The following is a 56,817-nucleotide window of genomic DNA, read 5'->3' on the forward strand; positions in this document are numbered from 1 at the left end:
AGGAACTCGTTGAAGATGTTGTAGAGCATCAAAAAGTAAATGCTCTCGGGCGAGTTTTCCTGGTACACCGACGCAATGTGATCGCAGATCTGCGCGGTCACATCTTCCAGCTTTTCGGGGTCGTGCCAGATCTGATCGAACAGACTGAGGTAGGTCGCCGTGAAGGTCGACTCGTCCATCTTGTTGACAAGATTGGAGACAGCGTTGCCTTGCTGGTAGCCGAGGTCGACGGCGGTAAAGCCGTGCAATGGCATATAGGCGGTGTCCGTGGCCGCAGCCTGCACACAAGCGAACTGCTGCATAGGAGCCTTGCTGCGATTGGACTTGAAGGTCGCCTTGCGTCGCATCCAGTCGGCGCATTCTTTTGCAATCGCGCGTTGGGTCAGCTTGTTGCGGAGCTGAATCTCGAACTCACTCCCATACAGGCTCCGTTCCCGGTCAGCCTTGGGAATGTGGAACTCCTTGCGCTCCTTGCGAATCTTGTCGGTGACCTCGTTGGCGACGAAGGTTGGCGAGGTGAAGATGAAGTTCAGTTCGTCAATCTTTTCCAGCTCTGCCTTCAGCGCTTCGAACGCGTACATCGAAAAGCAGGAGGCCGCGATCTTCAGGCGGGCACCGGGCTTGATCGTCTGTTTGAGGTCGTCGCCGAGCAGGCGGTTGATGTTGTCGATGAGTTCCATCAAGAATCCGCCTTTGGGGACACGGTGTAGCCAGGAGCAAGCAGCGCGTTCTTCACGCCGTAAAGCGCCAGATGGTCTTTGAGCCACAGGCGGTATTCGGGGCCACGCAGATGGTGATCGGGTGAGCAGTCGACGCTCCAGCGCCTAAGCATGTATCCCGCCGTAGCAGCCCGAAGCTTCAGTGCCAGCACACCGCCCGTGAAGCTGTAGTCGCGCACAGTGATTTCAGGCCTAGGCTGGTCTGGGTGGGGAACCAGCTCGATCTCGACAATCCGTGTCCACTGGATGTCGTCGTCGGGACGTTCGCCAACCTTGGCGTCTTCGTCGAGTGTCCTGGGCGCTTCGATCCGGGTGATGACAAAGTCGCGGAACTCTCCGGTCTTGCGGTCGAACGCTCGGACGTGCCAACGCAGGCCGCTGTCCACGAGAGCGAAGGGAACGATCACCCTTTCGGACTCCCCGCTGCTCACCGACTGGTAGTGGATCGCTACCGGACGTTTGGCGTGGATGGCTCGGCAGATTGGTGCCAGCACGTCCATGCAGGGGCGGCTCAGGACCGCAGGGAACTCGCAAGGCAAGAGCGGCTGCGAATCACCGTTCACGCCATCGCCAAATCCCAATGAGAGTGCCGACAGGACACGCTGGGGTGCGTGCTCGAAGACCGGCGCGAAACTCTTGCCTATTCGATAGATCTTGTTGCTACTGTCGAACTCGATGTTTTGGGGGGCGACCTCACGGTACAGGGCTAGGTCTCGTGTTGCACCCGCCGGTGCCACTCCGAAACGGCTGCTCAGATCAGGTCGTCCGATCTCCCCGATGAAGTACAGACGGAAGTCGATGTAGGCGAGCCGTTCTCGTTGTGCGTGGCTCAGGTTCTCGACGCGTTGGGGGTGCATGGTCGGGCGCTCCTCCACCGAGCAAAGGACGGATGGACCGAAACCAACTTCACGTTTGCTCATTAGGAGTCGCATCATGTAATCAAAATGAGGACATTATGCGTCTAGGCTCAGATTTGGGCAAGCGGCCAAATCGTCGAATCTACGGACGCAGGACCAAGGCGTGAGGTCACGCGAGCGTCCTTGAGGCCACTTCGTTTGCTGGCGCGGGCTTGGAGGCAGCTTGGAGGCAATCGGTTGTGGTTGGAGACCCGTATAGATGCGATGCGGCTACTGAAGGCATGAAGTTGCTGCACTTAAAAAATGAAAAATTCCTTCGGAACCGTGTCGTGCAGCCATAAGACCACCTCTTCAAGATGACGTCGTGCCGCCTTTGGCACTACGCTACGAAAGGAAGAAACATGACTACGAAGACATCGACTCCTTCTGTACCCACCACTCCGATGGCCGGAACTGCTGCTGCCCGTATCGAGAGTGCTACGGCCAAGGCCAATGGTGGCGCAGTATCCAAGGGAAGCCGGTGGGATATTCGACGAATGCTGAAGCAGCAATCTGCCTTCTGTTGATTCAAAGAATTTTTAACCATATATCACGCCATGGAGAGGGTGGAATGCCACCACTCCGGTCCGCTATTTGCCCTATCTATGGAGCCATCGTGATATCCAACAATTCCCCCTTTGAATACTTGCTTGCATTCACCCTGATCTTCTTGGTCGGCGCGCTCTGGGGCCGCCTGCGCTGCAGCAACCGTGACGCAGACCGCAAGGGGCAATCGGCATGATGACAACCTGTCCGCATTGCCAGTCGTCGCAAGTAGTGACCCGTAACCACGCACGCAAAGTTGGCGGCACCCTTGGCGCCATCGCGGGCGCCGCCAGCGGTTTTGCCGCTGCCATGAACGGCGCACGCATTGGCGGCACGCTCGGTGGCCGGATCGGCCTCATCGCCGGCCCTCCCGGCGCAGTCATGGGCACAGTCGCCGGGGCCATCCTCGGTGGCGTCCTGGGTGGAACGGCCGGCTGCTCGGCCGGTGCTACCTTGGGCGAGTTGATCGACGACAAGGTCCTGCACAACTACCGCTGCCTGGACTGCGGACACACGTTCGGGCAATCGTCGGTCGAGTCTCATGTCCGCCGGCGACCGTCCTTCGACGAATCCGATTCTGGTGGGTACACAGCCCATCCATTCGGTCTGAGCGAGGACGACGAGCCGTTTTCGCTGTCTCCCCGCTGATGCCGGCTGCGGGTTCATCCCTCGGCACCACCCTCCATACCTCCCCTTCACTTTACCCTCAGCCCGGCCCTTGCCGGGCTTTATGCACTCGTCTTTCCAAAGGAGCAAATCATGCACCTCGTTCAATCGATGGCCTATGTCGGCCAGCAACCGTGGCACGGCCTGGGTAACCGGCTTGGACCCAACCAGTCGGTCGATGTGTGGGCCGAGCGCGCCGGCATGAACTGGCGTATCGAGTCATCCGAAGTCCGATTCGTCACCGGCACGGCCGGCATCGGCGCCATTCACGCCTTCCCCGACCAGAAGGTGCTGTACCGGTCCGACACCAAGGCCCCGCTTTCGGTCGTTTCCAGCCGATTCCAGGTTGTCCAGCCATCGGAAATCCTGGAGTTCTATCGAGATCTGACTGAGGTAGGCGGATACGAGCTGGAAACTGCAGGCGTACTCAAATTCGGCAAGAAGCTGTGGGCGCTCGCCAAGACCGGCCAGACCGGCTCACTCAAGGGCAAGGACGCTGTGAACGGCTATCTGCTGCTCGCCACCGCCTGCGACGGCACGCTGGCGACGACGGCGCAGTTCACGTCGGTGCGCGTCGTCTGCAACAACACGCTCGCCATTGCGCTCGGCAACAGTACGGGGGCCGTCAAAGTACCGCACCGCAGCCAGTTCGACGGCCAGGCGGTCAAGCGACAGCTTGGCATCGCGGTCTCGTCATGGGATGCCTTCATGGTCCGCACCAAGGCTCTGGCGGAGCGCAAGGTTACCGAGTCGGCCGCCGAAGCGTTCTTCCGGCGCGTGCTGACCTATCCGGTCACTGCTTCCAGTGATCGCGACACCGTCGCCGTCAACGAGCGCGCCATCAAGACGGTCGGCCAGCTCTATGCCGGGCGCGGCAAGGGCGCGCAGTTGCCCTCCGCGTCGGGAACAGCCTGGGGCTTGCTCAACGCGGTGACCGAGTTCACCGATCACCACCGTCGCGCGCGCAGCGACGACCACCGGCGCGATGCCGCTTGGTTTGGCGCTGGCGCGTCGCTTAAGCAGAAAGCGTGGGATGAAGCTCTCAAGCTCGTGGTGTAGCCGCCCCTCCCTTCTTCCCTTACCTGTCGACCCGGTCGAGTTCGCTCATCGGGCCGCATCATTTTCTGGAGGCTGCATGAGTGCCCTCGAACCCGCGCAGGCCAGATCCTCCCGCCCTGCGCTCAAGCTGGTCAAGACAACGGATCTATCCCGCACCGACTGGCTGGCGGTACGCAGAACCGGCATTGGTGGATCGGATGCCGCCGCCGCGGTCGGCCTCAATCCCTACAAGAGCCAGCTCGAACTGTGGCTAGAGAAGACCGGCCGGGATGCCGATTTGCCGAAACCCGATCCGAACGATACGGCTGAACCGATCTACTGGGGCACCTTGCTGGAGCCCATCGTGGCAGCGGCGTATACCCAGCAGACAGGCCACCGCGTACGCAAGGTCAATGCCGTCCTGCAACACCCCACGATCCCCTTCATGCTCGCCAATCTGGATCGCGAAGTGGTCGGCGTGCCCGATGTGCAGATCCTGGAGTGCAAGACCGCGGGCGAGTTCGGCGCCCGGCACTGGCAGGACGGCGTGCCCGAGTACGTCCAGTTGCAGGTCCAACACCAGTTGACGGTCACCGGCAAGCGTGCCGCCGACGTGGCCGTGCTGCTGTGTGGCCAGAAGCTGGAAGTCCATCGGATCGAGCGGGACGATGACCTGATCGCCCGGCTGATCGCGCTGGAAGCCCAGTTCTGGCGCTACGTCGAGACCGACACCCCACCACCCGGAGACGGATCGGAGTCAGCCGACCGCGCGCTGCGATGCCTATACCCGAAGGATAGTGGCGGGACGGTGGATTTCTCGGAGCACCGCCAGATGTCAGCGGCGTTCGCCGATCTGGTTACCGTGCGCGCCGAGATCGACGCACGGGAACAGGTAGCAGCCAAGCTCAAGCAGACCCTCCAGCAAGCGATAGGCGACGCCTCGAGGGCGCTGTTCGAGACAGGCGAAGTCAGCTTCAGGCGCAGCAAGGACAGCGCCTCGACTGACCTGAAACGCCTGCAAGCCGAGCATCCGGATCTCGCCCAGCAGTACGCCATCCCTAAAGCCGGTGCCCGCCGTTTCCTCATTTATCCCTGATCACTGGAGTAACGATGCTCAAAGGACTCGCCATTACCCCGCCCGTCATCGGGCGCATTTCCATTGGCCGCGTGGTCGAGAAGAACGGCAAGCGCCTGCCGGAGAAGGACGACCAGTTCACGCTGACGACGCAGGTACAAAACCGCGACGGCTGGATGCTGCACCCGCTCAACGAATCGTTGCGCAAGGCCACGCCGGGCAAGCTGCGTTCGATCCCCGTACGGATGCTGTTCAATGACCCGAATCTGAATCTGCGCGCCGAATACTGCCTGTTCGACCGCGATACCGGGCGTCCCGTCTGCGTCGGCAACGGCGAGCGGTGCAAGCGAGTGGAGCAGGACGGCATTGCGATCCTGCCCTGCCCGTCGCCGGACGGCTGCCAGTTCGGTGGCCCCGGCGGCTGCAAGCCGTATGGGCGGCTCAACGTCATTGTGGGCAACGAAGACGAGCTAGGCTCCTTCGTGTTCCGCACGACGAGCTTCAACAGCATCAGAACACTCGCGGCGCGGCTGCTTTACTTCAGTGCGGTATCGGGCAACCGGCTGGCCTGCCTGGCGCTGGAGCTGAAGCTGCGCGGCAAGTCCACCACGCAGAGCTACCGGTCAGCGATTTACTACGTGGACCTGGGGATTCGGGCGGGCAGTTCGCTGGAAGCTACCCTCACCGAAGCGCGCGAGCTGGATGCACGGCGCAAGTCTGCCGGGTTCGACCAGGTGGGGCTGGACGCGGCAGCCAAGCAGGGTTTCAGCAACGGCACGTTCGAGGACAGTCCCGAGGAAGCTGCAGCGGTGGTTGAGGAATTCTTTCCCGAGGCCACGCACGATCGTTCGGCGTCAGGTGACGCCGGGAAGCCTGACGAGGCTAGACCGCCCGGCTTACGGGAAAAGCTGCAGCGCAAGGCCGCCCTGCTGGGCGGGACGGCGGCATGACGAGCATGAATCGCTGGACGTCCATGCTGGCGGCCGGTGCGACCGGCACCGCGCTCTGCCTGTCGGTGCTGGCCGGCTGGCAGCGCGGCGGTACGGTGGCGGAACGGCTGGTGTGGGTTGCGCTTGGCATCGTGTTAGTCGCCACTGCGCACCTGCTGCCCGCAGTGATCCGAGAATCCCCCACTGTCGTGCGCGTCGTGGGCGGTGTGCTGTGGCTCGCCTGCATCACAACCGCCTGCTAYGGGCATGCGACGTTCTTCCTGCTAGCCCAGCGGCATGCCGGGGAACTGCGGTCGGCTGCCGTGTCTGTGAGTTCCCTCGCGCCAGCCGGCCGCAGCCTCACAGCAGTCATGGGGGAACGGGCCGAGGTCACGGCGCGACTGGCGACGGCCAATGCGCAGTACTGCACGGGCACCTGCACAACGCTGGGAGCCCGTCGGATCACGCTTGCCGCCAAGCTGGATGCGCTGGACGCCGAAGTCGACGACATTCGGCGCGGGCAAGCAGCGGAGGACAGGACTGTGAACCGACACGACGCCATGGCGACCGATCCGGTCACGGGGCGACTCGCGGCGCTACTCGGCACGACCGTCGCGCGCGTCGATCTGCTGTCGGGTCTCATCTTCGCGGCGGTACTGGAAGGGGTCGCTTGCCTGCTGTGGGCGATCGCGCTGCAACCCTGGCCGGCGCTGGGGGCTGCCGCAGCCGTCCCCCCAGTCACGGCGAGTCACGAGGCGGACGGCAGTCATCCACCGGATAACGATCCCGTCATCCCATTACCGGTTCGGAAATCAGCCAATCCCGACGTGACTCGGCTCGTGCAGGAAGTCGCGGCCGGACGACTCCGTCCAACCGTTGCCGACATCCGCCGTCACCTTGGCTGCTCGCAAGCCCGCGCCACTGCCCTGCGCCGTCAACTCGCCTCGCTCACCCCGACGGCATAAGCCGGGCATTCGCCCAGCACAGTCCTTTCCTTCTTCTTTCCCAATTGACGTGCCCATCCGGCCCCGCCGGAGGCCGATGCTCGTCCCTATTCAGGAGAACCATATGACGGATCACGCCATACCCGCCTTACCCGCATTCTGCCGACCGCGCCTGCCCCTCGGCCGTCTGCTTGCCACACCCGCTGCGTTCAATGCCCTGCAGACAGCAGGCGTCTCGATCTTCGCGCTGGTGAACCGCCACGCCCGTGGCGACTGGGGCGATGTGTCCGACGAAGACCGCCAGCACAACGACCTGGCAGCCATCGCCGGTCAGCGCGTGCTGTCCAGCTACCCCCTGCCGGACGGACAGAAGGTCTGGATCATCACCGAATGGGACCGGTCGGCCACGACAGTCCTGCTGCCTGAGGACTATTGATCAGCGACGACGGACATGACGAATCCATTTCTTCCCTCCAAACTCCGCGCACCCACACGCGTCACACCGGGCTGTGTCTTCGTCTCATTGGAAGCGCTCAAAGCACTTAATGCCGTTCAAGTACCACTCACGCACCTTCTCATGCGCCACATGAAAGGCGACTGGGGCCAGGTCTCGGACGAGGACTGGCAACGCAACGAACGCGCACTCGATACCGGGCATTTCCTGCTCTCCAGCTACGTTCTGTCCAGCGGGCAGAAGGTGTGGCTGCACACCACCGGCGCGCGCTCGGCAACCTTCGCCCTTCTTCCAGCCGAGTCGTGGCTGCTGAAGTCATGCCCCGGAGACACACTACGCGCGCCTCAGTGACGGTCGGCGTCCGCCCTACGGCTGCCAAGCCGGAGCGCCAGCCTCTCAACCATCTCCACCAGCATGGCACGGTCGCTGGTGCTGACCCTCGATAGTAAGCGGGCGAGGTGGTGGGCCTGGTCGCTGGCGCGATTGCTGGCTTCCGTCAGCAAATCCGCCGTTTCGCACTGAAAGATGTCGGCCAGCTCGGCCAGGCGTCCGATCGTGGGCATGACGACGCCACGCTCCATGCGCGATACCGCCTCATTGCCAATCCCCAGCCGTTCCGCGACCTGCTCCTGCGTGAGCTCGGCGGCGGTGCGATGCCTGGCAATCGCCCGTCCCACCACGCCGGCAAGCTGGTCCATGTCTGTCTTGCGCATGCCCTCTCCCAATCCACCCAGATGGTTGGGCATCGCCTTTCTGATATGAAGTGCTTTTTAGGTTGAGTTTCAACCCATTAAGTCGTTAACATCATCAGTGGCTTGCAGGTGGAGAACCATCGGCTTCCTTGTCAACTTCGAAGAACAAAGAAAAACATAATGCATTCAAACACTTACACGGAAATTGAGCATCGCCGTCACGCGAGCTGCGTTGAGCGAAACCCGAAGGCGAAGAGTCTCGCGCTGAAGGCAGGCATCTTCAGTGCCGCACTACTCGTGTTGGGCGGCTGCGGCGGAGGTGGGGATGGCGGCAGCGCTGCTGCGGGTGGTGGYACTGCGCCCCAACCTACGCAAACCGCGAACCTGACCGGCAAGGCCATCGACGGCTACCTGGCCAATGCCAAGGTCTGCTTCGATGACGGTAAAGGTGGTTGTGATGCCTCTCTGCCCTCGACCACGACCGACGCGACTGGTGCATACACCCTGAATGCGCCGGCGGACGCCACTGGCCGTCAGATCAACGTCATCGTGACGCCAAATACCCGGGATCTTTCGAACCCCGACGTCCCATTCACCTCGACCTTCACGCTGTCAGCCATCGTGTCGKGCACCACCCAAAACGTCACGCCACTCACGACGATGGTTGTCACGCACGTGAAGGCCGGCCTCTCGCAAGACCAAGCGCTGCAAATCACCCAGAACTTCGTGGGCGCGGCAGTCGATCCGGCTGCCGACTACATTTCTGGCGGCGACACTGGCACGGCAGCAATTGCTGCCAGCATGGTCAGCCACCTGACGACGCTGGGTGGTCAAGGCCCGATCTCGTGGACGCAAGTCCAGGCCACGATGAAGGCCTACGCTGCCAAGGGTACGGTGACTGGGGTCCAACAGGCCGACGTCAGCGCACAACTCAACAACCCGGCTTACAGCGCTGAAGCTGACGCCACCGCCGTACTGAGCAGCCCCCTCTTCACCGTGAACGGCAACCTCATGCAGCAAATCCTCGAGTCCGGCGTCGTCACGCCGGCTCTGACTCCAGTGCGTGAGAACTTCACGCTGTCCGGTTCTACGCTCTCCATCACGCAGGAGGCACAAAGGAACGGCAGCTGGCTGCCGGCCACGCCGCTTGGCAGCTACGACGGCTGGTTCAGCGGTTCGTGGATTTCTCTCAACGGAGGTGCGGGAGCCTGTGAACTGAAGGCCGACGGTTCCTGGACCGGCTGGCTGACTGCTGGCCAAATGCATCCGTCCTATGCACTGTCGTCGATAGGTGCGACCCTGGTCGGCACTGACCCCATCACCAACGACGGCGTTCGTGTTTCGTATCGGACGATGGACGTCAGCGGTCAGCCGCTCTCGACTGGCCTGCAGATTGACTATCGTAATCCGGTTCGCCAGGCCATGACGGGTACGTTCGCACCGGGCACTACTGCCTACCTTGCCACGATCACGTACAACAACGATCGCGTGATGTTGATCAATCCGGGCTTCGGTCTGCCGTGGATCAACGGCCAAACGGTTGCTGTCTCCAACACCGTCAATGGTTCGCCGCAATACACCATGGGCGACCCTGCCCAGGCGTATTCGTCGATTCAACAGGTGGTGGGTACGCAAACCGACATCGGCGGCGGTTGCGTGTTGCTGAACATCAAGGCCGGTGGTGTGGCTGAAATCGACAAGAGCAACAAGGTGGGCTGCAACTACGCCAGCAATCCGCTCAACTTCCCGGTCGCGGGTAGCTGGTCGGTGCATCCTCGCAATCCGAATACGGTCACGATCACCTTCCCGAAGACGATCGGTGCGCCGATGGTTCCCATCAATGACCGAATCAAAAACATCATCAACGCCGACGGTTCGCTCGTGGTTGGGCTGATGGACAGCAAGCTGCTCATGGGTTATGCGCTGCCTGCTGGTTCGCGTGCGACGGTGGCGCAATTCCGTGCGGACGTGGTTGACGCCATGGCCGCATCGATGCGTGAAGCCGCAATTCGGATTGGCCAAAAGCAGAATCCGTAACTGAAGACGGCTTCTCCAGCGTGTTCCGGCTTCACGCTGGGGAGGACCTTCGGGTCCTCTTATCTTTCGGAATTACCCCTTTATTTGCCAAGGCACGCAGATTCCAACGTAGGCTGCATTCTTGCCGTTGTGTCCTGGCAGCTTCCCAACTGTACGAGCAGGATGCCAAAAGATTGAACGTCCATACCGGCGGACGGAACGCCTTGATATTGCCTTTTATGGTTCATGCTTCAACTACGACGTATTGAGCCGATATAGCAGTTCCGTGTGCGTGCAGCTTAGACCAGCTCATGTCCAGCCTTGAAGAGTGAACACAACAACAATCCTTTTTTGAAAGGGACCAAGAAGAATAAAGGCCACCACATCCTGCTCATGCCGCCGCACGTGGATCTTCAGATAGCCATCAGGCACCGGCAATCTGAAGACCCACTAATTTCCACAACCCACACTACCTGTTTCACAACCCTGTAGAGAGCGGTTCAAACCGCTCCCACGATGCTTTCTCAAGGAGCATTCTCATGCGCAAAACCATCATCGCCATCGCTCTCGCCCTGTCGTCCACCGCAGCATTCGCAGTCAACACCTGTGACACCATGCCGACCAAAAACCAGCGGGAGAACTGCTGGTCGAATTTGATCAGCAATTATCAAACCGAAGCCGACGAGTACACCTTCACTGTGCAGGAATCGAAAAAGGTTCCTGCCACCGTGAAACGAAACGTGGAAAAGAAACGTCAGGCCATCTCGAAGGAAGCCGAAGCTCAGTGCCGGAAGGACAGCCTAGGCTATCCGGAGAATGCGTGTTACATCGAGCAAATCCAGAAGTTCAAGGAATTCACTTACAAGGAGACTTCGAAGTATGGTGTCCAAGACATGCGACTGAACTGAAGCGGCAAGCTAGCTGTTTTCACTTTTTAAGGAAGAAATATCATGCGAAAGTTCCTTGCCACTATCGCCATCCTCTCACTTTCGACGCTCGCCTTTCAAGCGCAAGCCCAGTTCCGCGCCAGCGAGATCTGCAAAATGAAACGCAGCCAGTATGAGAGAGATCAGTGTCTTGAATACGGCCTCAGAGGCGGTATGCTGCGCGTGAAAGGCAACACCCAGCGACTCCTGGACTCCAGCCGCGTTCCTGAGTCGGAAAAGGAGAATATCTTGAAGTCCCACAAAAAGTGGACCAGCAAGTTCGACAGCAAGTGCTCGGATAACGAGTGCTACTACGACATGGCTAGCAATCGTAACAACGAGATCGAGAAAATTATGGCTAAGTACAACATCGCGCCGATGTAAGTCCGTGCGGCATAAACGAGGAGAGTGGGCGTAACGCCCACTCTCTTCTACGTCGCTCATTTTTTTGGTTCATCGCCGATTTCGGGGGAAGCCTTGGCCGTCCCAGAACAACCCAACTCGGCCAGCCATGGTCCTGTGGTCGAATGTCCGCACCTCCTTGCGGTCGTCCGCAGTACCAACAGACGGCAAATGGCATCGCGGCGACAATCTATCCGTGACGTGGGGTGAGGATGTCAATGCGACCCTTCTTTGTGCTGATAGGTTAGTTCCTCTCACTCGGTGCCTTCCACTGAAGCAAGATATCCAAGGGTTCTCTCTCGCCCACCAGCTCTTTTGCGAGCGAAATGCGACCCAGCAGTCTATGCCGCTCATCGACGTCAAGGCGCTCAGCCGCTCGCGCCGCCTCGGTGAAATAAGCGTCAATCCGACGTGCTTCGTCCCAGCCTGCAATTGCTGCAAGTAGATCCTTTCGCGCATCCTGGCGACATTTCTCTTGCCGCGCGCGTTCCTCCGCTTCTCGCCGGCGTTGCTGCTCATCCTCCCACCGTCTGTGCTCTTCCTCGGCCCGAATTCTCGCCGCCTCCAGTTGTGCATTCAATTCGGGGCCCACTGTTTCAAGCTCTTGCACAATGCCCAGCACCAATGAAGAGAAATGCCCTGGCTTCTCCTCGGACCATCGCTTGACYCAACTGACCCGCCACGATGGGCAGTACGCCTGTAAGCAAAGGCGACCGGAAGCCAGGTCCTTTGTCGTCGTCCAATACCTAGGCTCTGGATACCTGCGGCGTTGCTCAGGAGTCAGGCTTCGAACCGGGACGTACTGGCTATTGCCGACGTAGAGCATTTCGACGACTTCGGTCATCTCGAAGAGCGTCAGACCGATGGGCACGTCACCGATATACACTACCGTTGGTCGCTCAGGCGCCCAGGCACTGTGCTGGTAGTGGTTCTTCCTGGGAGTCTCGCGCAGGTCAACCTCGGCTCGTCGCATCTGCCCGCCTGCCGGTGCAATCGTCACTCGRTGCCCACGCGAAGTCAGCGTTCGGAACAGCTTATCGGCCGCACCGATGGCAGCGTCCAGCCGTTCCTTCGACGATAGAACGTCGACCAATAATCGCTTGAACGGACGCAGGATGCCGGTTTCGCTATCACGAGTCTTCTCGAAGAACGGCTTGATGCCTACCAGTAGCGGGTGCGAGGGCTTCTCTGCCGTCGGCTGGTGAGACCGTCGCTRTATGCTCGGCGCCACCACCGGCACGCCATCGACGGTGGGGGAGGGACCCTTTGCTATCCTTTTAGACGCCCGCTCGTTGGTGCCGATGAAGTTCCCTGGGCTCCATTCAGTAATATCACCTGCTCTAACATCCGGCAATGCGGGGCGTGCAGGCGCCTTTCCGAACTCAAGTTGCGCCCAGTACCCCCGAGGTGGTCGAGGCACACGCAGTTCAGTACACACCCGGGCCATGTAACTCGACGACACCCCCAGCCGCTCGGCAACCCGAAGCATGGGCTCCTGCCAGACGAGCTCGTATAGCTGCTCACGGGACAGTGGAGCCACCTGCGCACTGGCCACCTCTCCGCCCATCGTCTCACGCGCCTCCTCTGTCACAACAGTCCTCCTTGGTAGGTTTGCGCATCCCAGTGCAAGACGGTCACAATCTTGGAAACATGCTCTGAGTCCGGCGGGCGATCACCGGCGCGCGACAGTCTCTGTCGTTCGCATCCTACTGGTAGATATTGACGACAAACTGGAAGGTGACGTCGCCCGCTTCCATTAGTTGGCGGGCCTCTCGACTGCGCTCGGCTCCTCGGGGACGAGGGTGCCAGAAGGCGAGACAGCCTTGGCCAAGTAGACCGAGGCGTGCTCCAGCTACGTCAGGCGGAATTCGACCCTGAGCTGTCATTCGAAGGCCACAAGCAGGCTGACTGAAAGCTGTCCTTGGCTATCGTGCAAAGTCCGCGTGAGTACCACAAGCAAGGGAAGCGCATTGAACTCGTATCACTGGCAACGAAACCGTATTTCAGATGGCCGTTTCTAGCGAGCTACAGAAGCACCACCAAGCGCGTCCTACAGTTCGCGAGCCCTCCCTCCAGAAGTTCCGCTCGGCATGTCAAATATGAGTCGCGAGCGTAGCACCGCGTCGGAGCCGGTGACAGGAACGCTCGTACCGGGTGAACTGCGTCAGGCAGGAATCTCATTCACCATCGGCCCTTCGGCCCCGATGGCCGAGAACCTATAGAACTTCGCTGCGGCGCCCATGTGCCTGAACTTCTGGCGCGCCAACTGCAGCAGCTTCGCGTCGCATGTGGAGATAACGAACTGTCGCTCACCTTCCGACGAGCCCTGAAGCCCCGATATCAGGTCCAGCAGCGCGTACGTGTTCAGGTCATCGAAGTGTGTCACAGGGTCGTCCATCATGATGGACGAGAACCCAGACCAGGTCTGAGAACTGCAGGCGGTCAAGAACAGTCCAAGGACGAGCGTCTGCACCTGCGATTGACTGAAGTAGTCGGTAGGCCGCAACTCCTGGCCCTTTCGGTGAACTCGGATGCCGATGGCTGAGTCCTTGCTCGACACTTCAATTTCGCCGAACCCGTAGACGGGTCGCAGCCGCTGCTGAATCACCGCAGTCCTAGGTCCGTACTCGGTGATGAAGTGCTCGGTCGCGACCGCCTGCTGGCGGTCTAGTAGCTTCGTGACGTCCTCGAAGTACGCCACCCAAGGCTCGACCTTCTGAGCGAGCTCGTCAGCCTGCTCCACCAGCTTTTCACTGGCCAGAATTCGGTCGCGCATGTTTTGGAAGGCGGCGGAGGTCGCTGCCGTATCCACGGCCACTTCGAGTTCGGCGACGCGGTCACGCAAGCCGAGCGCTGTCACTTCGCGTGCGGTCGCCGCCTGAATTCTCTGATGCAATTCTTCATCAGGAACATCGCTGTCAAGCCCCGCGGCTGTTAGCGCGGCAACCACGGACTGCACGTTGGTCTGGTGGGTGTTCCATATCTGACCTGCCTGCTGGTGGCTGCTTCGCGCCGCAGTAAGGTTTGCCTTCGCCCCTGCGTTAACTGCCTTCTGGGTGTCCAGCGCGGTGCTTGCAGTTTGAACGGATAAACTTGCCTGGACTAGCCGCGCCTCCGCGTCTCGCAGCGCCTCGGTCAAAGCCTGCAGGCCAGCCGGGAGATTGACCGTCCCACGATTCGCCTCGGCAAGAAGCTCGTCCAGCCGGCGCTTCGCCGCTTCTAGCGCGGTCGTCGAGGCCTGGCGTTCGCGCTCCAATGTTTGGTAGCCATCTTGAGCGGAGGCAAGTGCAGCGTCTGCCGCAGCCAGCAGTTGCCGCGCACTGTTGACGGCGCTCACAGCAAGCATCTCCGCCTCACGCACCTGTGTGCTCATCTGCGCAAGCTGTTGAGCCGTATCGTTCGATAGAGACAGTCCAACCGAACTCAGYGCCGTTTCGTAGGTCGTCCGCTGCCGCTCGAGTTGCTCATGCTCGGTTTTGGCTTGCCCCAGCTGTTGGTCTTCCTGGCTTAGATCGTCGGACAGGGCTTGTCGCGCAGCGACCTGTGTCTGCAGCTTTGCCCGCTCAGTAGCCAGCTTCTCACTAAGTCGAACGATGAGGTCACCTTGTTCCATCCGCCGGTCGATTGCAGCCAGTAGCGCGTGTTGGCTCCCATGGTCGTGACCGCATAGCAAGCAAGTCGCGCCATCCACGTGCGTGCGGAGCTCGGCAATCAGCTCTTTCAGAGTGGTGTCGTTGCTCCTGGCTGAATTGAGTTCGCGCTCCACTCGAGCGACAAGAAGTTCCTGCGCCAACACTGCCTGCTGCGCCTCGCCCAGCCGCGCGCGCTTCGTCTCGGATGAGCCCTGCAACTTTGCCTCAAGGGCCTGCGCGGCTATCAATCTGGGCTCTGCCTGAACCCATAGGTCAGCCTGTTTTTCGACCCACTGGACGCGAGACATTGAGTCTCTCGCGGTCTTCGAGGCGGCATCAAGGCGCTGAAGCGTCGCTGCCGTATCCTGCCGGGCACTCAGCGCTTTGGACTGGACGTCCCTCTGCTGGTTGAGGGTCTGCGTGAGCGTAGATAGACCTTCGGTGAGCGCCTGACTCTGTACAGTCAGTTGCGCATATTCCGGCTGAACCGAGGCAGCCCAAACTAGCCAATCCCGTTGGTACCGCGCTACCTGTTCCTGCGTCTTGAACTGAGCAAGTTCGCTCGTAAGCGTACCGAGGCGCTCCGACGCCGTATTGGCACTGACCTCAGCCTGTTCGACCAGGGCCTTACGCTCCTCGACTTGCGTGCGCATTGGTTCGAGCTGCCCACGCAGCATCTTCAAGTTCGCGACGTGCTCAAGGGCCTTGGACACCGTCGCCCGCCAGCTCACCGCTTCAGCCGCAGACGATTCCAGCATCGCACGAAGAGCTCTCGTATCGTGAGGGCTGATGCCTGACATGTTGAACCCTGAGGCCGAGATCGCTTGCTCCAACTCGGTGAACCGAGCATCGAGCGCCTCCGGCGACGTGTCCACGGAGGCAAGGCCTTCAAGCCGCTTCAAGTCCTCCCTTTCGGCGTCGATGGAGCTACGAGCGCCTTGGGCTTGCTTGCGCGCTTCAGCGAGCTTCTGGCGCGCTAGCTTCAGTACCTCCTCGGCCTTCTTCAAGCCGCTTACATAGTCTTCGAATGCGAGCATTCGGGACACGATGTCCGCGGGCAGTTCGCAATTTTCCGCAACGCCTCGGGTGAGCTCTTGGCTGTCCTGGCTGAACAAGTGAGTGGCTCGGAACAGAGCCACCATGTTGTCCACGCGGTCGGCTGCGGCCGAGGCCCCACCAGTCAGAAGGCTCAATACATCCTTCCTCGAGGTGACCTTTCCATCCACCTGCGCGTTGTTGTGTTCCGCCAAGTTGCGGGTGATGACGTGCTGCTTGCCATCACGCTCGAGCGTGAGGGTCACGACGGTCGACTCGCCATCACTGTCCAGATGCTTCGCAGCCCTAGCCAAGCCTCCGCTAGCCTTAGCAAGCCGGCCGACTCCGCCAGTAACGGCAAAGTCAATGGCGTCGAAGAACGATGTCTTGCCAAATCCGTTGGGACCGTAGAGGACGGTGACAGATGAGCCGAGCGCGAACTCCTTCTTCGTTCGATAGGCCCGGAAGTTCTGGATGGAAATTGACTTGAGGGTGGCCTGCACTCGCTCTTCGGCCGTGGGCTCCGAGGATGCCTCTGCGGACACCCCTGCAACCTTGTCAGGCGCGCCGTACGTGCCTTCAAGACAGGCACTAAGAATCACGCTCGCGCTGCTCTTTGCGGGCACGACTAAGGCCTTGGCCAGTTCCGCCTTCATGTTGCGCTGTCGAAGCAACGTCTGGGCAGAAGGAGGTCGCGTTTGTACCCCAGGCGTAATTGGCGCCAGCGGGAGGAAGGGCAACCTCGCTAGGCTGCCGGCCAGGTCGTGGTCAAGCTGAACGACATACTTTCTGCAAAAGTACACATCGACTTCGACGCGCGAGCAGAAGGACTCGTGAACGGTGATTCCCGCCGGAAGGCAGAAGACGAACGACACATCCTTCGTCGACCACTCTGAGGTTCGCTTGAGGTAGTGCTTCTTGAACGCCTCGTACAGCGGCTCGTAGTCGGCCTCATCACCAACCGCAAATGCTGTGACCGCATGGCTGCGTAGCATCAAGAGCAGCGGTAAGCAATCTTCGCGGAGGACTTCCTCTGTGAAGGTCGTTCCGGGCACGAGCTGCGACAGCGTGTCGCGGAGCTCTGAAGGAAGGCCGAGGGCCTCAGGAGATTGCAGCATCGATTGCCTCTCTCAGTGCCTCTTCGTTGACGGCATCTTGGTATGCCTTGAGAAAGTCTTGGTAGCCGATCCGAATGACTGCGCTGGTAGGGTCTGTGAAGTTGAGTTCCTCGGTCGGCTCAGCGGCTTGGTCGAACAGAGTCCGCATCAGCGCCGGCCAGCGGTAAACCGGGGTATTTGGCCTCCAACGACTTTTCGGAGTCGTCGAGTTCGTCGTTAATCCACTTCACGACTGCAGGAACAAGCCCAGCCGGAGTCCGCGGGTCCTTGGTTCCTGGAAATGGGTGCACGGTGGCGTCGGCGAGCGCAAATCGCTTGCCGGCCGCGCCCGGTGGCAGGCCTGAAGGGTTCAGTTGACGGAACGAGTGGATGCAGGCGCCGCGTTCTCGGAACACCGCATCCTTGAAGTTCTCCAGAGGGTTACCAGGTCGCTGGAACTCGCCACCGGCGCAGTACGTGGGCATACTCTCCGGCTTCATGAACCTATCGGTCGCGAAGATGACCGCCGTCTGGCCGTATTGCTTTGCCATCCCCGGAGCCGCATTTCCAGCCACGTTCGCCATGACTAAACAGGTGCCCTCACGAAGGACCCCGGGGAACTGCACCGGATTGAAGAACGGCTGAATCTGACTCATAAAGGACGCATGCGACGGTCCCGGATTGCATTGCGCAACAAACAGCCATGTGAGCGGCAACTGTGCTTCCTTTGCGGCTGCGGTCTGCTCGATGTCCTGCAGAAGCCACTCCCAAACGCGGCGTTGGTCTCGGACTCCAATCCAGTCATAGCAAATGAGGGTCGCAAACTGATATGGCGCGTGGGTGTCAACATACTTACCCTTGAACAAGAAGACGGATTGCCCCTTGAACATGGACTGATGGTTCACCTGAAGCTCGACTCCCGCAGGCTCAATCTTGGTCTGAATCCAGCATCGGACTTCACCAGACYCAAGCTTGGCCCATGTCACGCAGCAGTTGACCCATTGGTCCTCCCGGACGCGGTCCAACGAACTCCCTACTTCGTCGTAGGTCGTGCCCGGCCGCTGAACTAGTTCGCCGAATTGCGTCCTTGTCAGGCCTTCGAGCCCTCCAATGACGACGGTGCCTGTCGGCCAACTGCCATCAGCCATCGCGGCCGTAATGCGGTCGAAGCCGGCCAGGCCAGGCAGCGTGCATTCGGGAAAGATAGTGAAGTGAGTCCTCTCAGCGCCGTGCGCGCATTTGAGGGCCACGGCGAGCGTGGCGTCGATGCCCGCTAGCGCGGCATCCCTCAGTTCGGGCAGGAGCGGGAACGGTTCCAAATGGACGAAGTCCACATATGGCTGCGCAATGACCATTCCGACTTCTCCGCGCGGCAATCGCACGCCAAGTTGACCGATGTCAATCTCAATGACCCGAACCAATCGTCTCTCCTTGCCATCTTTTTCGGCGGATTCCGGCATGTACGGTAGCATATTGCCCAAAGATGGACATCAACGAACTTCCGCTTTTCGCCGCTCTCTGCCCTCCCAGAGGCAGTGGACCGCCCTGGCAAAGCCCGACGTCAATGCCTTTCTGATTCGACACGGACAGTTCTTACCAGCCGGCAGTGATGGCGCAAGTGGGGCGTGGAGTTTTAGCCTTTATGCACCACCAGTTGACGCCCTCCCCACTGCCATCGTCAATGCCCGCGATCTGGCTGTCGGCTTGACATGGAGGGATTGATCCTTCTCGTGAGCAAAGTAACCGACCAGGTAGTCCGTCAATCGTGTCACTTGGCGCTCGTTATGTCCCGCGAGAGGGTCCAACACCCACCGCCCCTGCCGTTTCAATGGCAAACGGTAATCCGGCTTATGGCAATTGAACACAAAGCCCCGTCCGTCGGTGGCCCTTGACCACCGTCGAGTGAGAGCGGCAATCACAGCATCCGTCGTGAAGTTCTTTGGCCGGTTGGCGTCGACGAAGAAGCAGCAGTGGAAGTGATTGGCACCGTTCGTCCCGCGCTCCATCTTGGTGATGTAGCCGCGCATGTATTGCAAGATCTGCCTGTCCGCATCGCGGTAGACATTGGCGAAAAACCGTGCGCGATCCTGCATCGCGACACGGGTATCAATTCGCGCACGTGACTCTGGGTTGTCTGATGGCCAGTCAGCGCGGGCGGGTACATATGCCCACTGACCGGAATCAGCCACGCCCCATTGACCGTATGGCATGGCGTCAGCGAGTGCAAAGACCTTCTCCTGATACTGGAAATCCTGCCGGATCGGCTCCAGTCGATCCCCTCCCCTGAGCAACTTCGGTACGTATTCGCCAATGGATTCAGCCTGGCTGCATTCCGTGTCGCTCTTCCACTTCCGCATTTGCGCCCATGTGTTCTGCTGCCGCGCCTGGGTACGAAGCGCTTGCACGAAGTCGTTGAACACCTCCGCCTCTAGCTTCGATACGGCCGACATATGCGCACTGGGGTTGCGGAATGCGCAATGGCGCAGCCAAGGCTGCTGCTGGAAACATGTACGAAAGAGATCCAAGAGCGGACTGTAGGCATACCCCGGCATCACTACGCCCATCAAATCCCGCATCGCATGGAAATAATAGTCCAGTGAATATGAATCATGAACAATGACCATGTTGGGCGAAGCGTACCTGATCGCACCTGTGTGATGGATTTCAAATGGCAATCGCTCCGTTGCCAGAGCTACCCGCAGAAAAGATAAAAATTCGTTGATAACGAGGCCATATTCACCAACCTCCCAAAATCGTGGATAAATGCTGGCTGCTGTTGCCCTCTGATTATCCTGAATGAAATAGTCTGCTTGCATGTTTCACCTGTGATTGTTTCTCTCAGGTGATTCATCATTGCTGTAAAAAACAGCGCCCCAGCTGAACATTATCTAGCAACGATGAATGATAATTGTCAATGGAAGACACTTTCCCTCAGCGCAGTCCCTAGCCAAGGGATAGGGACGCCTTAGTCAGACACTTCAGGATCACCATTCAATCATCTAGATAATGGTTATCTCATCCCTTCTAAATCATGCATATCTTAAATTAGAAGGGCAGTAAGGCAATACCTGCACAGCAAACTGATTTACGTACTGAAACACCGTGTATACCGAGAGGTTCCCCAAGGATATTCACAATTTTTCGAACTCGCCTGAATACCGAGTTATCCGGATGAATGGGCGGCCGGAAATTCACCTGGCGGCAACCGCAAGCGCGACTCGTCCCCTGGCTCCCCTGAGCTTCGTCTTCCAGTGGTTCCGCCATGGCGACGGTCCCGGGGTATCGATCCCGGATTTCGTCGTCGCCGAATGGCGCGACGGAGAAGGCCCCGGCCGGGGCGGCATTGCCCCGATGATCTGCCGCCTCATATCGGCATCCACAGCCCCGTTACTGAACCTGTAAGCCAGATCACACCTGTGGAATTCAGTACCGTATTTGTTGTCGCTTTCCATAAAGGGCTGTAAAGACATCGTATCCATTCCATTCTGACCGCTTGAAAACATCTAGAGATCATCATGTTTTCGTCTTGATTGACACTTTAATGACTCTTTGATCCTTCTTGAGTTATTCCTGCATAAGTCCGGTATGATCCCTTATCAAGCAAGCCATTTAATAGATTATGACTATCGAAACGCGTGGGGCATTAGGGCTGATTACGGTACACTGGGGARGGGAGCCTTCCCCGCGAGAGAGACGGTGGCTTTGGGYGTGGCTGAAGTATTTTTTCCCTGGCCGTCCTGTCCTGCTGATGAGGCCGGGTGCGTCGCYAGTTGAATCCATCGTCCATGCCAAATCACTGATTTTGGATGGCGATAGCGATATTGAGCTTGAACAATTGCTGAGGCAGCAAGCCGCGGCTATCCAGACGTTGCATGCCGGAAGATTTTTTAATCAAACGGAGGATTTTGATTGGGTAGGCACCGATAATCGGCAACTCTGCTGGCTGATTGACTACATCCACAATTTGTTGAGAATTAGAATCCCAGACGCCGAGGCACGCTTTAGCAAGCGCGATTATTTTATTTGCCTGATTGATCTTGTCCTAGCCTCTTTGCTTGACAAACAAAACTATCTCACCAGACTTCATCAATCGTGGCTTCGGCATTTGCGGGATACGTCTTATCTGAATTGGTTTAGTGACGATGACGAACCCGGGCGATGCGATTTTGCATGGCAAGTTCTTGATGCCCGAATGCAATACACGCTACTGGATTCAATTCAACTGGATCCAGTCATTGGCCAGGAATTCAGAAAATACCCGGGTGGCGTTGGACTGAAATGCTATTTTGATTCGCTTCAGGTTTCTGATTATGAAAAGCAAAATCACGTCGGCCATATCAAAAAGCTCTGGAGCCAGAGAAAATACCGCGAGAAACTGGAAAAAAATAAAATCCGCCAGCGGAATTTTGTTCTGCCTGACGCAACCATCAAAAGTCTGGACAAGCTAGCCAAAGGGCTTGGCGTATCTCGTACCGAGGCGCTGGAGAGGCTAATCGAACTCGCCGCCAGATACGGCATGCCCGGTGCGCCGGCAGAATCTAGGCTCGGCCGGCCAGTGGATTTTTGATCTCACGGCCCTGAACGGCCGGTGCTGGAAATAGCTCCAACTGACCGGCGGCATTGGGATGTCTGGGCATGGCCAGCGGCGCTCGGCACATCGGCTGAACGCCACCTGGACTGCACCCACAGGCGTCCGCAAATTGGCCAGTCAGAACGGGAAACCCCACGCCCCCCTCGCCCTATACGAGCCGAACGGCTATTTGGCGCCTGGCTCGGCAAGGTCGCGGCGGCTGCCGTTCAGCAATTGTTTTACATCCGCGACCGGCCAATACAATCGACGATTGGGAAGCTTCGTCGGCCGGATGCCAAGATAGCTCCCATCCAAGGAGTAGCGCTTGCGAATCGATTGAGGATCGATCGCCAGAATGGCTGCCAACTCTTCCGTGGATACGTGATCCCGGTTTGCCGGAATCGGCATCGGAACGCGCGGCGCGCTCTTTTCCACTGCCTTCGGTGCCGGGACACTCACTGATGAATCGCTTGAAACCTGCCCTGCAAGGGCCTGGATTGCGCTGATCGTCTCAGCTGACTGGGCCGCGTATTCCGCAACAGCAAGCGGAATCAGGTCCGGTTGATCTGATTGCACCTTGCCACGGCCGATGACCTCAAAGATGAGCCGCATCCATTCCGTCTCGATCTCCACGTCCTGACACCACGCGAGAAACTCATGGGGTGCAAGTTGCGTCGGCGCAACGGTGCCGCTTTCCTCATCGTCGCAGGACCAGTCCCATAGCCGCATGATTTCGCGAGCCTTGGTGTGACGGTCGATGACGTCCCCTTTGAAAGGCTTGYCGTCAAGGCCCGTCGCCTCGCGAGGGAGTTCCGAACACCCTGCCGGTGCATGGAGGCCCGACAGGACAAGGGCCCCTTCCGCCGGCGTCCAGGTTGACCGATCGAGATACATTTTCAAGACGGCATAAAGCTGCCTTGCGGCAGCGACGCGTTCTTGTGGCGTACTTGCTTGCGACACGATCTCGTTCCCCTTTGATGCGGTGGTACTAATCTGGGAAGGATTCTATCGTGCGAGACCGATGTGCCACACGGGAAAATGAGGCACTAAGGCGGCGCGCAGGCGGGAGATGGTTCCAGATGGATCGATGGGGATCCAATTGGGTTACATGGCGGTTACATGGGCCGCAGAATGCACAAAGGGTTACAAGCGAATCGCTCGTAACCCTTTGATTTTATTGGTGCCGGCTGCAGGACTCGAACCCGCCACCTGATGATTACAAATCAACTGCTCTACCTGATGAGCTAAGCCGGCATGTTTGGTGCAGACCGCGATTCTACTGCATGCGGCGCAAATTGACGATGGGTTCCTGCGCTTACTTCACCACCTTCAACGAGGGCTTCTTGGCACCGATGCGGGATACGGGCGGCGGCGTGGGTTCGTCGTCACCATCGTGGTCGTCGCCGGCGTCTACTGTGACCGGAGCCTCGCTTTCGACCGACGACAGCTTGGGCGGCGGGTTGTTCTCGCGTTCCGTGCCGGCCTGGGTTTCGGGGACGCTACGTTCCACGGGGAAGGCCATGCCCTGCCCGTTCTCGCGGGCGTAGATGGCGAGGACGTTTTCGACGGGCACGTCGATCTTGCGCGAGATGCCGCCAAAGCGGGCGCTGAAGCCGATCCACTCGTTGCCCATGTCCAGGCCGCTGGTGGCGTCGAAGCTGACGTTGAGCACGATTTCGTTGTTCTTGACGAACTCGCGCGGCACGCTGGTGTTGGCGTCGACGAAGACGGCGATATACGGCGTGAAGCCGTTGTCCGTGCACCACTCGTAAATGGCACGGATCAGGTAGGGCTTGGTGGAGGTTTCAGGCATTGTGCTTCCAGTGGCGCAGTCCGGTGGCCCGAAGCGGTTGGCTTCGGGCCGGGCCGGTTTAGCGGCGCATCACCTTTTCGGACGGGGTGAGCGCTTCGATGTAGGCCGGGCGGCTGAAAATGCGCTCGGCGTACTTGAGCAGCGGTGCGGCGTTCTTCGACAGTTCGATGCCGTAATGGTCCAGGCGCCACAGCAGCGGAGCGATGGCGACGTCGAGCATCGAGAACTCTTCGCCGAGCATGTACTTGTTCTTGACGAAGATCGGCGCGAGCTGGGTCAGGCGGTCGCGGATGGCGGCCCGGGCGCGCTCGTGGTTCTTCTCGGCGGCCTTGCCCTTTTCGTTTTCGAGCGCGTAGACGTGCGTGAACAGTTCCTTTTCGAAGTTGAACAGGAACAGGCGCGCACGGGCACGCTGCACCGGATCAGCCGGCATCAGCTGCGGGTGCGGGAAACGCTCGTCGATGTACTCGTTGATGATGTTCGATTCGTACAGAATCAGGTCGCGCTCGACCAGGATGGGCACCTGGCCGTAGGGGTTCATCACCGAAATGTCTTCCGGCTTGTTGAACAGGTCGACGTCACGGATCTCGAAATCCATGCCCTTTTCGAACAGGACGAGGCGGCAACGCTGGGAGAACGGGCAGGTGGTGCCCGAATACAACACCATCATGGTTGGATTCCTTTGATGCGGGGTCGATTGACTGGATCGGTATTCTGGCAGAACCGATATGTAGAAAGCAAATTAGAGATGCATGGGGCACATATAAACATGAGCCCGACAGGTTTAAGCGCACTTTGAGGCACATTGCGCCCATCAACCCCGTCTCGGCATCCAAAGCAAAAAGGGCCGGGGCGGTGTTGCTCTTGGCGCAACGTCCGCTCCAGCCCCATTCCCATCGAACCGTCAGGCTTTCCGGGCTTTACCGCGAATTACTTGATGTCCTTCCAGTACGAGGCGTTCAGGCGCCAGGCGAAGACGGTGAACACACCCAGGAACATCAGCACCCAGACGCCCAGGCGCTTGCGCTGGTTCTGGGCCGGCTCGGCCATCCAGTCCAGGAACCCGACCAGGTCGGTCACGGCCTGGTCGTACTCGAGCGTGCTCATCTTGCCCGGCGTGACCTGCTCGAAACCGGCGAATTTGTGGACCTTCTCGCCATGCTCTTCGGCTTCGACGAACTTGGCGGTGCGCTGGCCTTGCAGTTCCCACAGCACGTGCGGCATGCCGACGCTCGGGAACACCAGGTTGTTCCAGCCCGTGGCGCGGTTGTCGTCACGGTAGAAGGTACGCAGGTAGGTGTACAGCCAGTCGTCGCCGCGGGCGCGGGCGATCACCGACAGGTCCGGCGGCTGGGCGCCGAAGAAGGCCTTGGCTTCCTTCGGCTGCATGGCGATGGTCATCATGTCGCCGACCTTGTCGCCAGAGAACAGCAGGTTCTGGCGAATCTGGTCGTCGGTCAGGCCGATGTCCTTGAGGCGGTTGTACCGCATCATCGACGCGCCATGACAGTTCAGGCAGTAGTTGACGAACAGCTTGGCGCCGCGCTGCAGCGAGGAGAGATCGCTGGTCTGCACGGGCGCCGGCTCGAGGGGGTAGCCCCCTTCGCTGGCCATGGCGGGCGCGGCGGCAAAGCAGGCGCCGGCCAGCGCGAGAATCGAAAGCAGCTTTTTCATCTTGTGTCCTTGTGCTCTTGTCGGGTTTCGTCCGGGCTCAGTGCGGGTGGAACGTCACGCGTTCCGGCACTTGCTTGAACTGGCCGACACGGCTCCACAGCGGCATGGTCAGGAAGAAGGCGAAGTACAGCAGGGTACCCAGCTGCGACACCTTTTCACCCACCGGCGACGGGGGCTGTACGCCCAGGTAGCCGAGCACGATGAACACCACCACGAAAACGACGAGGATGCTCTTGTGGAAGGACGGGCGATAGCGGATCGACTTCACCGGCGAGTGGTCGAGCCACGGCAGGAAGAACAGGATCACCACCGAGCCGCCCATCACCAGCACGCCCCAGAACTTGGCGTCGATGAAGTAGAAGCCCACAGCCAGGATCACGGCGATGGCGAGCGCGCCAACCTTGATGCGGGCATCCTTGCTGCGCAGGAACACCATGCCGAGCAGCACCGCGAAGAACACCCACAGGATGGGCAGGAAGTTCGAGGTGGTGGCACGCAGCATCGAGTAGAACGGCGTGAAGTACCAGACCGGCGCGATGTGCGGCGGGGTCTTGAGCGGATCGGCCGGGAAGAAGTTGTTCGACTCCAGGAAGTAGCCGCCCACCTCCGGGAAGAAGAAGATCACCGCGGAGAAGATCATCAGGAAGCCGCCCACACCCATCAGGTCATGCACCGAGTAGTACGGGTGGAAGGGGATGCCGTCCAGCGGGATTCCGTTCTCGTCCTTCTTGGCCTTGATCTCGACGCCGTCCGGGTTGTTCGAGCCCACTTCGTGCAGCGCGATGATGTGCGCGACCACCAGGCCCAGCAGCACCAGCGGCACGGCGATGACGTGGAAGGAGAAGAAGCGGTTCAGCGTGGCGTCGCTCACGACGTAGTCGCCGCGGATGAACAGGGACAGGTCCTGGCCGATCACGGGGATGGCGGAGAACAGGTTCACGATCACCTGGGCGCCCCAGTASGACATCTGGCCCCASGGCAGCAGGTAGCCCATGAAGGCCTCTGCCATCAGGCACAGGAAGATCAGGCAGCCGAAGACCCAGACCAGCTCACGCGGCTTGCGGTAGGAACCGTACAGCAGGCCACGGAACATATGCAGGTACACCACCACGAAGAAGGCCGAGGCGCCGGTGGAGTGCATGTAGCGCACCAGCCAGCCCCAGGGCACTTCGCGCATGATGTATTCCACGCTGGCGTAAGCCACGGGAATGCCGGCGGCGTTGAGCRTGCCGTCCGGCTTGTAGTTCATCACCAGGAAGATGCCGGTCACGATCTGGATCACCAGCACCAGCAGGGCCAGCGAGCCGAAGAAGTACCAGAAGTTGAAGTTCTTCGGTGCGTAGTACTTGGAAAGGTGATCTTCCCAGAGTTGGGTTGCGGGGAAGCGCGCGTCGATCCAGCCAAGCAAGCCGGTCGTCTTTACTTGTTTTTCGGCCGCCATGGTCAAGCGTCTCCTTTTTCATCCTTGCCGATCACGATCTTGGTGTCGGACAGGAACTGGTATGGGGGTACGTCGAGGTTTTGCGGGGCCGGCTTGTTCTTGAACACGCGGCCAGCCAGGTCGAAGGTCGAACCGTGGCAGGGGCAGAGGAATCCGGGGTCGGAGCCGAGTTGCGGGTTGGAACCGGCGCCGAAGGGACCTGAGGGGGAGCAACCAAGGTGGGAGCAGATGCCTACCACGACCAGCAGGTCCTTGTGGTCTGCGCGCGAACGGGTTTCGTTCTTGCAGTATTCCGGCGTCGGCATGGTGAAGGGGACATCCGAGTTGGGGTCGGCCACCTCGGAATCTGTCTTCTTCAGCGACGAGAGCATTTCCTCGGTGCGCTTCAGGATCCAGACCGGTTTGCCGCGCCATTCAACGGTCATCATCTCGCCCGGCTTGAGCGCGCTGATGTCGGCTTCTACCGGTGCTCCGGCGGCCTTTGCCTTCTCTGACGGCGCAAACGTACTGACGAACGGAACAGCTACCGCCACGCCTCCGATGCCGCCAGCGACAGACGTCGCAATCAACCAATTGCGGCGACCCTTATCCACGTTCTTCACGTTTTGCTGGTCACTCATTCCAAACCCCAGGGGATGTCAAATTAGATTTTGTGTCAACCGTAAATTGTACCTTAGGCACATGTGGCATTGAAAGGCGGACAGTGGCTCACCCGCGTACGATAATCGGCCAAACATCGGCGATGTGGCTTGTACGCTTGCGTTACGGGCGGTGATACGGCAGGCTTTTATCCTGACGACCGTTCAACGAAAGCAACACTGGGAGAAAAGCATGGGGATGATGTCGGAATTCAAGACCTTCGCAATGCGTGGCAACGTGATCGACCTGGCCGTCGGTGTGATTATCGGCGCGTCTTTCGGCAAAATTGTCGAGTCGGTTGTGAATGACCTGATCATGCCGGTCGTTGGCCGGATTATCGGAAAACTGGATTTCTCCAATCTTTTCGTAGCGCTATCCGAGCCGCCAGCGGGCATCCCGCATACGCTCGACGCGCTGAAAAAAGCGGGCGTGCCGGTTTTTGCCTATGGCAACTTCCTGACCATCCTGGTCAATTTCGTGATTCTGGCCTTTATCATCTTCATGATGGTGCGGGCGATCAATAAGGTGCGTGCTGAAGAGCCCAAGCCCGAAGCGCCCGCCGCCACGCCGGAAGACGTGGTGCTGCTGCGCGAGATCCGCGACAGCCTGAAGGCGCGCCAGACTTAAGCCAACGCGCCGCGGCCCGCCCGGCCCATGGCCGGGGCCGCGTTTCAGACCGGGTTGGGAATATCGATGAAGGTGTGGCGCAGCCCGAATTGCTGCACCAGGTGCTCGCCCAGGGACTGGATACCATAACGCTCCGTAGCGTGGTGCCCGGCCGCCAGATAGGCAACCCCGCTCTCGCGTGCGAGGTGCGTGGTCTGCTCCGAAATCTCGCCGCTCAGGTAAGCGTCCACGCCCGCCGCCACGGCCGCGTCGAAATAGCCCTGCGCACCGCCCGTGCACCATCCCACCGTGCGAATCAGTTGCTCGGGATCGCCAATGGCCAGCGGCTCGCGCGCGAGCACGCCGCCTRCGTGCGCGKCCAGCGCGGCGAGCGGCATGGGTTGTGGCAAGGTCCCGGTCCACCCGAGCTGGTCGTCGCCGAAGCGGCCGGTGGGCGTAAACCCGAGTTGCAGGCCGAGCTGGGCGTTATTGCCGAATTCGGGGTGGTTATCCAGCGGCAGGTGATAGGCGAGCAGGTTCACATCGGCGCCCAGCAGGCGTTTCAGGCGTGCGTGTTTTTGTCCGATGACACGGGCGTCTTCGTTTTTCCAGAAATAACCGTGGTGGACCAGGATGGCATCGGCGCCAGCCTCGATGGCGGCTTCGACCAGGGCCAGGCTTGCGGTCACGCCTGTCACGATATGCTCGATTTCCGCCCGGCCTTGCACTTGCCATCCGTTCGGGCAATAGTCCTTGTATCGGGGGACTTGAAGCAGGTCGTTCAAGTACAATTCAAGATCTTTTATTTTCATTTTCTGCCCAAACTCCAATATGTTGCGCCGCTTTTGGCTGTTCTTTGCCCAGGCTGTCACCGTCGTGCTGGCAGTGTGGTTCGTCGTGGCCACACTCAAACCCGAATGGCTGCAGCGCGGCCGGGTCGCAGTGCAATCCGGTTCGCCCATTGTCGCGCTGAAGGAGGTCGTCCCCAGCGTGGCCGGCTCTTCGGCGCCGGGCTCGTACAGCGAGGCGGCCCAGCAGGCGATGCCGGCAGTGGTGAATATCTTTACCAGCAAGAACGGCAGCAAGCACACGCCTAATCCGCAGGCAGAAGACCCCTGGTTCCGTTTCTTTTTTGGCGACCGCCTGCCGGAACGCCAGGAGCCGGTGTCCAGCCTGGGCTCGGGCGTCATCGTCAGCGCGGAAGGTTATATTCTAACCAACCACCACGTGGTGGACGGCGCCGATGAGATCGAGGTGGCGCTGACCGACGGCCGCAAGGCCAACGCCAAGGTGGTCGGCTCGGACCCGGAAACCGACCTGGCCGTGCTGAAGATCACGCTCAAGGACCTGCCGGCGATCACGCTGGGGCGCATTGAAAACGTCAAGGTAGGCGATGTGGTGCTGGCCATCGGCAATCCCTTTGGCGTCGGCCAGACCGTCACCATGGGCATCGTSTCGGCGCTGGGCCGCAGCCACCTGGGCATCAACACSTTCGAGAACTTCATCCAGACCGACGCGGCGATCAACCCYGGCAAYTCGGGCGGCGCACTGGTCGATGCCCAGGGCAACCTGCTGGGTGTCAACACGGCCATCTATTCCCGCTCGGGCGGCTCGCTGGGCATTGGCTTCGCCATTCCCGTTTCCACCGCCAAGCAGGTGATGGAATCGATCATCTCGACCGGTTCGGTGACGCGCGGCTGGATTGGCGTAGAGCCGCAGGACATGACACCCGAGATCGCCGAGTCGTTCGGCCTCGACGCCAAGGAAGGCGCGCTGATCGCAGCCGTGGTCCAGGGCGGCCCGGCCGACAAGGCGGGCGTGAAGCCGGGCGATGTGCTGGTCTCGGTGGATGGGCAAGGCATTAGCGACACCACCGCCCTGCTCAACGCCATCGCCCAACTCAAACCTGGCGCGGAGGTGAAGATGAGGGTGGTGCGTCGTGGCAAGCCGACCGAACTGACGGTGATGATCGGCAAGCGGCCGCCACCGCCGCGCCGCGCGCTGCCGCTGGACGAGGAAGAGTAAGTCAGCACGGAATCCCCGGACAGCACGCTGCTTCTCCAGACCCCGCCCTTTGTGGCGGGGTTTTTGTTGTCGGGGAAGTACGGGTCGGCTTGGCGCGAGCGTACCCGGCGCTGCGCCAGGCGACCGGATTGATGGCCTGCCGGACCAGGAAGCTTGTCTGACGATCAGCATACCCGGGCCATAGCGGAGACATCTGCCCGCAATCGTGCGATCGGAGTTGCCGTGATTGAGGGATTGGGACGGGACTAGCGGTGGCGGCGCATGCATTGGCAGCGCAAGGACCTGACTACCCATCGCCAGCCGGCGCTCCGCGAGCTGGAGATCAACGAGCGAGACTGATTGCGCCGCCGCGGGACACGGTTAAACGATGCCGCGCCACTACGCGGAAGCACCATGTGGCGAGCACCCCATTGCCATTGCGCACTATCGCCGAGTGCCAGCCGCCAAAAACAAAACGCCGGCATCCTTGCGGATGCCGGCGTTTAGCGTTCAAGCCAATCTAGAGCGAGCTTACGCCCGCACTAAATTAGAACTTGTGACGAACACCAACCACAGCGCCGAACTGGTTCGCACCAGCTTGGACGAACTGGGTCTGGCCCGACAGGTCGTTGAAGCCATTCACGCCCAGACGCGACTTGCTGCCGTTGTTCAGGACATACGAAGCCGTTGCGTACACGTCGGTGCGCTTCGACAGTGCGTAGTCAGCCGTCGTGACGAATTGCCACGGGTTAGCCGACGACTCACGCAGGTTCTGGTAGTAAGCAGCGCCCGACAGCGACAGAGCCGGCGTCAGCTGATAGCCCACGCCAAACCAGCCCAGGTTCGATGCGGTGTTAGCCACGGTCGGCGWACCAACCAGGTTGGCGCCGTTGTAAGCCTTGGCATAACGGTAGCCAGCGTACAGCTTGGCCGGGCCGAAAGCGTAGGTACCAGCAACGGTAGCGCGGCGGGTCAGCTGAGCGCTTGCTGCGCCAGTGCCGTTCGTTTGGTCATAAGCAGCACCAATTGCGAACGGGCCAGCAGCGTAGCTTGCCAGGAAACCGTATTCGCGGCCGTTGGTGAAGTTACCAGCGGTTTCGTTGCCGCTGTTGGTGAAGCTGTACAGGGCGCTAACGGTCAGGCCACCGAACGTGCCGGTGTACTTCGCAGCGTTGTCAGCACGGCTGGCGAATGCGGATTCTTGCGAAGTGCTCGAGTAACGGGTCGAGATCGCCATCGGGTCATAGACCAGCGCGAAATCATACAGGGTGGTCTGTTGACGGCCCAGGGTCAGCGCGCCGTACTGGCTTTGCAGACCAACATAGGCGTTACGACCGAACAGACGGCCACCTTGAGCCGAAGTACCGGTGTCAACGTTGAAGCCGCTTTCCAGGACGAAGATACCCTTCAGACCGCCGCCCAGATCTTCGACGCCACGCAGGCCCCAACGCGAACCGGATTGGTTACCCGACTGCATGGCCCACAGGTTGTTACCGTTGGTGCCGAGTGCGTTCGTCGACGACTTGTTGTTGTATTCAATACCAGCGTCAACCACGCCGTACAGGGTCACGCTCGATTGGGCATACGCACCACCAGCGGCCAGGGCAGCTACAGCGGCTGCAAACAGTTTCATCTTCATATCGACACTTTCCTTGTCAACTGATTGGGAAATCTTGGCTTGCCCAAGTGCTTGGGCGACGCATTTACCTTCACGTCTGTTGCGTATTATGGGTCAGCCCCCCCGGCCGCCAGAAGGCTTTTTCGTCGTAAACCATGGATACGGACGGATTTTGTTGTGATGTCGCAACAGCACGAGGGGCGACTTTCCCCATTTTGGTGCAAAAGTCGCGTCTCCGAGCTTTCCCTTAAGCTAGCGGTCGCTACAGTTAGTCCGGCTGCGCTTCGCTGGCCGGAGCGTCCGCCGCAACCGGCCGCGCGGTGAATCGGGCCATGATCAGCCCTAGTTCATATAGCGCGACCAGGGGTACCGCCAGCAACAGTTGGGACAACACATCCGGCGGCGTCACCACGGCGGCAATCACGAAAGCGCCCACGATCACGTAGGGGCGGATCTGCTTGAGCTTTTCCAGTTCGACCACACCAAAGCGCACCAGCACGATCACCACCACCGGCACCTCGAAGGTGATGCCGAAGGCCAGGAACATGGTCATGGCGAAGCTGAGGTATTTATCGATGTCGGTCGACATCTCCGCCCCCAGCGGCGCGTTGTAGTGCGCCATGAAATGGAACACCGTGGGGAACACCAGGAAATAGGCAAACGCCACGCCGCAGATAAACAGAATGTAGCTACTGCTCACCAGCGGGACGATCAATCGCTTCTCATGCTGGTACAAGCCGGGCGCAACGAACTGCCAGACCTGGTAGAGCACCCAGGRCAGCGCAATCAGGAAAGCCACCAGCAGCGTGACCTTCATGGGCACGAAGAACGAGCCGGTGACATCGGTGACGATCATCTTGCCGCCCTTGGGCAGCGATTCCATCAAAGGCCGGGCGAACAGGTTGAAGATGTTCGGCGCCCAGTAGATCAGGCCGAGGAACACCAGGATCACGCCTGACGCCGCCTTGACGATACGCGAGCGCAGCTCCACCAGGTGAGAGATGAAGGTTTCCTGCTGCGCTTCGTCTTGCGGGTCTTGGGGATCTTGGGAACGGGAGTCGCTCATGGCGTGGACCGCTCAGCCGGGCTGGCTGGCATCGAGAAATCATTGGCGATACAACGGCACGGCGCGCAAGTCGGAACGCACGACAGCGACGGCCGGCCGGGTAGCGGCGTGTGGACAGGCTCCATCATGCTCACTCGAAGAATGAGCGGGCGGGGCCTGTGGCGGGACGGTGGCGCTTGACACGCGCGGCGCCGGATTGCGCCCACACGCGTACATTGTGCTGGCGCTTGTACCACACGGGCCGCGCACCTTGCTTGACGCGCCAGCTCTTGCGGCCGTTATGGACCTTGTGCGCCGTGTCCCAGGATGGCACGTAGCCGCTGCCCTGGCTGGCCCCGTCGTGCACGCTGGAATCCGTACCGGTCAGCGCATCGTTCAGGGACTGGGTGTGCTCGTGCACTTCCTTGTGGATGGTGCGCTCGACATCGCGCGCGGCGTCCTCGAATTCCGTGCGCATCTTGCGCAATTCGTCGAGTTCGACCTCGCGGCTGACTTCCGCCTTCACATCATTGATATAGCGCTGCGCGCGGCCGACCAGTGCGCCGACCGTGCGCGCCACCTTCGGCAGCCGCTCGGGACCGATCACCACCAGCGCCACCGCGCCGATCAGTGCAAGCTTTGAAATGCCAAGATCGATCATGCGAGGTTCGGAAGGAATAAGCTGCGGCCACGGCGAACGGCCGGGCCGCCGCAACGGCCGCCCGGGCTCGCGCACAAGCCGTCACGCGGACGGGCGCGGCGCGGCGGGCATGGCCGGCTTGGCATTGCTGCCAGGAAGAAAGGCATCAGGCGTGCTGACAAGAGTTGACGCGCGCTCACTGCTGGCGCGACTTTTCCTTGGCTTCGACGTCGATGGTGGTGGCGTCGCGCAGTTCCTTGGAGGGCGCGGCCGGTGCGTCAACCGGATTTCCGTTGGCGTCCTTCATGCCATCCTTGAAGCCTTTCACGGCACCGCCCAGATCCTGGCCGATGTTGCGCAGCTTCTTGGTGCCAAAGACCAGCATGACGATCACCAGCACGATGAGCCAGTGCCAAATGCTAAACGAACCCATTTTCTGCTCCTGATGAAGCCGGGGGCGGCGCCATGCCACCCCGGCTCGTTGTTCCGTCACTGAAGGCCGTGCCGGGCGACGGTTGCCGGCACGGCATCTGACCGGAGGCCGCGCGGCCTTCGGTCCTGCATGGGTTGGCTGCCAGGTCTTTACGGCAGCTGCACCTTCCACTGGTCACGCGGACCGCCAAGCACGTGCAGATGGAGGTGATACACCTCCTGCCCGCCATCCGGACCGGTATTGATAACCGTCCGGAAACCGTTGCCACAGCCYGCCGCGCGCGCCAACTCCGGCACCTTCAACATCATTTTAGCAAGCACCGCGCTTTCACCGGGTCCGCAATCGGCCAGCGAATCGACATGCAACTTGGGAATGAGCAGGAAGTGTACCGGGGCTTTCGGGTGGATATCGTGGAAAGCCAGCATTTCGTCATCTTCGTAAACTTTGCGCGACGGAAGCTGACCGGCCACGATCCGGCAGAAGAGGCAATTTTGCTGTGGATTCATGAAAATTTCATTGCGCGCAGCAAATCAGGTGCACTTTTGCCGCGATGTCAGTGCAGGCGGGCAGCCTTGCCGGCCATCCGCCTGCCTTTCAGGCATGTCCGGACCGCCTTGGCCGGACCGCCACCGGTCCGCTGGCTATCAAAAACGCTGATCCGGGTACATCGGCTTACTGTCGTTCAGGTAGAGCCAGCCCTTGACGATACGATACAACATCCATAAGGACAATACGCCCCACACGGCAAAAGCCAGGGGTATCAGGAACACTGTGACAAACAGCATGCCGCCGAGGATCGCCCACGCCACCGACCACCAGAAGGACCGTATCTGCCAGGCAAAGTGCGAGGCGTAGAGCGTGCCCTGGGTGTCGTCGCGCTTGACGTAGCCAATCACGATGGCAATCAGCGCGGTAATGCCGCCGGTCAGCCAGAAAATGGCGTACAACGCATAAAGAATGTGCGTCAGCTTGCGCAGGCTGGCAAGCCGGTCGTGGTCCGTGGTGATCACCTCTCCCATCTCGTGCTTGCTCCTGGTGGCTGCTGGTGGCTGTCCCATACCCTGCCCGTCCTGTCCAGATGCGCCTCGCCGGCCAGGCCGGCTAGTGCGGGATTCAGCTGCCGTCGGCCTTGYGCCGGGCTTTTTCTTCCAGGCCGGACAGACCTTCGCGGCGGGCCAGTTCGTTGACCACGTCGGCCGGCTGCATGCCGAAGCGGGACAGAAGCACCATGCTATGGAACCAGAGATCGGCCACCTCGTACACCACCTTGGAGACCGACTCCTGGCTCAGCCCCGCCGCGCGGGCATCCTTGGCGGCCATCACGGTTTCGGTGGCTTCCTCGCCGATCTTCTTCAGGATCGCGTCGTCGCCCTTGTGAAACAGGCGCGCCACATAGGACTTATCCGGATCGCCGCCGTTCTCGGGCTTGCGCGATTCCAGCACGCTGGCCAGGCGGGCAAGCATATCGGCGCTGCTCAACTGTTCGTCGCTCATGGCTTGGCTGCGTAAATGGTGGACGGATCCTTGAGCACGGGCTCCACGGTCTGCCAGTCACCGTTGTCGGCGTCGCCATCAAACTTCTGGAAGAAGCAGGAGTGGCGCCCGGTATGGCAGGCGATGCCGTCGTTCTGCGTGACCTTGAGCAAGACCACGTCTTCGTCGCAGTCGAGGCGGATTTCATGCACCTTTTGCACGTGGCCGGATTCCTCGCCCTTGTGCCACAAGCGCTTGCGCGAGCGCGACCAGAACACGGCCTCGCCGATCTCCACGGTGCGCTGCAGCGCCTCGCGGTTCATGAACGCGAACATCAGCACGTCGTTCGAGCCGACTTCCTGGACAATCACCGGCACCAGGCCGTTGTCGTCCCACTTAACCTTGTTGAGCCACTTCTTTGCCATGTCGGTTTGCCGTGTTCAGATCCGCACCGGAATGCCCTCGCGGGCCATGAATGCTTTTGCTTCGCCAACGGTGTGCTGGCCGTAGTGGAAGATGCTGGCGGCCAGCACCGCATCGGCGTGGCCCAGCTTGATGCCGTCGGCCAGGTCCTGCAGTCCGCCCACGCCGCCCGAGGCGATCACCGGGATGGATACCGCATCGCTGACGGCACGGGTGAGTTCGAGATCGAAGCCGCTCTTGGTGCCGTCGCGGTCCATGCTGGTGAGCAGCAGTTCGCCCGCGCCGCGGGCGGCCATCTCGCGCGCCCATGCCACGGCGTCCAGCCCGGTGGCCTTGCGCCCGCCATGGGTGAAGACCTCCCAGCGTGCCGGCTCGCCTGGCGCGGAACTGCGTTTGGCGTCGATCGCGACGACAATGCACTGCGAGCCGTAGCGCGCCGTGGCGTCCGACACCAGTTGCGGGTTGGCGATGGCCGCGGAATTGACGCTGATCTTGTCCGCGCCGGCATTGAGCAGGCGCCGCACGTCTTCCACGGCGCGCACGCCGCCGCCCACCGTCAGCGGGATAAAGACCTGGGAGGCGACCGCCTCGATGATGTGCAGGATCAGGTCGCGCCCGTCGCTGGTCGCGGTGATGTCGAGAAAAGTGATTTCATCGGCGCCCTGCTCGTCATAGCGGCGGGCGATCTCGACCGGATCGCCAGCGTCACGCAATTCGACGAAGTTGACACCCTTGACCACCCGCCCGTTGGTCACGTCGAGGCAGGGGATGATACGTTTGGCTAGCATGAGATTCCTTGCCCGCCACGGCGCCTGCCCTTGCGGGGGCGCCGGTGGCTGCAATTGTCGCGCGCAAGGCGCGTTGTCTTACTGCTCGGCGCCGAGCTTGTCGGCAAGCGCCTGGGCTTCGGCGAAATTGAGATCGCCCGAATAGATTGCGCGGCCGCAGATGACGCCCTCGACGCCGTCCTTTTGCACGCTGCACAGGCGTTCGATATCGGTGAGGTTGTGCAGCCCGCCGCTGGCGATCACCGGGATCGTTGCCGACTGCGCCAGTTTGACGGTGGCATCGATGTTGATGCCCTGCAGCATGCCGTCGCGGCCGATGTCGGTGTAGATGATGGCTTCCACGCCGTAGTCCTCGTACTTGCGCGCGAGGTCGGCAACCTCGTGGCCGGTCAGCTTGCTCCAGCCATCCGTGGCGACCTTGCCTTCACGGGCATCCAGGCCGACGATGATGTGGCCGCCGAACGCCGTGCAGGCGTCCTTGAGGAACCCGGGGTTCTTGACCGCCGCTGTGCCGATGATGACGTACGACAGGCCGCCGTCGAGCCAGCGCTCGATGGTGTTCAGGTCGCGGATGCCGCCGCCGAGCTGGATCGGGATCTCATCGCCCACCTCGGCGATGATGGCCTTGATGGCAGCTTCATTGCGGGGCTTGCCCACGAACGCACCATTGAGGTCGACCAGGTGCAGGCGCCGTGCGCCCTGCTCCACCCAGTGACGTGCCATGGCGGCGGGATCTTCGGAAAAGACGGTGGCCTGGTCCATGTCGCCTTGTTTAAGGCGTACACATTGACCGTCCTTCAGGTCGATGGCCGGAATGAGCAACATAAGTGTGACGAGCGTGTTTGAGTGAAAGAGAAAGTTGAACTAGCCAGCGTAGCCGGTCAGCCCTGTCCCAAAAAAGCCACTATCGACGTTCAGGGATTCCAGTGCACGAAGTTCCGGTACAGCTGCAAGCCCATGGCGGCGCTCTTTTCCGGGTGGAACTGCGTGGCAAAAATATTATCGCGCGCCACCGCGCTCGTAAATAAGGCGCCATATTCCGTTTCGCCGGCAATATGCGCCGGATCCTCCGCATGCACGTAGTAGCTGTGCACGAAATAGAACCAGCTTTCATCGGGGATGCCAGCCCACAGCGGATGGGGGCGCGTTTGCTTCACGCGGTTCCAGCCCATCTGCGGCACCTTGTAGCGCGAACCGTCCGGCTGGGTCATGCCTTCCAGTTCGAAGCGGATCACCTCGCCGGGCAAGAGGCCCAGGCAGGGCGTACGGCCACCGTCCGTTCTACTTTCCTTGCTGAAGTCGAACAGCATCTGTTCGCCAACGCACACTCCCAGCATCGGCTTGCTAGCGGCGGCCTCGATCACGGCCTGTTGCAGGCCCGAGGCGCCCAGTGCGCTCATGCAGTCGGGCATCGCACCCTGGCCTGGCAGCACCACGCGGTCCGCCGCGCGGATCGCCTCCGGCTGGTCCACCACCTGSACRTCCGCTTCCGGYGCCGCGGCRCGCAASGCCTGCGCYACCGAGCGCAGGTTGCCCATGCCGTAATCCACAATTGCTATGGTAGTCATGATTTCAAAACAGGCAACAATGTCTTCAGCCCGTCCACAATGAATTCTACGGCCAGCGCCGACAGGATCAGCCCCATCAGGCGCGTGCCGATATTGATGCCGGTGCGCCCGATCACGCGCGCGATCGGGTCCGCGGCGCGGAACACTATATATACCACTGCGCCAAGCGCGATCCCGATCCCGACCAGAATCAGCAACTGGTACCAGTGCTGGGTCTTGCCGGCATAGACGATCACCGTGCTGATCGAACCAGGTCCGGTCAGCAAGGGCAGCGCCAGCGGCACTACCGCGATACTGGCCTTGGCTTCCGCCTCGTCCTCTTCCTCGGGCGTCGCCTTGGTGCGGCCAGTCTGCGCGTTCAGCATGTTCATGGCCATCATGATCATGATGAGGCCCCCGCCCACCTGCAGCGAGGCCACCGAGATATTGAAGAACTCGATGATCTGCTGGCCCAGCAAGGCGGAGATGCCTACCACCGTCGCCACCGAGATCGACGCGATCTTGATGGTATGCCGCTTTTCTTCTTCAGTCTGCTGGGTGGTCAGGCTGATGAAGAACGGAATCGCCCCGATCGGGTTGATCAGCGCCAGCAGCGAAATGAACGACTTAAGCGTATCCATCGGGTTGGGCGAATGTCGCGCTAATGTCGCGTAAGTACCGCGTTGTACCGCGTTGATCTGATGTTCTCGCCGGCGCAGCAGAACGTACGCACCGGCACGTGAGAGGTAGCGCGTCGGCGAGGTTCAGCCGACGAGGGTGCCCTTGGTCGACGGAATCGTGTTGCCCGCACGGGGATCCATTTCCACCGCCATGCGCAACGCCCGCCCGAAGGCCTTGAACACGGTTTCGCACTGGTGGTGGGCATTGATGCCGCGCAGGTTGTCGATATGCAGCGTCACCGCGGCATGATTGACGAAGCCGCGGAAGAACTCGATGGTGAGGTCGACGTCGAAGCTGCCCACCCGAGCGCGGGTGAACGGTACGTGGAATTCCAGGCCGGGACGGCCGGAGAAGTCGATCACCACGCGCGACAGGCATTCGTCCAGCGGCACATAGCTATGGCCGTAGCGGGTGATGCCTTTCTTGTCGCCGATGGCCTTGGCGACCGCCTGGCCGAGCGCGATGCCGACGTCTTCCACCGTGTGGTGGTCATCGATATGGGTATCGCCGCTGGCTTCGACTTCGAGGTCGAACATGCCATGGCGGGCAATCTGATCCAGCATGTGGTCGAGGAACGGCACGCCGGACGCCAGTTTCTGGCGGCCGGTGCCATCGAGATTCAACGAAACGCGGATCTGCGTTTCCGATGTATTGCGGGTGACCTCTGCAACACGCATGGTGTTAATCCTGCGACGCCGCCTGGAAGGCGGCGAGAAATTGCGCGTTCTCTTCGGGAGTGCTGACCGTGACGCGCAGACAGTTGGCCAGCAATGGGTGCATTTTACCCACGTTCTTGATCAATACCTTGCGCGCAAGCACGCCTTCGAACACACGAGCGGAATCCGCCACGCGCACCAGCAGGAAATTGGCTGCGCTTGGGTACACCGTCACGCCCGGCAAGCCTGCCAGGGCATCGGCCACGGTGGCGCGCTCGGCACGCAGTTGCGCGGCCTGCTGGTCGAGCACATCGACATGCTCGAGCACGAACAGCGCCGTGGCCTCGGTCAGCACATTGACGTTGTACGGCGGGCGCACCTTGTCGATCTGCGACAGCCACTCCGGCGCGCCGGCCAGGTAGCCCAGCCGGATGCCGGCCAGGCCCAGCTTGGAAACGGTGCGCATCACCAACAGGTTGCCGAACTCGGCCAGGCGCGGCATCCAGGTGTCCTGGGCGAACGGCTGGTAGGCTTCGTCAACCACCACCAGGCTCTGGCAGACCTCGCCCTGGGCGGCGCGCACGATGGCTTCCATATCGGCCGCGTCGAACAGGTTGCCGGTGGGATTGTTCGGGTAGGCCAGGTAGACGATGGCGGGCTGGTGCTCGGCCATTGCCGCCAGCATGGCGGCGCGGTCCAGCGTGAAGTCCGCGTTGAGCGGCACGCCGACGAATTCGAGCCCGGCGAACTGGGCCGACATGGCGTACATGACAAAGCCTGGCACCGGTGCCAGCACCTTGGCGCCCGGCTTGGCCACCGCCAGCGCCAGCATGCTGATGATCTCGTCCGAGCCGTTGCCCAGCAGCACATCCATGCCCGCCGGCACGTCCATCACCGTCTTCAGGCGCGCGCGCAGCGCTTCGCTGCTGGGCACCGGATAGCGGTTGAGCGCTACCTCGGCCAGCCGCGCGGCCAGCTTGTCGCGCAGTGCGTCGGGCAGGCGGTAGGGGTTCTCCATCGCGTCCAGCTTTACCAGACCGTGCGAATCCGGCACATGGTAGGCGCCCATGGCGCGTACGTCGTCACGGATGATGCGGTCGATCAGGGAAGGCTGCACTACGGACATGGGATTTACCTCTTGGGTCGACTTGGGTCGGTGGTTTCTGGCCGGCGCCCGGACAAACCCGGGCGCCGGCCGCTTTTGCCTCAGTTGCGCCTGAGGCGGTATTCGGCGCTGCGGGCGTGTGCTTGCAAGCCTTCGCCATAGGCCAGCTCGGCGGCGATCTGGCCAAGCATCTGCGCACCCTGCTCGCTCACCTCGATCAGGCTCGAGCGCTTCTGGAAGTCGTACACGCCCAGCGGCGACGAGAACCGCGCGGTGCGCGAGGTGGGCAGCACGTGATTCGGCCCGGCGCAGTAGTCACCCAGCGACTCGCTCGTATAGCGGCCCAGGAAGATGGCGCCGGCGTGGCGGATCTTCTCGGCCCAGTGGCGCGGGTTCTCGGCGGAAATCTCCAGGTGCTCCGGCGCGATCGCGTTGGCGATCTCGCAGGCCTCGTCCATATCGCGTACCCGGATCAGCGCCCCGCGCCCGGACAGCGAGGCACGGATCACGTCGCGGCGCGGCATGGACTCGATCTGCCGGTGGATGCTTTCCTCCACCTGGGCCAGGTAGTTGGAGTCCGGGCACAGCAGGATGGATTGCGCGAGTTCGTCGTGCTCGGCTTGCGAGAACAGGTCCATCGCCACCCAGTCGGGGTCGGTGGTGCCGTCGCAGATCACCAGGATCTCGGACGGGCCGGCGATCATGTCGATGCCGACGGTGCCGAACACGCGACGCTTGGCCGCCGCCACATAGGCGTTGCCCGGGCCGACGATCTTGTCGACCTGAGGCAGCGTGGCGGTGCCGTAGGCCAGCGCCCCGATCGCCTGCGCGCCACCGATGGTGAACACGCGGTCCACGCCGGCGATCTGCGCCGCGGCCAGCACCAGTTCGTTACGCACGCCGCCCGGCGTGGGCACGACCATGATGACTTCCTTGACGCCYGCCACGCGCGCGGGAATCGCGTTCATCAGCACGGACGACGGATACGCCGCCTTGCCGCCCGGCACGTAGATGCCCACGCGGTCCAGCGGGGTCACCTTTTGCCCCAGCACGGTGCCGTCGGACTCGGTGTACTCCCAGCTATGGCTGCCGCACTCGATCTTCTGCTTCTCGTGGTAAGCGCGCACGCGCGCCGCCGCGGTTTCCAGCGCAGCGCGGCGTTTGGGCTCGAGTTCGTCGAGCGCGGCCTCGAGCTTGGCCGGCGACACTTCCAGCGCGCTCATGGCGCCGGCATCGACGCGGTCGAAACGCTGCGTGTACTCCAGCACCGCGGCATCGCCGCGGGTCTTTACATCGGCGAGGATCTGCGCGACGGCGCGATCGATCGCTTCGTCTTCACCGGCTTCGAAGGCCAGCACCTCGCGCAGCTCGGCCGCAAAGCGCGGCTCGGTCGAATCCAGCCGGCGGATTTCCAGGTTTTCCATAGAATTTTCGTTCATGACTCCATTCCCCAGGCCCTGCTCGCGCGGCATCAGACCAGCGCGGCGGAGGCCCGTTCAAACGCGTCGAGAATCGGGGCTAGCCGCTCACGCTTGAGTTTGAGGGCAGCCTGGTTGACTACCAGGCGCGACGATATCTGCACGATCTCTTCCACTTCGACCAGGTTGTTGGCGCGCAAGGTCCCGCCGGTGCTGACCAGATCGACGATGGCGTCGGCCAGTCCCACCAGGGGCCCGAGTTCCATCGAGCCATACAGCTTGATCAGGTCCACGTGCACGCCCTTCTTGGCGAAGTGCTCGCGCGCGGTCTGCACATATTTGGTGGCCACGGCCAGCCGCGCGCCCTGGCGCACGGCGCTGGCGTAGTCGAAACCGGCCGAGGTCGCCACCGACATGCGGCACTTGGCGATATTCAGGTCGATCGGCGCATACAGCCCCGCCATGCCGTGCTCCATCAGCACGTCCTTGCCGGCCACGCCGAAATCGGCCGCGCCATATTGCACGTAGGTCGGCACATCCGAGGCGCGCACGATGATGACGCGCACATCCGGATCGGAGGTGGGCAGGATCAGCTTGCGCGAGGTTTCCGGATCCTCGGTGACGTGGATGCCGGCCGCTTCCAGCAGCGGCATGGTTTCGGTGAAGATCCGGCCCTTGGAGAGGGCCAGCGTCAACTGGGTCGGGGAGGGGCTCATCTGCGTCCTTGTGTCTTTTCTTGCGAGCTCAGGCGATACGGCGGATCTTGGCGCCCACGGCCGACAGCTTGTCTTCCATGCGGTCGTAGCCGCGGTCCAGGTGATAGATGCGATCGATCACGGTTTCGCCCTCGGCGACCAGCCCGGCGATCACCAGGCTGGCGGAGGCGCGCAGATCGGTCGCCATCACCTTGGCGCCGGACAGCCGGGGCACGCCGGTGACAACCGCGGTATTGCCTTCGACCGCGATATCGGCGCCCAGCCGGTTGAGCTCCTGCACGTGCATGAAGCGGTTTTCGAAAATCGTTTCGGTAATGCGGGCCACGCCGTTGGCGACACTGTTCAGCGCCATGAACTGCGCCTGMATGTCGGTCGGGAAGGCCGGGTACTCGGAAGTGCGGAAGCTCACCGCCTGCGGGCGCCGGGCCATCTGCAGGCGGATCCAGTCGTCACCGGTTTCGATGGTGGCGCCGGCTTCGCGCAGCTTGTCGAGCACGGTGTCCAGGATGCCCGGCTGCACGCCGCGCAGCACCACATCGCCAAGCGTGGCGGCGGCCGCGCACAGGAAGGTGCCGGCCTCGATGCGGTCGGCGATCACGGCGTGGCTCGCGCCGTGCAGGCGCTCCACGCCCTGCACTACAAGGCGGTCGGTGCCGATGCCTTCGATGCGAGCGCCCATCTTGACCAGCAGGTTGGCAAGATCGGTCACTTCCGGCTCGCGCGCGGCGTTTTCCAGCACGGTTTCGCCGTCGGCCAGGGTAGCGGCCATCAGCAGGTTCTCGGTGCCGGTCACGGTGATCATGTCGGTGACCACGCGCGCACCCTTCAGGCGGCTGGCGCGGGCATGGATAAAGCCGTGTTCGATGCTGATCTCGGCGCCCATGGCCTGCAAGCCCTTGATGTGCTGGTCGACCGGGCGCGCGCCAATGGCGCAGCCGCCGGGCAGCGATACGCGCGCCTCGCCGAAGCGCGCCACCAGCGGACCCAGCACCAGGATCGAGGCGCGCATGGTCTTGACCAGCTCGTAGGGGGCCTCGGGCGAATTCACGTCGGCGCCATTCAGCGTGACGCGCGCGCCGTCCTGCTCCGCCTTCACGCCCATCTGGCGCAGCAGCTTGAGCGTGGTGCGCACGTCCTGCAGGTTGGGCACATTGTCCAGCGTAACGGTATCGGCCGTAAGCAGCCCTGCGCACAGGATCGGCAGCGCAGCGTTCTTGGCGCCGGAGACGCGGATCTCGCCTCGCAGCGGGCCATTGCCCTGGATCTCGAGTTTGTCCATGTTCAGTCGTTTCAGGCCGGCTGCCCAAAGGCGTCCGGCGTCATTCATTTCGCTCCCCGCCTGTGCCTCAAAGCGCACAACCGCGGCATCTGGTACCCGAGGCCGCCGCGTTGCGGGACGACCTGCTTGTCACGTCCGGCCTGTCGGGCGGCCAGCTTGTTGGTCCGTCTTACTTGGCCTGGCCCGCCTGCGCCTGCCACTCGGCCGGCGTCAGCGTCTTCATCGACAGCGCGTGGATCTCGGCGCGCATGCGGTCGCCCAGCGCGGCATAGACCTGCTGGTGCCGCTGGATCAGGCGCTTGCCGTCGAATTCGGCGCTGACGATGGTGGCAAAGAAGTGCTGGCCGTCGCCTTCCACTTCCAGGTGTTCGCAGGAGAGGCCTTGGGCGATGTAGTCCCTGACTTGTTGGGGTGTAGGCAGCATGATTGTCTTTTCGCTTTGTTTCTCTGTGTGTCGCGTCGGTTCGCTTGTGGGTTCGGCGGGGCAGACGCCCCCTCAGTGGCGCAGCTTGTAGCCGCTCTTGAGCAGCTGCAGCGCTATCGCCGCAAGCACCACGAACGCTGTACCTACTACCGCGAGACTGAAGGCCGGCGCCACGTCGGAGACACCGAAAAAGCCGTAGCGGAAGCCGTCGATCATGTAGAAGAACGGGTTCGCGTGCGACACCGCCTGCCAGAAGGGAGGCAACGAGTGGATCGAATAAAACACGCCGGAGAGGAAGGTCGCCGGCATGATCAGGAAGTTCTGGAAGGCCGCGAGCTGGTCGAACTTCTCGGCCCAGATTCCCGCGATCAGCCCCAGCGTGCCAAGAATCGCCGCGCCCAGCAAGGCAAACAGCAGGATCCAGCCGATATTGGCGAAATGCAGGTTGGCGAACCAGGCCGTCACCAGCAGCACGCCCAGGCCCACGGCCAGGCCGCGCACGATGGAAGCCACCACGTAGGCACCAAACATTTCCCAGTGCGACAGCGGCGGCAGCATGATGAACACCAGGTTGCCGGTGATCTTGGACTGGATCAGCGACGACGAGCTATTGGCGAAGGCATTCTGCAGCACGCTCATCATCACCAGCCCCGGCACCAGGAAGGCGGTATAGCTGATCTGGTCGTACACCTTCACGCGGTTTTCCAGCACGTGGCCGAAAATCAGCAGATACAGGATCGCGGTCAGCACCGGCGCCGCCACGGTCTGGAAGCTGACCTTCCAGAAGCGCAGCACTTCCTTGTAAAGAAGGGTGCGGAAGCCCACCAGGCCACCCACCGCCATCGGTGCGAGGTGCGTGTTGATGGCGTCTTGGGTGCCGTCGAATTCGGTTGGCATCTTCATGCTGCGGCCTCCACCGCCGTATCCGGCAGCGCGCCCGGCATGTGGCCTTCGCGCCGCATGATCTGCACGAACACGTCCTCCAGGTCGGCCTTGTTGATTTCCATGTCTTCGATCTCGCAACCGGCCTCGCGGCAGGCGGCCAGGATCGGCTCCACCGCCGGATAACCCGACAGCCGCAGCCGAACCGCGCGCTCGCCGGGGTTGGCGGGCATGCGCAGCGGTTCAAGCGCGGCGGGCAGCGCGCCCCTGGAGAACGTCAGCGCCAGCTGCAGCCCTGCGAATTGGCTCAGCAGGTTGCTGGTGCGGTCCAGCGCCACCACCTCGCCGAACTTGAGCATGGCGATGCGATCGCACAACGCCTCGGCTTCTTCCAGGTAGTGCGTGGTGAGAATGATGGTATGGCCCTCGCGATTCAGCCGCGAGATGAACTTCCACAGGGTCTGGCGCAGTTCCACGTCGACCCCGGCGGTCGGCTCGTCGAGCACGATGACCGGCGGCCGGTGCACCAGGGCCTGGGCCACCAGCACGCGCCGCTTCATGCCGCCGGAAAGCTGGCGCATATTGGCGTCGGCCTTGTTGGTGAGATCCAGGTTGGCCATGATCTCGTCGATCCAGTCGTCGTTGCGGGTCAATCCGAAATAGCCGGACTGCAGGCGCAGCGTCTCGCGCACGGTGAAGAAGGGATCGAAGACCAGCTCCTGCGGGACCACGCCCAGCATGCGCCGCGCCAGGCGGTAATCGGACACCACGTCGTGGCCGAGCACGCTGACGCTGCCGGAATCGGCACGGTTCAGGCCCGCCAGGATGGAGATCAGCGTGGTCTTGCCTGCACCGTTGGGGCCGAGCAGGCCGAAGAATTCGCCGCGCTCGACGGTGAAGCTGACACCCTTCAGCGCTTGCAGGTTGCGGTAGCGCTTGCGAACGTCTTTGAGTTCGATGGCTTTCATGGCCGGATACTGTTTGGCAGGCGCGTCGGCTTTTCAGCCTCGCACGCCGGCCTCCTTGAAATGGCGGGGACCGCCTGGGTGCTTCGACCGTGTCTTGTCCGTGCCTTATATGCCGGAACGGTCGAACAACCCGGAATTATAGGGGATACGGGAGTAGTCCCGCTTTGAGCGCGAGGCGTGGCGCGAGCCATCGCCCGGGCATCGCTGTAGCAAGCGCAGGTCAGCAGCTTGCCACGGATGCCGGTTCAATGTCGGTGGGAAAGGGTGCCTTGCTTGCCCTGGGCACCCGCCTGGGGTACCAGTTGCAGCAGGGATTCGACGCCATACAGGGCGGCCAGCTCGATGACTTGTGCCGGTACGCCAATAATTTCGAGCGACTTGCCGCGGCTGGCGGCGTCACGCTGCCAGGCCAGCAGCACGGCGACAGCTGCCGAATCGACCTGGACCAGGCCGCTGCAGTCAACCCGGGCTTCACCCTGGGCCAGGCGTGCCAGGCCGTCACGCAGCACGGCGGCGGCGTTGCGGTTGGTCAGCGAGGTGTCGAGCGAGAGCATCTGGCAGCGGTCCGGGGATGCGGGTCTGGAAAAAAGCACTCCCGCGGGTGCGGGAGCGCTCATTGTAGATCAGTTCGGCCAGTCACGCTGCGCCGGAGGCGGCGCGACGCGCGGGCCTGCCGGTCAGTTCTTGGCGTTGGCGAGCTGGCGGTTGCGGTCTTGCAGTGTCTTGATCACGCCGTCCACGCCCTGCTGGCCCACGATCGTGTTGAAGCTGCCCTTGTAGGCCTCGGTCAGCCAGGCACCCAGCACATTGATGTCATAGACCTTCCAGCCTTGCGGTGTCTTTTCCAGGCGGTAGTCCAGCTGGATCGGCTCCCCCTTGTTGATGACCTGGGTGCGGATGGTGGCGTCGGTATCCTCCGGGCTGCCGCGGTACGGGCGGAACTGCACGGTCTGGTCGCGAATCTGCGCGATGGCGCCGGAGTAGGTACGGATCAGCAGCGTCTTGAACTCGTCGGCAATCTGCTTTTGCTGCTCCGGCGTAGCCTTGGACCAGTTACGGCCCATGGCGATCTGCGTGGTCTTCTGGAAGTTCGCGTTGGGGAGGATCTTCTGCTCCACCAGCGCGGAGATCTTGGTGATATTCCCGGCCTGCATGTCCTTGTCCGCCTTGACGGAGGCCATCACGTCGCCGACCACGGCCTTGACCAGGCCATCGGGCGTGCTGGCATCCTGCGTTTGGGCATGGGCGGCACCGGCAAAGGCAACCACGGTAAGAAAAGGCAGCAAGAGTCGCTTCAGCATCATTTTGTCCTTATCAATCGAACGCACCGGTCACCGGGCTACGGCAACCTTGCGTGTCCCGGCATCAAGGCCGGTAATGGTCACGCGCCGAGTTGGAGTTCGGGCGAGCCGGGGGAGTTCGCAGCGCCAGGAACTCCGACGCCACATTTACATAATTTGTTGCACCGCTCACAGCCATGACACGCGCGCGGCCAGACATACTCAACGGCCAAAGCGAATGCCGCCCGGCATCTGCACCGGTGGCGTGGGCAGCGTCTGGTTTTCCTGCCTGGTGTCGGACGGCTCGCTTGCCGGCGCGGTGTCGTCGCTCTCCGGCGGGTTGCCATCATAGATCTGGTACTCGCGGCGCTGCAGGTAGGCGTCGCGCAGGAACGCATATTTGTCGAGCGCCGCCATCTCGATCAGGCCGGAGGCGCCGAGCAGCGAGGCCCGGGTGTTGACGACACGCACCCCGAACAGCGAGTTGCGAAGCCAGACGGGATCGAGGTACGCCGACGGATCGATCTGGCGGTCCACCAGCATGCCTGCGGTATCGCGCACCGAACTCGGCCCGAAAAGCGGCAGCACCAGGTAAGGTCCGGCCGGCACGCCCCATACGCCCAGCGTCTGCCCGAAGTCTTCCTTGTATTTGGGCAGCCCGGCAGGGGTAGCGATGTCAATCAGGCCGCCGATACCCAGCACACTGTTCATGGCCACGCGCATGGTGTCTTCCACGGCGCGGGCGGGCTTGCCCTGCAGCAGGTTGTTGACAGCCGAGTAGACGTCGCTGACGTTGGAGAAAGCGTTGTCTATCCCGGTACGGATCGGCGACGGAATGAAGTCAGTGTACAACTCGGCGACCGGGCGCAACACGCCCTTGTCGAAGTCGTCGTTGATCTTGAAGACTTCCCGGTTGAAGGGTTCGAGGGGATCTTTCGGGTTGGCGGTCGGGCCGCTCGCGCAACCTGCCATCAAACCCGCTGCCAACACTGCCAGCAACCAATTTCGCCCCGCGCACCAGCGCGCGGCGGCTCGGTTGCCATTCATTTCAGCCCCCCTGCCGCACCGCTGGCGGCGCCCGCGGCACCCCCGCCAGCGTTGTTGCCGCCGGCACCGGCGTCGGCGGCCTTGTTATACAAGAACTGCCCGATCAGGTTTTCCAGCACCACGGCCGATTGCGTCATTGTGATGCGCGAACCCTCGGCCAGCATGGCGGAATCGCCACCCGCCTCAAGACCCAGGTATTGCTCGCCCAGCAAGCCGGAGGTCAGGATTTTGGCCGAAGTGTCCTTGGGGAACTGGTAGCGCTTTTCCAGGTTGACCGTCACGGTCGCCTGGTAGGTCTTGTCGTCGAAGCGGATGTCGGCCACCCGCCCCACCACCACGCCGGCGCTCTTCACCGGGGCGCGCGGCTTCAGGCCGCCAATATTGTCGAAGCGCGCCTGCACCGAGTAGGTCTCCTGGAACGACAGCGAGCTCATGTTGCCGGCCTTCAGCGCCAGGAACAGCAGTGCCACGAAACCCGCCACAACAAACAGCCCAACCCAGAAATCGAGTGTATTTCTTTTCATCTGCGTCTCTTCTTCAAGTACTCCGGCTCCGACGACCGCACCGGCAGGTCAGCTGAACATCAGCGCAGTCAGCAGGAAATCCAGCGCCAGCACGGCCAGCGAGGCAATCACGACGGTACGCGTGGTGGCGCGCGACACACCTTCCGGCGTGGGCTTGGCCTGATAGCCCTGGTACAGCGCTATAAACGTCACCGCGACGCCAAAAATGAAGCTCTTTATGACGCCGTTCAGCACGTCATTCCGAACGTCAACCCCGTTCTGCATCTGCGACCAGAACGCGCCCGCATCCACGCCGATCATCTGCACGCCGACCACATAGCCGCCGAGGATACCGACGGCACTGAAAATCGCCGCCAGGACCGGCATCGCCACCACGCCAGCCCAGAAGCGCGGCGCGATCACGCGCTGCAGCGGATTGACCGCCATCATTTCCATGGCCGTGAGCTGTTCGCCGGCCTTCATCAGGCCGATTTCGGCCGTGAGCGAGGTACCGGCGCGGCCGGCGAACAACAGCGCCGTCACCACCGGACCCAGTTCGCGCACCAGCGACAGGGCCACGAGCAGGCCGAGTGCCTGCTCGGAACCATAGCGATTTAATGTGTAATAACCCTGCAATCCCAGCACGAAGCCGACAAATAACCCCGATACCGCGATGATCACCAGCGACAGGTTGCCGACGAAGAAAATCTGGTCGCTTACCAGCCGGAAGCGTCGCAGCAGCGCCGGCGACATCGCCAGCACTGTGAAGAACATGCGGGTGGCATGACCGAGGCCGATGACCGACTGCCGCACGGCAGAGCCGATGCTTGTGAAGAACCCTATCATCGCCCCGCCCCGCTCGCGAAGTCCTCGGCCAGCGACGGGCCCGGATAGTGGAAGGGCACTGGCCCGTCGGGCTCGGCGTGGACGAACTGGTGCACGAAGGGATCCGACGAAGCGCGCAGGGCCTCGGGCTCGCCTTCGGCGGCAATGCGGCCGTTGGCGATGAAATAGACGTAGTCGGCGATCAGGAAGGTCTCGTTGACGTCGTGCGACACGATGATGGTGGTGGCGCCAAGCGCGTCATTCAGGCTGCGGATCAGGCGCGCGGTCAGGCCCAGCGAGATCGGGTCGAGTCCCGCGAAGGGCTCGTCATACATCAACAGGGCGGGATCGAGCGCGATCGCGCGCGCCAGTGCAACCCGGCGCGCCATGCCGCCGGAGATCTCCGAGGGCATCAGTTCGCGCGCGCCGCGCAGGCCGACGGCGTTGAGCTTCATCAGCACCAGGTCGCGGATCATCGACTCCGGCAAGTCCGTATGTTCGCGCAACGGGAAGGCAACGTTGTCGAACACGGAGAGATCGGTGAACAAGGCGCCAAACTGGAACAGCATGCCCATCTGGCGCCGCACGGCATAGAGGTCATGGCGGTCCAGGGCGGGAATATTGGCGCCGTTGAAGAGCACTTGTCCCTTCTGCGGGCGGACCTGACCGCCGATCAGGCGCATCACGGTGGTTTTGCCGCAGCCCGAGCCGCCCATGACGGCCACCACCTTGCCGCGCGGGAAGCGCATGCTAAGGCCCGACAGGATAGGCTTGCCATTCGCCGTGTAGGCAAAATCGACAGACTGGAGCTCGACGAGGTTTGAGGCGGAATCGGTCACGTTGGCACCGTGTTAGGCGGTCCGCCATTATAAGGGCTACTACCTAGCGGCGCCCGCGCCAGTGTGCCGCAATCCACATCGATGGATCGCAAATAATTGTTTCATCACATTTGACGTGTGCCGGCGCCAGACCAGGCGCCACCTAGGGTTCGGTTGGCCCGCCCGCCTGCCGAAGAATCACCTGCCACTGGATCGACTCCGAGCGAATCGCTGTGGCGAACGCTTCGGGCGAGTCCCGCAACGGCGTCAGGCCGGCCGCCAGCAAGCGATCCCGGACTTCGCGTTCGCCCATCACCGCGTCCAGTTCGCTGGCGATCCGCGCCACGATGGCATGCGGCGTCTTGGCCGGGGCAATGACGCCATACCAGGCTCCCGCCCCGTAGCCGTCCAGCCCGGATTCCTGCAGGGTGGGCACCGCGGGCGCAACTTGTGAACGCACCACACCAGTCACGCCAAGCAGGCGCAGGTTGCCATTCTTGACGTGTGCCTGTACCGATGCAAACGAGCAAAAACAGGCGCTGATGCGTCCGGCAAGCATCTCTTGCACCACGGCTCCCTCGCCCTTGGCTATAACCAGCGGCACCCCGTTGGGGACGCCGTGCACGGCGTATTGGGCATAGAGGTGCGAAGGGCTACCGGCCTGGCCGGAGCCATAACTGTAGGAGGCGGGGTTGGCATTGACCGCCGTCAGCCATTGCTGCGGCGTGCGCATCGGCAGACGCGCATCGATCACGAGGAACAGCGGCATGGTGGCCACGCGCGCCACCGGCGTGAAGTCGCGCACCACGTCGTAGGGCACGGGCTCCAGGCCGGGCTGGATCAGCATGGTGGCCTGGTGGAACAGCAAGGTATGCCCGTCGGAACTCGCCTTGGCCACCACGTCGCCCGCTGTGGTGCCGCCCGCGCCGGGCCGGTTATCGACATCGACCGGCACGCCGAGGCGTACCGCCAGCCGCTCGGCCAGCAAGCGCGCCACGGCGTCCGGCACGCCGCCGGCGGGAAAGGGCACGATCAGGCGGATCGGCCGGACAGGAAACGATATGGGGCGGGTGAATGCGGTTTGAGTCGGGGTTGCCTGTGGGGTTGCCGGCCGCGCCTGGACGGGGCCGCCGGTGCCRGCCACCAGGCCGGCGAGGCAAAGCAGCGCGAAGACCCGGATCCGGGACGCGACGCGCGATGCCATCCCCTGCCAAGGGAAGCAAAAAACAGGCGAAACAAACAGCGGATGCCTGGCACGCAAGTGGGGCTGCTGACCAGCCGGCTTTGCAGCGGGGTGAAGCAACATCGCCTTACCTCGCCAAAGCCGCGAAAAAATGCGCACTTCGGACATCAATTCCTCCGGGCCACAGGCATTGCCGGTGACATCTCTATCGGCTGAAAAGGGGGTTAGCGAGGCAGTCTTTGATTTAATTGTCAGGTCATTCTACGAAGATTGCCTAGAGCCGCACAGACCACGTTAACCATAGCCGGGACAACCCTGTGGGGAGGGCATGCCGCAGCTTCCCGGCCGGCTCCGGCACACTGACGCATGGCCAGCCTCGAGAGTGGCCGGGCCGTCCGGCAGCACCCTGCTCCGGCGGTTTGCGGCGTGTCGAGTGCGGCATCGCCGTGCCTTCGGCACGCAACGCCCCCTATAATCGCCGGCCATGAGCGAATGCATTCTCCGGCCCATGCGGCCCACCGACCTGCCCGCCGTGCTGGAAATCCAGGCCCAGTGCTATCGCGGCATGCTGCTCGAATCCGGCGCCGCCCTGGCCAGCCGGCTGACGCTGTCGCCGGCCACCTGCTGGGTGGCGGCGCGCGCCGGACGGAACGAGACGCTGGCAGCTTATCTGTTTACCCATATGTGGCCGCAGGACAGCCTGCCACCGCTCGACGGCGTCCTGGAACCTCACTGGGCGTGGAGTGATGAGTCCGGGCGGGCTCCAGCCGAGCCGGCTGCGGCACTCACCTGGTTTGTGCACGATATGGCGGTGGCGCCTGCCGGCCAGGGCAAGGGTCTGGCTCAGGGACTTTACGTAGCCGCCCGCGCGGCGGCGCTGGACGCCGGGCTGCGCTCGTCGCGGCTGGTCGCCGTGCAATCGGCAGCACCGTGGTGGCGCAGACTCGGGTACGAAAAAATTGCCTCGGCTGACGACGCATTCGACGCCAAGCTGTCGGCCTATGGCGCCGACGCCGTGCTGATGGGCCGCGCCCTGCAGCCGGCCTGACCGGACGCCAATAAAAAAAACCCGCCCGGCTTGCGCGGGGCGGGTTTTGCAACGAGAGCAGCGCCTTAGCGCGGCAGCTCGGAGTGTCCCATCAGGAAGGCATCGACCGAACGCGCGGCCTGGCGGCCTTCGCGGATCGCCCACACCACCAGCGACTGGCCGCGGCGCACGTCGCCAGCGGCGAACACCTTGGGCACGTTGGTGTGGTACGCGCGCTCGCCTTCCGTGGCGGCACGGGCGTTCTTGCGAGCGTCGGTGTCCACCCCGAAGGCGCTCAGCAGCGAGCCCACCGGGTTGGTGAAGCCCATCGCCAGCAGTACGAGGTCAGCCTTGAGGATGAACTCGCTGTCCGGCACTTCCTGCATCTTGCCGTCCTTCCACTCGACGCGGCAGGCCTTGAGCGCGGTGATCTTGCCGTTCTCGCCGATGAATTCCTTGGTAGCAACCGACCAGTCGCGATCGCAGCCTTCATCGTGCGACGACGAGGTGCGCAGCTTGATCGGCCAGTACGGCCACACCAGCGGCTTGTTTTCCTCTTCCGGCGGCTGCGGCAGCAGTTCGAACTGGACGACCGATTCGGCGCCGTGGCGGTTCGAGGTGCCCACGCAGTCGGAGCCGGTATCGCCGCCGCCGATCACGATGACGTGCTTGCCTTCGGCACGGATCTCGTTGGGCGCGTCGCCAGCCACTTCCTTGTTCTGCGGGATCAGGAATTCCAGCGCGTAGTGAATACCGGACAGGTCGCGGCCGGGAACCGGCAGATCGCGCGGCACTTCGGAGCCGCCCGCCAGCACGACGGCGTCGAACTGGTCTTGCAGCGCCTGTGCCGAAATGGTCTCACGCGCATAGTTCTTGATGCCGGCCGGCAATTCGCCGTCGGTCACCATCACGCCGGCGCGGAAGGTCACGCCTTCGGCCTGCATCTGCTCCATGCGGCGGTCGATCAGCCACTTTTCCAGCTTGAAGTCGGGGATGCCGTAGCGCAGCAGRCCACCGATGCGATCGTTCTTCTCGAACACCGTCACGTCGTGGCCGGCGCGCGCCAGCTGTTGGGCAACGGCCATKCCGGCGGGGCCGGAACCGACCACCGCAACGGTTTTGCCGGTCTTGTGCTTGGGCGGCTGCGGGGCAACCCAGCCTTCTTCCCAGGCCTTGTCGATGATGGCGTGCTCGATCGACTTGATGCCGACCGGTGCTTCATTGATGCCCAGCGTGCAGGCGGCCTCGCACGGTGCCGGGCAGATGCGGCCCGTGAACTCGGGGAAGTTGTTGGTCTGGTGCAGCACCTCGATGGCCGACTTCCAGTCCTGGCGATACACCAGGTCGTTGAAGTCGGGAATGATGTTATTGACCGGGCAGCCGTTGTTGCAGAACGGAATGCCGCAGTCCATGCAGCGCGCGCCCTGGATCTTCGCTTCGCTGTCGGACAGCGCGAAAACGAATTCCTTGTAGTGCTTCACGCGCTTGGCTACGGGCTCGTAACCTTCATTCTGGCGCGGAAATTCGAGAAAGCCAGTCGCCTTACCCATGTTGCGTCCTTGGTCTTGCTGGGCGGGACCGGCGCTCGCGCCGGTCCCGCTGTGAGGTCAGTATCTTGTGAGGCCGGCGGCGCCGATGCGCCGCCGCTCATGCTTGGTCGGGCTCGCCGCCCGGGCCGGCTTAGGCTGCGATACGGTCGCTATCCTTCGCTTCCTGCTCCTTGGCGTACATTTCGCCCAGCGCGCGCTTGTACTCGGTCGGGAAGACCTTGACGAACTTGCGGCGCGAGGTAGCCCAGTCGGCCAGCAACGCCTTGGCGCGCTCGGAACCCGTGAAGCGGAAGTGCTGCTCGATCAGGCCCTTGAGGATGACTTCGTCGAGCTGGCGCTGGCCGTCCACCTTGTGCCAGGAGGCCGGGGACTGGCCCTTCTCCTGGTCCGCCGCGGCGAGCACCGTTTCCAGTGCCACCATCGAGGTGTTGCAGCGCTTGTCGAACAGGCCGTCCTCGTCATAGACGTAGGCCATGCCGCCCGACATGCCGGCCGCGAAGTTGCGTCCGGTGCCGCCCAGCACCACCACGGTACCGCCGGTCATGTACTCGCAGCCATGGTCGCCGGTGCCTTCCACCACTGCGGACGCGCCCGAGTTGCGCACCGCGAAGCGTTCGCCTGCCACGCCGTTGAAGAAGGCTTCGCCGGCAATCGCGCCGTAAAGCACGGTGTTGCCCACGATGATGTTGCGGGTCGGATCGCCACGAAACTCGTGCGGAGCGCGCACGATCACGCGGCCGCCCGACAGGCCCTTGCCCACGTAGTCGTTGCCGTCGCCCACCAGGTCCAGCGTGATGCCATGCGCCAGGAAGGCGCCGAAGGACTGGCCGGCGGTGCCTTGCAACTGGATGTGGATGGTGTCGTCAGGCAGGCCTTCGTGGCCGTACTGCTTGGCCACCACGCCCGAGAGCATCGCGCCGACGGTGCGGTTGACATTCTTCACCGGCTGGATGAACGACACGCGCTCACCCTTGTCGATGGCCAGGCGGGCCTTGGCGATCAGCACATGGTCGAGCGCCTTGCCGGCTTCGACCGACAGGCCGTGGTCCTGCCCATCGGTGTGGAAACGCGGCAGCTCGGCCGGGAACGGCACCTGGTAGAAGATGCGCGAAAAATCGAGGCCGCGCGCCTTCCAGTGCTCGATGGCCGGCTTGGTGTCGAGCAGGTCGGCACGGCCGATCAGTTCGTCGAAGGTGCGGATACCCAGTTGCGCCATGATCTCGCGGGCTTCCTCGGCAACGAAGAAGAAGAAGTTCACCACATGCTCGGGCTTGCCCTGGAATTTCTTGCGCAGCACCGGATCCTGCGTGGCCACGCCCACCGGGCAGGTGTTCAGGTGGCACTTGCGCATCATGATGCAGCCTTCGGCCACCAGCGGCGCGGTGGCGAAGCCGAACTCGTCAGCGCCCAGCAGCGCGCCGATGACGACGTCGCGGCCAGTCTTCATCTGGCCGTCGGCCTGCACGCGGATGCGGTTGCGCAGACCGTTGAGCATCAGCGTCTGCTGCGTCTCGGACAAGCCGAGCTCCCAAGGCGTGCCGGCGTGCTTGATCGACGACCACGGCGAAGCGCCGGTGCCGCCATCATGGCCGGCGATCACGACGTGATCCGCCTTGGCCTTGGCCACGCCCGCGGCCACGGTGCCCACGCCCACTTCCGACACCAGCTTGACGGAGATATCGGATGCCGGGTTGACGTTCTTCAGGTCGTGGATCAGCTGYGCCAGRTCCTCGATCGAGTAGATGTCRTGGTGCGGCGGCGGCGAGATCAGGCCAACGCCCGGCACCGAGTAACGCAGCTTGCCGATGTAGTCCGAGACCTTGTGGCCGGGCAGCTGGCCTCCTTCGCCGGGCTTGGCGCCCTGCGCCATCTTGATCTGGATCTGGTCTGCCGAAGCCAGGTACTCGGCGGTCACGCCGAAACGGCCGGAGGCCACCTGCTTGATCTTCGAGCGCAGCGAGTCGCCGGCCTCCAGTTCCAGGTCGCGCACCACGGCTTCGGAGCCCAGCAGGCCCTGCAGGGTGTCGCCCTTCTTGATGGGGATGCCGCGCAGTTCGTTGCGGTAGCGCTTCTCGTCCTCGCCACCTTCGCCGGTGTTGGACTTGCCGCCGATGCGGTTCATCGCCACGGCCAGCGTGGTGTGCGCCTCGGTGGAGATCGAGCCCAGCGACATGGCGCCGGTCGCGAAGCGCTTGACGATGTCCTTGGCCGATTCCACTTCTTCCAGCGGAATGGCGCGCGCCGGATCAACCTTGAACTCGAACAGGCCGCGCAGCGTCATGTGACGGCGGCTCTGGTCGTTGATGATGTTGGCGTATTCCTTGTACGTCTGGTACGCGCCCTTGCCGTCGTCGGCACGCACGGCGTGCTGCAGCTTGGCCACCGAATCCGGGGTCCACATGTGCTCTTCGCCACGCACACGGTAGGCATACTCGCCGCCGGTGTCGAGCATGGTGTCCAGCACCGGGTTGTCGCCAAAGGYGTCCTGGTGCAGGCGCAGCGCTTCCTCGGCCACCTCGAAGATGCCGATGCCTTCGACATTCGATGCGGTACCGTGGAAATACTTCTGCACCAGTTCGCGCGACAGGCCGATGGCTTCGAAGATCTGCGCGCCGGTGTACGACATATAGGTGGAGATGCCCATCTTGGACATCACCTTCTGCAGGCCCTTGCC

General features: G+C 62.1%; 56 protein-coding genes, 1 tRNA gene and 1 pseudogene (1 of these 58 only partly in view). 14 read left to right on the forward strand and 44 right to left on the reverse strand.

Translation table 11 applies throughout. The features are described 5' to 3' along the window. Positions 1–680 (reverse strand): annotated as a pseudogene (locus AC1DKD_RS06055) (ATP-dependent helicase); the annotation flags it as partial. Continuing rightward, the gene (locus tag AC1DKD_RS06060; RefSeq protein ID WP_477143113.1) at positions 680–1,576 is read right to left on the reverse strand and encodes a WYL domain-containing protein; all 897 of its coding nucleotides are present in this window, start codon (positions 1,574–1,576) and stop codon (positions 680–682) included. The gene AC1DKD_RS06060 and the pseudogene AC1DKD_RS06055, both read right to left, overlap by 1 nt. Before the next feature lie 777 nt (positions 1,577–2,353). Here AC1DKD_RS06060 and AC1DKD_RS06065 point away from each other — a divergent pair. The 7 genes from AC1DKD_RS06065 (at position 2,354) to AC1DKD_RS06095 (ending at position 7,618) form a co-directional block, all read left to right on the forward strand. After that, entirely contained in the window at positions 2,354–2,809 is a 456-nt protein-coding gene (locus AC1DKD_RS06065) for a hypothetical protein (RefSeq protein ID WP_477143080.1), read from the forward strand. Positions 2,810–2,920: 111 nt separating this feature from the next. Continuing rightward, the gene (locus AC1DKD_RS06070) at positions 2,921–3,886 is read left to right on the forward strand and encodes a DUF932 domain-containing protein (protein WP_477143081.1); all 966 of its coding nucleotides are present in this window, start codon (positions 2,921–2,923) and stop codon (positions 3,884–3,886) included. Between the two features lie 76 nt (positions 3,887–3,962). Beyond that, positions 3,963–4,961, forward strand: a complete 999-nt coding sequence (locus AC1DKD_RS06075) for a YqaJ viral recombinase family nuclease (protein WP_477143082.1) — start codon at positions 3,963–3,965, stop codon at positions 4,959–4,961. Between the two features lie 14 nt (positions 4,962–4,975). Continuing rightward, entirely contained in the window at positions 4,976–5,890 is a 915-nt protein-coding gene (locus tag AC1DKD_RS06080; RefSeq protein ID WP_477143083.1) for a recombination directionality factor, read from the forward strand. Beyond that, entirely contained in the window at positions 5,887–6,834 is a 948-nt protein-coding gene (locus AC1DKD_RS06085) for a hypothetical protein (protein ID WP_477143084.1), read from the forward strand. Before AC1DKD_RS06080 ends, AC1DKD_RS06085 begins: the two co-directional genes overlap by 4 nt. A gap of 103 nt (positions 6,835–6,937) precedes the next feature. After that, positions 6,938–7,249 carry a hypothetical protein gene (locus tag AC1DKD_RS06090; protein ID WP_477143085.1) on the forward strand — a complete coding sequence of 104 codons (312 nt, stop codon included), beginning with the start codon at positions 6,938–6,940 and terminating at the stop codon, positions 7,247–7,249. 141 nt (positions 7,250–7,390) lie between these two features. Beyond that, the gene (locus AC1DKD_RS06095; RefSeq protein ID WP_477143086.1) at positions 7,391–7,618 is read left to right on the forward strand and encodes a hypothetical protein; all 228 of its coding nucleotides are present in this window, start codon (positions 7,391–7,393) and stop codon (positions 7,616–7,618) included. Here the strand turns inward: AC1DKD_RS06095 and AC1DKD_RS06100 are convergent. Then, on the reverse strand, positions 7,612–7,980 hold the full coding sequence (locus tag AC1DKD_RS06100; protein WP_441593400.1) for a helix-turn-helix domain-containing protein: 369 nt from the start codon (positions 7,978–7,980) through the stop codon (positions 7,612–7,614). The genes AC1DKD_RS06095 and AC1DKD_RS06100 overlap by 7 nt on opposite strands. A gap of 159 nt (positions 7,981–8,139) precedes the next feature. On the opposite strand from AC1DKD_RS06100, the gene AC1DKD_RS06105 reads away from it, so the two are divergent. The 3 genes from AC1DKD_RS06105 to AC1DKD_RS06115 all read left to right on the forward strand — a co-directional run bounded on the left by AC1DKD_RS06105 (position 8,140) and on the right by AC1DKD_RS06115 (position 11,285). Next, the gene (locus AC1DKD_RS06105) at positions 8,140–9,996 is read left to right on the forward strand and encodes a hypothetical protein (RefSeq protein ID WP_477143087.1); all 1,857 of its coding nucleotides are present in this window, start codon (positions 8,140–8,142) and stop codon (positions 9,994–9,996) included. A gap of 518 nt (positions 9,997–10,514) precedes the next feature. After that, complete coding sequence (locus AC1DKD_RS06110; RefSeq protein ID WP_477143088.1) at positions 10,515–10,883, forward strand: hypothetical protein; 369 nt, start codon at positions 10,515–10,517, stop codon at positions 10,881–10,883. Between the two features lie 42 nt (positions 10,884–10,925). Continuing rightward, the gene (locus AC1DKD_RS06115; RefSeq protein WP_477143089.1) at positions 10,926–11,285 is read left to right on the forward strand and encodes a hypothetical protein; all 360 of its coding nucleotides are present in this window, start codon (positions 10,926–10,928) and stop codon (positions 11,283–11,285) included. Positions 11,286–11,547: 262 nt separating this feature from the next. Here AC1DKD_RS06115 and AC1DKD_RS06120 read toward each other — a convergent pair whose 3' ends face one another. The 4 genes from AC1DKD_RS06120 to AC1DKD_RS06135 all read right to left on the reverse strand — a co-directional run bounded on the left by AC1DKD_RS06120 (position 11,548) and on the right by AC1DKD_RS06135 (position 19,883). Continuing rightward, the gene (locus tag AC1DKD_RS06120; protein WP_477143090.1) at positions 11,548–12,894 is read right to left on the reverse strand and encodes a hypothetical protein; all 1,347 of its coding nucleotides are present in this window, start codon (positions 12,892–12,894) and stop codon (positions 11,548–11,550) included. Positions 12,895–13,467: 573 nt separating this feature from the next. Beyond that, entirely contained in the window at positions 13,468–17,088 is a 3,621-nt protein-coding gene (locus tag AC1DKD_RS06125) for an AAA family ATPase (RefSeq protein WP_477143091.1), read from the reverse strand. Between the two features lie 119 nt (positions 17,089–17,207). After that, positions 17,208–18,527, reverse strand: coding sequence for a hypothetical protein (locus tag AC1DKD_RS06130; RefSeq protein ID WP_477143092.1), 1,320 nt, complete (start codon positions 18,525–18,527; stop codon positions 17,208–17,210). 180 nt (positions 18,528–18,707) lie between these two features. Then, on the reverse strand, positions 18,708–19,883 hold the full coding sequence (locus AC1DKD_RS06135) for a hypothetical protein (RefSeq protein WP_477143093.1): 1,176 nt from the start codon (positions 19,881–19,883) through the stop codon (positions 18,708–18,710). A gap of 803 nt (positions 19,884–20,686) precedes the next feature. Between AC1DKD_RS06135 and AC1DKD_RS06140 the strand changes: the two genes are divergently transcribed. Next, complete coding sequence (locus tag AC1DKD_RS06140) at positions 20,687–21,634, forward strand: ribbon-helix-helix domain-containing protein (RefSeq protein WP_477143094.1); 948 nt, start codon at positions 20,687–20,689, stop codon at positions 21,632–21,634. Positions 21,635–21,823: 189 nt separating this feature from the next. On the opposite strand, the gene AC1DKD_RS06145 is transcribed toward AC1DKD_RS06140, so the two are convergent. From AC1DKD_RS06145 to petA, 7 genes are all read right to left on the reverse strand, one after another. Beyond that, on the reverse strand, positions 21,824–22,597 hold the full coding sequence (locus AC1DKD_RS06145) for a hypothetical protein (RefSeq protein WP_477143095.1): 774 nt from the start codon (positions 22,595–22,597) through the stop codon (positions 21,824–21,826). 218 nt (positions 22,598–22,815) lie between these two features. Then, positions 22,816–22,891, reverse strand: a tRNA-Thr gene (locus AC1DKD_RS06150). Positions 22,892–22,952: 61 nt separating this feature from the next. After that, positions 22,953–23,450: a ClpXP protease specificity-enhancing factor gene (locus tag AC1DKD_RS06155; RefSeq protein ID WP_035870639.1), complete on the reverse strand. Its 498-nt coding sequence runs from the start codon at positions 23,448–23,450 to the stop codon at positions 22,953–22,955. A 58-nt stretch (positions 23,451–23,508) separates the two neighbouring features. After that, positions 23,509–24,120: a glutathione S-transferase N-terminal domain-containing protein gene (locus tag AC1DKD_RS06160; protein WP_035870642.1), complete on the reverse strand. Its 612-nt coding sequence runs from the start codon at positions 24,118–24,120 to the stop codon at positions 23,509–23,511. Positions 24,121–24,380: 260 nt separating this feature from the next. Beyond that, positions 24,381–25,124, reverse strand: coding sequence for a cytochrome c1 (locus AC1DKD_RS06165; protein WP_035870644.1), 744 nt, complete (start codon positions 25,122–25,124; stop codon positions 24,381–24,383). Between the two features lie 37 nt (positions 25,125–25,161). After that, positions 25,162–26,565 (reverse strand): cytochrome b, encoded by a 1,404-nt coding sequence (locus AC1DKD_RS06170; RefSeq protein WP_477143096.1) that lies wholly within the window; start codon positions 26,563–26,565, stop codon positions 25,162–25,164. 2 nt (positions 26,566–26,567) lie between these two features. Then, positions 26,568–27,185, reverse strand: coding sequence for a ubiquinol-cytochrome c reductase iron-sulfur subunit (gene petA, locus AC1DKD_RS06175; protein WP_441628895.1), 618 nt, complete (start codon positions 27,183–27,185; stop codon positions 26,568–26,570). Between the two features lie 211 nt (positions 27,186–27,396). Here petA and mscL point away from each other — a divergent pair, with 211 nt between their 5' ends. Then, positions 27,397–27,831 (forward strand): large conductance mechanosensitive channel protein MscL, encoded by a 435-nt coding sequence (gene mscL, locus AC1DKD_RS06180; protein WP_441628893.1) that lies wholly within the window; start codon positions 27,397–27,399, stop codon positions 27,829–27,831. A 44-nt stretch (positions 27,832–27,875) separates the two neighbouring features. Here the strand turns inward: mscL and AC1DKD_RS06185 are convergent, their stop codons facing one another. Then, positions 27,876–28,622: a Nif3-like dinuclear metal center hexameric protein gene (locus tag AC1DKD_RS06185; protein WP_477143097.1), complete on the reverse strand. Its 747-nt coding sequence runs from the start codon at positions 28,620–28,622 to the stop codon at positions 27,876–27,878. Between the two features lie 19 nt (positions 28,623–28,641). On the opposite strand from AC1DKD_RS06185, the gene AC1DKD_RS06190 reads away from it, so the two are divergent. Continuing rightward, a complete protein-coding gene (locus AC1DKD_RS06190; RefSeq protein WP_441628889.1) occupies positions 28,642–29,835 on the forward strand; it encodes a Do family serine endopeptidase in 1,194 nt (397 codons plus the stop codon). A gap of 526 nt (positions 29,836–30,361) precedes the next feature. On the opposite strand, the gene AC1DKD_RS06195 is transcribed toward AC1DKD_RS06190, so the two are convergent. From AC1DKD_RS06195 to AC1DKD_RS06325, 27 genes are all read right to left on the reverse strand, one after another. After that, entirely contained in the window at positions 30,362–31,453 is a 1,092-nt protein-coding gene (locus AC1DKD_RS06195; RefSeq protein WP_477143098.1) for a porin, read from the reverse strand. A 247-nt stretch (positions 31,454–31,700) separates the two neighbouring features. Further along, a complete protein-coding gene (gene tatC / locus AC1DKD_RS06200; RefSeq protein ID WP_477143099.1) occupies positions 31,701–32,498 on the reverse strand; it encodes a twin-arginine translocase subunit TatC in 798 nt (265 codons plus the stop codon). Between the two features lie 130 nt (positions 32,499–32,628). Next, positions 32,629–33,138: a Sec-independent protein translocase protein TatB gene (gene tatB, locus AC1DKD_RS06205; protein ID WP_035870659.1), complete on the reverse strand. Its 510-nt coding sequence runs from the start codon at positions 33,136–33,138 to the stop codon at positions 32,629–32,631. 175 nt (positions 33,139–33,313) lie between these two features. Then, on the reverse strand, positions 33,314–33,550 hold the full coding sequence (gene tatA, locus AC1DKD_RS06210; protein WP_035870661.1) for a Sec-independent protein translocase subunit TatA: 237 nt from the start codon (positions 33,548–33,550) through the stop codon (positions 33,314–33,316). 149 nt (positions 33,551–33,699) lie between these two features. Continuing rightward, a complete protein-coding gene (locus AC1DKD_RS06215) occupies positions 33,700–34,056 on the reverse strand; it encodes a histidine triad nucleotide-binding protein (protein WP_441628882.1) in 357 nt (118 codons plus the stop codon). 138 nt (positions 34,057–34,194) lie between these two features. Continuing rightward, positions 34,195–34,569, reverse strand: coding sequence for a DUF4870 family protein (locus AC1DKD_RS06220; protein ID WP_035870665.1), 375 nt, complete (start codon positions 34,567–34,569; stop codon positions 34,195–34,197). Positions 34,570–34,663: 94 nt separating this feature from the next. Further along, a complete protein-coding gene (locus AC1DKD_RS06225; protein WP_477143100.1) occupies positions 34,664–35,044 on the reverse strand; it encodes a phosphoribosyl-ATP diphosphatase in 381 nt (126 codons plus the stop codon). Continuing rightward, positions 35,041–35,448 (reverse strand): phosphoribosyl-AMP cyclohydrolase, encoded by a 408-nt coding sequence (hisI, locus tag AC1DKD_RS06230; protein ID WP_035870669.1) that lies wholly within the window; start codon positions 35,446–35,448, stop codon positions 35,041–35,043. Before hisI ends, AC1DKD_RS06225 begins: the two co-directional genes overlap by 4 nt. A gap of 15 nt (positions 35,449–35,463) precedes the next feature. Further along, complete coding sequence (hisF, locus tag AC1DKD_RS06235; protein WP_441628878.1) at positions 35,464–36,234, reverse strand: imidazole glycerol phosphate synthase subunit HisF; 771 nt, start codon at positions 36,232–36,234, stop codon at positions 35,464–35,466. A gap of 78 nt (positions 36,235–36,312) precedes the next feature. After that, positions 36,313–37,059: a 1-(5-phosphoribosyl)-5-[(5-phosphoribosylamino)methylideneamino]imidazole-4-carboxamide isomerase gene (gene hisA / locus AC1DKD_RS06240; RefSeq protein WP_035870672.1), complete on the reverse strand. Its 747-nt coding sequence runs from the start codon at positions 37,057–37,059 to the stop codon at positions 36,313–36,315. An 89-nt stretch (positions 37,060–37,148) separates the two neighbouring features. Beyond that, the gene (hisH, locus tag AC1DKD_RS06245) at positions 37,149–37,802 is read right to left on the reverse strand and encodes an imidazole glycerol phosphate synthase subunit HisH (RefSeq protein ID WP_441628875.1); all 654 of its coding nucleotides are present in this window, start codon (positions 37,800–37,802) and stop codon (positions 37,149–37,151) included. After that, positions 37,799–38,422 carry a YchE family NAAT transporter gene (locus tag AC1DKD_RS06250; RefSeq protein ID WP_035870676.1) on the reverse strand — a complete coding sequence of 208 codons (624 nt, stop codon included), beginning with the start codon at positions 38,420–38,422 and terminating at the stop codon, positions 37,799–37,801. Before AC1DKD_RS06250 ends, hisH begins: the two co-directional genes overlap by 4 nt. 123 nt (positions 38,423–38,545) lie before the next feature. Next, positions 38,546–39,139 (reverse strand): imidazoleglycerol-phosphate dehydratase HisB, encoded by a 594-nt coding sequence (gene hisB / locus AC1DKD_RS06255; protein ID WP_006159655.1) that lies wholly within the window; start codon positions 39,137–39,139, stop codon positions 38,546–38,548. Positions 39,140–39,143: 4 nt separating this feature from the next. After that, complete coding sequence (hisC, locus tag AC1DKD_RS06260) at positions 39,144–40,244, reverse strand: histidinol-phosphate transaminase (protein ID WP_441628873.1); 1,101 nt, start codon at positions 40,242–40,244, stop codon at positions 39,144–39,146. A gap of 80 nt (positions 40,245–40,324) precedes the next feature. Then, a complete protein-coding gene (hisD, locus tag AC1DKD_RS06265) occupies positions 40,325–41,662 on the reverse strand; it encodes a histidinol dehydrogenase (protein WP_441628871.1) in 1,338 nt (445 codons plus the stop codon). Positions 41,663–41,694: 32 nt separating this feature from the next. Further along, a complete protein-coding gene (gene hisG / locus AC1DKD_RS06270) occupies positions 41,695–42,357 on the reverse strand; it encodes an ATP phosphoribosyltransferase (protein ID WP_035870681.1) in 663 nt (220 codons plus the stop codon). 28 nt (positions 42,358–42,385) lie between these two features. Further along, entirely contained in the window at positions 42,386–43,636 is a 1,251-nt protein-coding gene (murA, locus tag AC1DKD_RS06275) for a UDP-N-acetylglucosamine 1-carboxyvinyltransferase (protein WP_477143101.1), read from the reverse strand. A 169-nt stretch (positions 43,637–43,805) separates the two neighbouring features. Beyond that, complete coding sequence (locus tag AC1DKD_RS06280; RefSeq protein WP_045238801.1) at positions 43,806–44,060, reverse strand: BolA family protein; 255 nt, start codon at positions 44,058–44,060, stop codon at positions 43,806–43,808. A gap of 72 nt (positions 44,061–44,132) precedes the next feature. After that, positions 44,133–44,903 carry an ABC transporter permease gene (locus AC1DKD_RS06285; protein ID WP_152561906.1) on the reverse strand — a complete coding sequence of 257 codons (771 nt, stop codon included), beginning with the start codon at positions 44,901–44,903 and terminating at the stop codon, positions 44,133–44,135. Positions 44,904–44,959: 56 nt separating this feature from the next. Continuing rightward, positions 44,960–45,910, reverse strand: a complete 951-nt coding sequence (locus tag AC1DKD_RS06290; RefSeq protein ID WP_441628868.1) for an ABC transporter ATP-binding protein — start codon at positions 45,908–45,910, stop codon at positions 44,960–44,962. A 245-nt stretch (positions 45,911–46,155) separates the two neighbouring features. Beyond that, positions 46,156–46,464, reverse strand: a complete 309-nt coding sequence (locus tag AC1DKD_RS06295; RefSeq protein WP_441628866.1) for an STAS domain-containing protein — start codon at positions 46,462–46,464, stop codon at positions 46,156–46,158. Positions 46,465–46,587: 123 nt separating this feature from the next. Further along, positions 46,588–47,211: an MlaC/ttg2D family ABC transporter substrate-binding protein gene (locus AC1DKD_RS06300; RefSeq protein WP_035870800.1), complete on the reverse strand. Its 624-nt coding sequence runs from the start codon at positions 47,209–47,211 to the stop codon at positions 46,588–46,590. Positions 47,212–47,412: 201 nt separating this feature from the next. Further along, on the reverse strand, positions 47,413–48,237 hold the full coding sequence (locus AC1DKD_RS06305; protein ID WP_441628864.1) for an MlaA family lipoprotein: 825 nt from the start codon (positions 48,235–48,237) through the stop codon (positions 47,413–47,415). Further along, on the reverse strand, positions 48,234–48,761 hold the full coding sequence (gene mlaD, locus AC1DKD_RS06310; protein ID WP_045238797.1) for an outer membrane lipid asymmetry maintenance protein MlaD: 528 nt from the start codon (positions 48,759–48,761) through the stop codon (positions 48,234–48,236). Before mlaD ends, AC1DKD_RS06305 begins: the two co-directional genes overlap by 4 nt. A 48-nt stretch (positions 48,762–48,809) precedes the next feature. Beyond that, positions 48,810–49,586: a lipid asymmetry maintenance ABC transporter permease subunit MlaE gene (mlaE, locus tag AC1DKD_RS06315; RefSeq protein WP_045238796.1), complete on the reverse strand. Its 777-nt coding sequence runs from the start codon at positions 49,584–49,586 to the stop codon at positions 48,810–48,812. Continuing rightward, entirely contained in the window at positions 49,583–50,404 is an 822-nt protein-coding gene (locus AC1DKD_RS06320) for an ABC transporter ATP-binding protein (RefSeq protein WP_441628861.1), read from the reverse strand. The genes mlaE and AC1DKD_RS06320 overlap by 4 nt, the downstream gene beginning before the upstream one ends. 142 nt (positions 50,405–50,546) lie before the next feature. After that, positions 50,547–51,734, reverse strand: a complete 1,188-nt coding sequence (locus tag AC1DKD_RS06325) for a Bug family tripartite tricarboxylate transporter substrate binding protein (RefSeq protein ID WP_441628859.1) — start codon at positions 51,732–51,734, stop codon at positions 50,547–50,549. A 316-nt stretch (positions 51,735–52,050) separates the two neighbouring features. Between AC1DKD_RS06325 and AC1DKD_RS06330 the strand changes: the two genes are divergently transcribed. Further along, positions 52,051–52,614 carry a GNAT family N-acetyltransferase gene (locus AC1DKD_RS06330; protein WP_441628857.1) on the forward strand — a complete coding sequence of 188 codons (564 nt, stop codon included), beginning with the start codon at positions 52,051–52,053 and terminating at the stop codon, positions 52,612–52,614. Between the two features lie 65 nt (positions 52,615–52,679). Here the strand turns inward: AC1DKD_RS06330 and AC1DKD_RS06335 are convergent, their stop codons facing one another. After that, positions 52,680–54,143: a glutamate synthase subunit beta gene (locus AC1DKD_RS06335; protein WP_276286475.1), complete on the reverse strand. Its 1,464-nt coding sequence runs from the start codon at positions 54,141–54,143 to the stop codon at positions 52,680–52,682. Between the two features lie 130 nt (positions 54,144–54,273). Continuing rightward, positions 54,274–56,817: the 3' portion of a glutamate synthase-related protein gene (locus AC1DKD_RS06340; RefSeq protein WP_477143102.1), read on the reverse strand. It continues 2,229 nt past the right edge of the window; only the last 2,544 of its 4,773 coding nucleotides appear in the window; the start codon falls outside the window, past its right edge; its stop codon occupies positions 54,274–54,276.

Source organism: Cupriavidus sp. 05T313 (genome assembly GCF_056396665.1).

Excerpts from the sequence above, each read along its gene's own strand:
- AC1DKD_RS06060 (WP_477143113.1), bottom strand. The coding sequence starts at position 1,576 with ATGCACCCCCAACGCGTCGAGAACCTGAGCCACGCACAACGAGAACGG.
- AC1DKD_RS06065 (WP_477143080.1), top strand. The coding sequence starts at position 2,354 with ATGATGACAACCTGTCCGCATTGCCAGTCGTCGCAAGTAGTGACCCGT.
- AC1DKD_RS06070 (WP_477143081.1), top strand. The coding sequence starts at position 2,921 with ATGCACCTCGTTCAATCGATGGCCTATGTCGGCCAGCAACCGTGGCAC.
- AC1DKD_RS06075 (WP_477143082.1), top strand. The coding sequence starts at position 3,963 with ATGAGTGCCCTCGAACCCGCGCAGGCCAGATCCTCCCGCCCTGCGCTC.
- AC1DKD_RS06080 (WP_477143083.1), top strand. The coding sequence starts at position 4,976 with ATGCTCAAAGGACTCGCCATTACCCCGCCCGTCATCGGGCGCATTTCC.
- AC1DKD_RS06090 (WP_477143085.1), top strand. The coding sequence starts at position 6,938 with ATGACGGATCACGCCATACCCGCCTTACCCGCATTCTGCCGACCGCGC.
- AC1DKD_RS06095 (WP_477143086.1), top strand. The coding sequence starts at position 7,391 with ATGCGCCACATGAAAGGCGACTGGGGCCAGGTCTCGGACGAGGACTGG.
- AC1DKD_RS06100 (WP_441593400.1), bottom strand. The coding sequence starts at position 7,980 with ATGCGCAAGACAGACATGGACCAGCTTGCCGGCGTGGTGGGACGGGCG.
- AC1DKD_RS06110 (WP_477143088.1), top strand. The coding sequence starts at position 10,515 with ATGCGCAAAACCATCATCGCCATCGCTCTCGCCCTGTCGTCCACCGCA.
- AC1DKD_RS06115 (WP_477143089.1), top strand. The coding sequence starts at position 10,926 with ATGCGAAAGTTCCTTGCCACTATCGCCATCCTCTCACTTTCGACGCTC.
- AC1DKD_RS06135 (WP_477143093.1), bottom strand. The coding sequence starts at position 19,883 with ATGCAAGCAGACTATTTCATTCAGGATAATCAGAGGGCAACAGCAGCC.
- AC1DKD_RS06155 (WP_035870639.1), bottom strand. The coding sequence starts at position 23,450 with ATGCCTGAAACCTCCACCAAGCCCTACCTGATCCGTGCCATTTACGAG.
- AC1DKD_RS06160 (WP_035870642.1), bottom strand. The coding sequence starts at position 24,120 with ATGATGGTGTTGTATTCGGGCACCACCTGCCCGTTCTCCCAGCGTTGC.
- AC1DKD_RS06165 (WP_035870644.1), bottom strand. The coding sequence starts at position 25,124 with ATGAAAAAGCTGCTTTCGATTCTCGCGCTGGCCGGCGCCTGCTTTGCC.
- petA (WP_441628895.1), bottom strand. The coding sequence starts at position 27,185 with ATGAGTGACCAGCAAAACGTGAAGAACGTGGATAAGGGTCGCCGCAAT.
- mscL (WP_441628893.1), top strand. The coding sequence starts at position 27,397 with ATGGGGATGATGTCGGAATTCAAGACCTTCGCAATGCGTGGCAACGTG.
- tatB (WP_035870659.1), bottom strand. The coding sequence starts at position 33,138 with ATGATCGATCTTGGCATTTCAAAGCTTGCACTGATCGGCGCGGTGGCG.
- tatA (WP_035870661.1), bottom strand. The coding sequence starts at position 33,550 with ATGGGTTCGTTTAGCATTTGGCACTGGCTCATCGTGCTGGTGATCGTC.
- AC1DKD_RS06220 (WP_035870665.1), bottom strand. The coding sequence starts at position 34,569 with ATGGGAGAGGTGATCACCACGGACCACGACCGGCTTGCCAGCCTGCGC.
- hisI (WP_035870669.1), bottom strand. The coding sequence starts at position 35,448 with ATGGCAAAGAAGTGGCTCAACAAGGTTAAGTGGGACGACAACGGCCTG.
- hisF (WP_441628878.1), bottom strand. The coding sequence starts at position 36,234 with ATGCTAGCCAAACGTATCATCCCCTGCCTCGACGTGACCAACGGGCGG.
- hisA (WP_035870672.1), bottom strand. The coding sequence starts at position 37,059 with ATGTTGCTCATTCCGGCCATCGACCTGAAGGACGGTCAATGTGTACGC.
- AC1DKD_RS06250 (WP_035870676.1), bottom strand. The coding sequence starts at position 38,422 with ATGGATACGCTTAAGTCGTTCATTTCGCTGCTGGCGCTGATCAACCCG.
- hisB (WP_006159655.1), bottom strand. The coding sequence starts at position 39,139 with ATGCGTGTTGCAGAGGTCACCCGCAATACATCGGAAACGCAGATCCGC.
- hisC (WP_441628873.1), bottom strand. The coding sequence starts at position 40,244 with ATGTCCGTAGTGCAGCCTTCCCTGATCGACCGCATCATCCGTGACGAC.
- hisG (WP_035870681.1), bottom strand. The coding sequence starts at position 42,357 with ATGAGCCCCTCCCCGACCCAGTTGACGCTGGCCCTCTCCAAGGGCCGG.
- AC1DKD_RS06280 (WP_045238801.1), bottom strand. The coding sequence starts at position 44,060 with ATGCTGCCTACACCCCAACAAGTCAGGGACTACATCGCCCAAGGCCTC.
- AC1DKD_RS06285 (WP_152561906.1), bottom strand. The coding sequence starts at position 44,903 with ATGGCGGTGGGTGGCCTGGTGGGCTTCCGCACCCTTCTTTACAAGGAA.
- AC1DKD_RS06290 (WP_441628868.1), bottom strand. The coding sequence starts at position 45,910 with ATGAAAGCCATCGAACTCAAAGACGTTCGCAAGCGCTACCGCAACCTG.
- AC1DKD_RS06295 (WP_441628866.1), bottom strand. The coding sequence starts at position 46,464 with ATGCTCTCGCTCGACACCTCGCTGACCAACCGCAACGCCGCCGCCGTG.
- AC1DKD_RS06300 (WP_035870800.1), bottom strand. The coding sequence starts at position 47,211 with ATGCTGAAGCGACTCTTGCTGCCTTTTCTTACCGTGGTTGCCTTTGCC.
- AC1DKD_RS06305 (WP_441628864.1), bottom strand. The coding sequence starts at position 48,237 with ATGAATGGCAACCGAGCCGCCGCGCGCTGGTGCGCGGGGCGAAATTGG.
- mlaD (WP_045238797.1), bottom strand. The coding sequence starts at position 48,761 with ATGAAAAGAAATACACTCGATTTCTGGGTTGGGCTGTTTGTTGTGGCG.
- mlaE (WP_045238796.1), bottom strand. The coding sequence starts at position 49,586 with ATGATAGGGTTCTTCACAAGCATCGGCTCTGCCGTGCGGCAGTCGGTC.
- AC1DKD_RS06330 (WP_441628857.1), top strand. The coding sequence starts at position 52,051 with ATGAGCGAATGCATTCTCCGGCCCATGCGGCCCACCGACCTGCCCGCC.